Origin of the sequence: Enterobacter sp. 2VL (assembly GCF_005503595.1) — a bacterium.
Lineage (GTDB): Bacteria > Pseudomonadota > Gammaproteobacteria > Enterobacterales > Enterobacteriaceae > Enterobacter > Enterobacter cancerogenus.
The window spans coordinates 857,986-915,656 of the sequence record NZ_SCNE01000001.1 but is presented as its reverse complement, the minus strand read 5'-3'; the positions used below and the strand labels follow the sequence as shown (position 1 = coordinate 915,656).

Sequence of the window (57,671 nt, the reverse complement as noted above, 5' to 3'; positions counted from 1 at the left end):
TGCAGATCGTTCGCGGCCTGGCCTACATTATCTCTGACGGTAAAGCCGTCGGGATTGAAGACGAGCGTTTCTTCACCCTGGGCTATGCCAACTGGCTGGGCCTGCCTGCGCCCATCTGGCTGACCGTTGCCTGCCTGATCCTGTTTGGTTTCCTGCTGAACCGCACCACCTTTGGCCGCAATACCCTGGCGATTGGCGGTAACGAAGAGGCGGCGCGTCTGGCGGGTGTACCTGTGGTGCGCACCAAAATCATCATCTTTGTGCTCTCGGGGCTGGTCTCGGCGGCGGCGGGGATTATTCTGGCCTCGCGTATGACCAGCGGCCAGCCAATGACCTCCATCGGTTATGAGCTGATTGTCATCTCAGCCTGCGTGTTGGGCGGGGTTTCGCTGAAAGGAGGCATCGGAAAAATCTCATATGTGGTGGCGGGGATATTGATTTTGGGGACGGTGGAGAACGCCATGAACCTGTTGAATATTTCACCGTTCTCGCAGTATGTGGTGCGTGGCCTGATCCTGCTGGCAGCCGTGATATTCGACCGTTACAAGCAAAAAGCGAAGCGCACGGTCTGAGTTTTTTCCTGGCGTAAACCTGTTCAACTAATAACCATAGTTGACCCTCCTGCCGCCCCGCCAGTTTTGCTGGCGGGGCGGTTGCTAAATGGCGAGCGACGTCACACTGTCTATACTTACATGGCTATGAAAGGGGGAAAGGCGTTTGCCCCTCGTCAACTGTAAGGAGGAAAAGGGTGGCTGACTTGTTAACTGCACCGCCTGTACTACCTGGTAACTATGCCTGGTTTTTTGATCTCGACGGGACGCTCGCCGGGATCCAGCCGCATCCTGACGATGTTGTGATACCGGATACGGTGTTAGAGGATTTGCATCAGCTCTCGCAGATGAACGCTGGAGCACTGGCATTGATTTCAGGGCGCTCTATGGCTGAGCTGGATATGCTCGCCGGGCCTTACCACTTTCCGCTGGCTGGAGTACACGGAGCGGAGCGCCGCGACATCCATGATCAATTGCATATTGTCTCGCTTCCAGAGGCGTTGATTAACACGCTGCATGCGGAGCTTATCGCGTCGCTGGCACAGCTTCCGGGCACCGAACTGGAAGCTAAAGGCATGGCCTTTGCGCTGCACTATCGCCAGGCACCTCACCATGAAGCGGCGATATTTTCCATTGCCCGTAGCCTGGCTGATGCACACCCTCAGCTTGCGCTCCAGCCGGGTAAATGCGTGGTAGAAATCAAACCTGAAGGAATAAATAAAGGTGCCGCCATTGCTGCATTTATGGCTGAGCCACCGTTTAAAGGCAGGACGCCGGTATTTTTTGGGGATGACCTGACCGATGAGGCCGGGTTCAGTGTGGTAAACCAGGCCGGAGGGATATCTGTCAAAGTCGGCCCTGGAGAAACAAGTGCCAAATGGCGGCTGGAAAGTGTCGCCAGCGTCTGGCAGTGGATATCTGACGTCGCTAACCAGCAACAACAACAAATAGCGCAAAACAACGGGAGAAATCATTATGGGTCGCTTAGTCGTCGTCTCTAATCGCATCGCACCGCCGGATGATAAAAAAGCCAGCGCAGGTGGCCTGGCGGTAGGGGTGTTAGGTGCCCTGAAAGCCGCCGGTGGCCTCTGGTTCGGCTGGAGTGGGGATATCAGTAATGAAGAGAAACCGCTGAAGAAAGTCACGCGCGGCAACATCACATGGGCCTCGTTTGCCCTGAACGAAAAAGACTATGACGAGTACTACTCGGAGTTTTCCAACGCCGTGCTGTGGCCCGCTTTTCACTATCGTCTGGACCTCGTGAAATTTCAGCGCGAGGGCTTTGAAGGCTACATGCGGGTGAATGCCCTGCTGGCGGATAAACTGCTGCCTTTAATCGAGGAAGACGATATTTTATGGATCCACGATTATCATCTTCTGCCCTTTGCCAGAGAGCTGCGTAAACGGGGCGTCAATAACCGGATTGGCTTCTTCCTGCATATCCCTTTCCCGACGCCGGAAATCTTTACCGCGCTGCCTCAGCACGACGAGATCCTCGAGGCCCTGGCGGATTACGATCTGCTCGGCTTCCAGACTGAAAACGACAGGCTGGCCTTCCTTGACAGTATCTCGGGTAAAACGCGTCTGGTAACGCACGAGGGCAAATCCCACACCGCGTGGGGCAAAGCTTTCCACACTGAGGTTTATCCTATCGGGATTGAGCCTGACGAGATTGCCGAACAGGCGTCAGGGCCGCTGCCGCCCAAACTGGCGCAGCTGAAGAACGAACTCAAGCATGTGAAAAACATCTTTTCGGTAGAGCGCCTGGATTACTCCAAAGGGCTGCCGGAGCGTTTCCTGGCCTACGAAACCTTGCTGGAAAAATTCCCGCACCACCACGGTAAAATCCGCTATACGCAGATTGCGCCAACCTCGCGCGGCGAAGTGCAGGCCTATCAGGATATTCGTCACCAGTTAGAAACCGAAGCTGGACGGATCAACGGCCGCTACGGGCAACTGGGCTGGACGCCGCTGTTCTATCTCAATCAGCACTTCGATCGTAAGATCCTGATGAAGGTCTTCCGCTATGCGGATGTCGGCCTGGTTACGCCGCTGCGTGACGGGATGAATCTGGTGGCGAAAGAGTATGTCGCAGCACAAGATCCTGCCGACCCTGGCGTGCTGGTGCTGTCGCAATTTGCCGGTGCGGCCAATGAGCTCACCTCTGCGCTTATCGTCAACCCTTATGACCGGGATGACGTCGCCAATGCGCTGGATCGCGCCCTGACGATGCCGCTGACGGAACGTATTTCACGCCACGCTGAGATGATGGAAACCATTCGCAGGAATGATATCAATCACTGGCAGGCGCGGTTCATTGAGGATTTACGCGCCATTACCCCGCAGGACAGCGAGGGACATCTGCAAAAAAAGATCGCGACCTTCCCTAAACTGGCGTGATTATTCTCGGGGGCATTAACTGCCCCCGAGAGGCACCAGCAAAACATCTACCAGACTTGCGCCAACAATTGATTTCGCCGAGCAGGCTGCCCGGGAAAAAAAACTCTGGTTATGATTCCCGCAAATTACTAAATCAATATTTTGATGACGACACATGCTCAGTATGTGTTCGTTTAATTCGCCTGTGGCAATGACGGTTTCCTGAACCGGATAATTCGCTTTCTCCACCAGTTCCCGCAGAAAGGCTTTTGTTTCCTCCTGCAGCACGTCGCGAATATCTTCGAGCATTGGGGCGGCCATCTGATTATACATTTCCGGCTCGGCGGCAAGGGTGATCAGGCTGATGCGGGCGTTGTTAGGCCGGGCGATAGAGACCGCACGGGCAACAAGCTGGTGGCTTTCCGGGGAAACAGCAACGGAAACAAGAAGATGGGAGTAACTCATCACACACTCCTTTGGCGTCTGAGAAACGGTATACGTTCAGCATTACCGCGAAACTCCCGAGTCTGCAAGAGGGGACCATGTCATTAGTGTGACGCTTATCATAATTATTCATTAATTATTCTTATAAGAAGAATAACTGAAAAGTATGTCTAAATGAAAAAAATTAACAACTTAATACAAATCACAAAATTAAATGCTTGTGCGGCTGAATCATTCTGAAGCGTTATTAACGCATGGGTGATAATTGCCTGATGATATTACCTGTAGAGCGTAGATGTGTAAGTTACTGATTAACAGTAATAAACAATAACACATGTGAGGGGGTAGACGTTTTTAACATTAATGCAACCTTAAGAGCACTAAAAAGCCCTTCCACATACCCATTTGTTCACACTTCTGCATGAGTATTCGATCATAAAGAATATAAAACAGTGTGATTTGCTCAATTATTAACCAACTTACAAGTCTCGCTGATGGGTTTATGGAGTATATTCACTCAATTTATGTGACGCAGATCACATTTTTTTTAAAATTCGGGGGAGGCTGGATTGTATGTGGCAAAACTGACGAGTAGAGTTTGCGTCGAATTAGGAAAAATCTTAGTTATTTGTAAGAAATGATAAAAGGCGTAAGCGATACGTAAAAACGTGTCGGGGTCACTGCGCGTTTTACTGCATAAGCATACAAATCTTAATTCAACTATGCATTTGGCCTTTTCTTTTATACCGGGTGATTTCCCGGCGACATCACGGGGTGCGGTCTGTCCGCATAAAAATAATAGTTGGTTATTCGGGATGGGAAAAATGCATACATCCGAGTTGCTAAAACATATCTATGACATCAACTTGTCGTATTTATTGCTTGCACAGCGTTTGATTAGTCAGGACAAAGCATCCGCAATGTTTCGTCTGGGTATTAACGAAGAGATGGCCACCATGTTGGGCGGATTAACGCTCCCGCAAATGGTAAAACTGGCAGAGACCAATCAGCTTGTTTGCCAGTTCCGCTTTGACAGTCCGCAGACCATTACGCGTCTGACCCAGGATTCCCGCGTTGACGATCTCCAGCAGATCCACACCGGTATTCTTCTTTCCACCCGCTTGCTCACCGAAATCAGCCAGCCTGATGACGCTGCCCGTAAGAAAAGGGCATAAAAAATGAGCGAGAAAAGCATTGTTCAGGAAGCCCGTGACATACAGCTGGCAATGGAACTCATTACGCTGGGTGCGCGTTTACAAATGCTGGAAAGCGAAACGCAGCTGAGCCGTGGCCGTCTTATTAAACTGTATAAAGAGTTACGTGGTAGCCCACCGCCGAAAGGCATGCTGCCGTTTTCGACCGACTGGTTTATGACCTGGGAGCAGAACATTCATGCGTCTATGTTCTGCAACGCATGGCAGTATCTTCTGAAGACGGGGCTGTGCACCGGCGTCGACGCCGTGATCAAAGCCTATAAGCTTTACCTTGAGCAATGCCCACAGCAGGAAGAAGGTCCTCTGCTGGCGCTAACCCGCGCATGGACGCTGGTGCGTTTTGTTGAAAGCGGAATGCTGCAACTGTCGCGCTGCAATTGCTGCGACGGCAATTTTATCACCCATGCACATCAGCCCGTAGGCAGCTTTGCCTGCAGTTTATGTCAGCCGCCTTCCAGGGCAGTAAAAAGACGTAAACTTTCCCGGGATGCTGCCGATATTATTCCACAACTGCTGGATGAACAGATCGAACACGCTGTTTAACCCGACCTTGTGGGCAAGATTCCAGCAGCGGTAAGTCATTACCGCTGCTTTTTTTTACCCGCATTTTGGGCACACTGTCGAAATGAACGTCCTGCCATAGTCACTAGCGGAAGGATGATGTCGTGCTTATCTTATTAGGTTACCTGGTAGTTCTCGGTACAGTTTTCGGCGGTTACATGATGACCGGCGGGCACCTTGGAGCACTCTATCAACCGGCTGAACTTATTATCATCGGCGGCGCAGGGGTAGGGGCTTTTATCGTTGGCAACAACGGTAAATCGATCAAGGGGACGCTGAAAGCTATTCCACTGCTGTTCCGTCGCTCGAAATACACCAAAAGCATGTACATGGATCTGCTGGCACTGCTCTATCGCCTGATGGCGAAGTCGCGTCAGCAGGGGATGTTCTCGCTGGAGCGTGATATCGAAAACCCGAAAGAGAGCGAAATCTTCGCCAGCTACCCGCGCATTCTGGCCGATGCCATGATGCTGGATTTCATCGTCGATTACCTGCGCCTGATCATCAGCGGCAACATGAACACCTTCGAAATCGAAGCGCTGATGGACGAAGAGATCGAGACTCACGAAAGTGAATCCGAAGTGCCGGCGAACAGCCTGGCGCTGGTGGGTGACTCGCTGCCTGCATTCGGTATCGTCGCGGCGGTAATGGGCGTGGTTCACGCGCTGGCCTCGGCGGATCGCCCGGCGGCGGAGCTGGGGGCGCTGATTGCCCACGCTATGGTGGGCACTTTCCTCGGTATTTTACTGGCGTACGGTTTTATCTCCCCGCTGGCCAGCGTGCTGCGCCAGAAAAGCGCCGAAACCACCAAAATGATGCAGTGCGTGAAGATAACCTTGCTCTCCAACCTCAACGGTTACGCGCCGCCTATCGCCGTGGAATTCGGGCGTAAAACCCTGTACTCCAGCGAGCGTCCGTCGTTCATCGAGCTGGAAGAACATGTGCGCGCGGTGAAAAATCCAAACCAACAGACGACCACTGAGGACGCATGAAAAACCAGTCCCATCCGATCGTCATCGTAAAAAAGCGCAAGCATAAGGGGCACGGGCACGGCTCGCACGGCTCCTGGAAAATTGCTTACGCCGATTTTATGACCGCCATGATGGCCTTTTTTCTGGTGATGTGGCTGATCTCCATCTCCAGCCCGAAAGAGCTGATTCAGATTGCGGAATATTTCAGAACACCGCTGGCGACGGCAGTGACCGGTGGGCAGCGTATTTCTAACAGTGACAGCCCCATTCCGGGCGGCGGCGATGATTACACCCAGCAAAAGGGTGAGGTGAAAAAAGAGCCGAACATCGACGAGCTGAAAAAACGGATGGAGCAGGCGCGCCTGAAAAAAGTGCGCGGGGATCTGGATCAGCTGATTGAGGCCGATCCGAAGCTGCGCGCGTTACGTCCGCACCTGAAGATTGACCTGGTGCAGGAAGGGCTGCGCATTCAGATCATCGACAGCCAGAACCGCCCGATGTTTAAAACCGGCAGCGCGGAAGTGGAACCCTATATGCGCGATATTCTGCGGGCGATTGCGCCGGTGCTGAACGGCATCCCGAACCGGGTCAGCCTCTCCGGGCATACGGATGATTTCCCCTATGCCAGTGGCGAAAAAGGGTACAGCAACTGGGAGCTTTCTGCCGATCGTGCCAACGCCTCGCGTCGCGAGCTGGTGGCGGGTGGGCTTGATGATGGCAAGGTCCTGCGCGTGGTCGGCATGGCAGCAACCATGCGCCTCACCGACCGCGGGCCGGATGACGCCATCAACCGTCGTATCAGTCTTTTAGTGCTGAACCAGCAGGCGGAGCAGGCCATCCTGCATGAAAACGCCGAAAGTCAGAATGAGTCACTGGACGATTTAAAACAGCCTGGGGCCGTCCCTTCGGCTGCCGTTCCAACATCGCCACCAGCCAATCCGAGGTGATAGCGTGAGCATGGATATTAGCGATTTTTACCAGACATTCTTTGATGAAGCCGACGAGTTGTTGGCTGATATGGAGCAACACCTGCTGGATCTGGTGCCTGAAGCACCGGATTCAGAGCAGCTGAATGCCATCTTCCGGGCAGCGCACTCCATTAAAGGCGGCGCCGGAACCTTTGGTTTTACCATCCTGCAGGAAACGACCCATTTAATGGAAAACCTGCTCGATGAAGCACGACGCGGTGAGATGCAGCTCAATACCGATATTATCAACCTGTTTTTGGAAACCAAAGATATTATGCAGGAACAGCTCGACGCCTATAAAAGTTCGACAGAGCCTGATGCAGCAAGCTTTGAATACATCTGCAATGCGCTGCGCCAGCTTGCGCTGGAAGCAAAAGGCGAGGCCGCCGCGCCTGCCGTCCCTGCTGCGAAACTGAGCGTTGTCGATGCGGTTTCGCCAGCCGATGCCACGCCTGCCGCCGGGCAGCCCGCAAAACTGCGCGTGGTTCTCTCTCGTCTGAAAGAGAATGAAGTCAATCTGCTGGAAGAGGAGCTGGGTAACCTGGCGACCTTAAGCAATGTGGTGAAAGGCAAAGACAGCCTGGCGGCGACGCTGGACGACGGGATCGGCCAGGACGACATCGTGGCGGTCCTGTGCTTTGTTATCGAAGCCGACCAGATTGCCTTTGAAACCGAAACGCCCGTTGCTGACGCCCCGGTGCCAGTGGAAGAGGATGTTGCTGAGGTCGCTGCGCCTGCAGTAGTGCCTGCAGTAGTGCCTGCAGCGCCTGCGCTGAAAGCCGTGCCGAAAGAGCCGGCTGCGCCTGGCCGCGGTGAAAAGCCCGCGGCGCGCTCCAGCGAATCCACCAGCATCCGCGTGGCCGTTGAGAAGGTCGACCAGCTGATTAACCTGGTGGGCGAACTGGTAATCACTCAGTCCATGCTGGCCCAGCGCTCTAACGAGCTGGACCCGGTCACCCACGGCGATCTCATCACCAGCATGGGCCAGTTACAACGTAACGCTCGCGATCTGCAGGAATCGGTGATGTCCATTCGTATGATGCCGATGGAGTATGTCTTCAGCCGCTTCCCGCGCCTGGTGCGCGATCTGGCCGGTAAGCTCAACAAGCAGATTGAGCTGACGCTGATGGGCAGCTCAACCGAACTGGATAAGAGCCTGATCGAACGCATTATCGATCCGCTGACGCACCTGGTGCGTAACAGCCTTGACCACGGTATTGAACTGCCGGAAAACCGCATCGCAGCGGGGAAATCCCCGGTGGGCAACCTGATCCTTTCTGCGGAACACCAGGGCGGTAACATCTGCATCGAAGTGACCGACGACGGTGCCGGTCTGAACCGTGAGCGCATCCTGGCGAAGGCGGTATCGCAGGGCATGGCGGTGAACGAAAACATGACCGATGAAGAGGTTGGCATGCTGATCTTCGCGCCGGGCTTTTCTACCGCCGAGCAGGTGACGGATGTCTCCGGGCGTGGCGTGGGCATGGACGTGGTGAAACGTAACATCCAGGAGATGGGCGGCCACGTCGAGATCAAGTCTAAGCAGGGGGCTGGCACCACCATCCGCATCCTGCTGCCGCTGACGCTGGCGATCCTCGACGGCATGTCCGTTAAGGTGGCCGACGAGGTCTTTATCCTGCCGCTGAACGCGGTGATGGAATCGCTGCAGCCGCGCGAAGAAGATCTGCATCCGCTGGCGGGCGGCGAGCGCGTGCTCGAAGTGCGCGGGGAGTACCTGCCGCTGGTCGAGCTGTGGAAAGTATTTGAAGTGGACGGTGCAAAAACCGAGGCCACGCAGGGTATCGTGGTGATTTTGCAAAGCGCCGGTCGCCGCTATGCGCTGCTGGTCGATCAGCTGATTGGTCAGCACCAGGTGGTGGTGAAGAACCTCGAAAGCAACTATCGCAAAGTGCCAGGCATTTCTGCTGCCACCATTCTCGGGGATGGCAGCGTGGCGCTGATCGTCGATGTGTCGGCGCTTCAGGGATTAAATCGTGAACAACGTGTGGCGTACACAGCCGCCTGATTAAGTAGAAGGTAAAAACATGACCGGTATGAGTAATGTAACGAAACTGGCGGGCGAGCCATCAGGACAGGAATTCCTGGTTTTCACGTTAGGTGATGAAGAGTACGGTATCGACATCCTTAAGGTGCAGGAGATCCGCGGTTACGATCAGGTTACGCGCATTGCCAACACGCCTGCTTTTATCAAGGGCGTGACTAACCTGCGCGGCGTCATCGTGCCTATCGTTGACCTGCGCGTGAAGTTCAGCCAGGGCGACGTGGAATACAACGATAACACCGTGGTGATTGTGCTGAACCTCGGCCAGCGCGTGGTGGGGATTGTGGTTGATGGCGTGTCCGATGTTCTGTCACTCACCGCCGATCAAATCCGTCCGGCACCGGAGTTTGCGGTCACGCTGTCCACCGAATACCTGACGGGGCTGGGCGCGCTCGGCGAACGTATGCTGATTCTGGTGAACATTGAGAAGCTGCTGAACAGCGATGAGATGGCGCTGCTGGATATCGCGGCGAGCCACGTGGCCTAAAACGATACCGGGTGGCGCTCACGCTTACCCGGCACATGTTCGAGCCATTTGTAGGCCGGGTAAGGCAAAGCCGCCACCCGGCTTTTTTACACTCTTACGCTTCCTGCTCCACCAGCTCAGCTTCCGCTTCCCGCGCACCTTCGTTTTGCGACAGCATCGCCGTGGCAATCCCGTTCCCCAGCACGTTAATGGCTGAACGCCCCATATCGAGGAAGTGATCGATACCCATCAGCAGCAGAATACCGGCAACCGGAATATTGAAGCTGGGGATCGTTGCGGCCAGCACCACCAGCGATGAACGCGGTACGCCCGCGATCCCTTTCGAGGCCAGCATCAGGGTCAGCATCAGCACCGTCACTTCCGTAAAGCTCAGGTGAATATTGTAAGCCTGGGCGATAAACATTGAGGCAAATGAGCAGTACACCATCGATCCCACCAGGTTAAAGGAGTAACCGATCGGCAGGACGAACGAGGCGATATTACGCGAGCAGCCAAAACGTTCCAGCTGTTCCAGCGTTTTAGGGTATGCCGCTTCAGAACTGCTGGTGGTAAACGCCACCAGCACCGGATCTTTCAGCATGCTGACCAGGCGGAATATCTCTTTTTTCAGCACCATATAGCCCACCGCCAGCAGCACCAGGCAGGTGAGGAGGATAGCCACATAGTAGCCGCCGATGAACGAGGCATAGTTCAGCAGGATCCCAAGCCCCTGGGTGGCAATCACCGAAGAGATGGCCGCAAAAATAGCCAGCGGGGCGACGTACATGACGTAGCCGGTGACCTTCAGCATGATATGGGAGACCACATCGAGCGCGGCAACCAGCGGAGCGTTGAATTTTTGCCCCAGCGACGCGCCACCAATGCCGAAGAACAGGGAGAACACGACAATTTGCAGGATCTCGTTATCCGCCATCGCCCCGGCGATGCTGGTCGGGATGGTGTGGGAGAGAAACGCTTTCAGCGTCATGCCGCCCACCGCCAGACCGGTATCCACTGCTTCTGTCGGAATGGTGAGATTCAGGCCGCTGCCGGGACGTTCCAGGGTGACGATAAATAACCCCACCAGAATAGACAGCACGGAGGAGCTGATAAACCAGACCATCGCTTTACCGCCGACGCGCCCGATGGTTGAGGTTTCGCCGAGCTTCATAATCCCGACCGTTAAGGTGCTGAACACCAGCGGCGCAATCACCATTTTAATCAGCCGCAGGAAAATATCGGTCAGCAGCGTAATGTTCTCCGACCAGGCTTTCACCGCCTCCGCTGGCGCATATTCATGAATAACCGCCCCTGAAAGAATACCCGCCAGCATGAATATCACGATGAAGAGCGTGAGTTTGTTTGCACTTGCCACGAAAAGACCCTCTGTGTGCTTAAGGTTTCACCGGCGCTTATGCATATAAATTTTTTATTTAAGCGCAGGAAAAGATTCGGCACATAAATTGGATTAAAGCGGAGGGAGTTACAACTCCTTTTTAATTTTTATTAAATTAGTTGTGAAACGCCTGACGATATATTGTGATGTACATCACACTATAGGCGATATATCCTCGGGAAATGACTATAAAAACTCTGCATGAAGAATGTAATCGTTTGTATTTAAATGAAATAGTCTGTCAATACGGCAAAGGTATGGGGGTAAATGGCAAAAGTGGTTGAAGCGAACGCCATAAACTAAATTCTCCATAACCCCCTCGGTGGAATGTTAAGCGGGGCTAACATATTGAGTGCATTAAATAAAATGCGGAAAGCGAATGGCGACATCTTCTGGAGGGTGGTAAATGAAAAGAACACGCCTTTTAATCTGTGCAGGTACGCTGCTGTCAATTATCCCGGCCCATCAGGCGCTGGCGGTCACCAGTAACGGCACTATCGGCGCGACGCTGACTCTCACGAATGGCTGCCTGATTAACGGCTCGCCAACGCAAAACGGCATTAACTTCGGGACCCTGGATTTTGGGACCCATCCCGCAACGTTTTCCACGCTCACCACGCAGCTGACCGGTGCCAGCGGGGGAAACACCTTTACCATTCAGTGTACGACCGCCAGCTATACGGTGGCGATTACCGGTAATACCAACTCCACCGCGCCCGGCACCGTTGTGGGGACGCCAGGCACGCCTGCGCGCTACCTGATCAACTCCGCGAATGCGGCACAGGGCGTGGCCTACAGCCTCTACAGCGACAGCGGGTTCAACAACGCTATTGCCAACAACGCGGCGTTGCCCGTCGCCTCAACGGCAAACGGGATCGACAGCTATACCCTGTACGGGCGGATCACCGGCGGGGGCAACAGCGTGACCGTCGTGCCGGGCACCTATACCGACACCATTAACGTTAGCGTGACTTACTAGTCCAACGCAGCCATGAGGGCATCCTTGCTGTGTCTGCGCCCGCGCGCAGAGGGGATCGTGCAGCCGTTTTTTGCGCTCCTGGTGGGTGTGCTGGCGGTGCCTTCTGCCGGGGCAGTCACGTCACAATCGTTCAGGGTGAGCGCGACGATTGTGCCGGGCTGCTCGGTGACTACCGGCACGGGCGGGGTGTTAGGCCGGCTCGATTTCGGCACACACACCGGCGTCGAGCGTGCGCCGGTGAACACCAGCTTCGTCCCCAACGGCGCGTTGTCTATTGCCTGCACGCCGGGAGTGGCGCTGAGCATGAGCATCAATGGCGGGCAAAACTACGCTTCGGTGCGACGGATGACGCGCAGCGGCGGGGCCGATGTGGTGGCCTACCGCCTCTACAGCAGCAGCTCTCTGGCTGCGAACAGTGAAATAGGGGTCAACCAGGCGATTCCGGTGACCTATACCAACAGCAATAACATTGCGCTGCCGCTTTTTGGCGTGGCGCTTCTGACCGGGTTTAGCCCGGCAGGTACGTATTCAGATCAACTCACCGTGACCTTGTCATGGTGAAAAGGGAGAACGTTCGATGAAGCCATTTTTCAGGCAACTTTGCCTGGTGAGTATGTTTGGGATGTCGGCCGTTGCGACGGGGCAGGCTCACGCCGCAGCGACGATTCTGTTATGGCCCATCGACCCCTGGCTTCCCGCCGACGCCAACGCAACGGAACTGTGGATCCAGAATCAGGGTAACAGCGCCACGACAATGCAGGTGCGCATTGTGCGCTGGAAGCAGGAGGGCGGATACGAACGCTATACCGCCCAGCAGGAGGTGGTCGCCAGCCCGCCGATTGTCACCATTGGCAAGGGCAGTAAGCAGCTTATCCGCCTGATTAAACAGGGCACTATCCCGTTGGGCGTCGAGCAAGCCTACCGGATCATCGTGGACGAAATCCCCCAGTCTGGCGCCAAAGCCGAACCGACCATCGGGCTAAAACTGCAGATGCGCTATTCCATTCCGCTGTTCGTGTACGGGCAGGGGATCCCGACCATCAAAGAGGGGGCTCACCATGCGCTGGTGGATACCCGAAACCTGAGCTGGCGCATCAGGCAGGACGGGGGCCAGCCCGAGCTTGAGGTCCGTAATCGGGGGGATGTACACGTCAGGCTAAGCCAGGTCGCACTGGAGCAGGGCGGCCAGAAACGCACGGTTGCGGACGGGCTGCTGGGCTATGTCCTGCCGAACAGCACGCGTAGCTGGCCGATCCCGGCGGGAATACGCCAGCCGAACCAGATGAGTGCGCAAATTAATGCCAGGGATACGCAATGGCAGTCGACGCCCGTCAACTGAAACCGACGATGATGATCCTGCTTTGCGTCAGTACCAGCGTCTGGGCCGAACCCGGCGATGACAGTTTACCGCCTCCTCCTGAAGCACAGGCGATAAACAGCGAGGCGGTATTTCAGCTCTCTCTCGTGTTGAACCACTACGACACGGGACTGGTGGTGCCCGTCACGCAGCGGGAAGGGGCGTTTTATATTTCCAGCGCCGATTTGCTGCGCGCCGGTCTTCCGCCGGAGCATGTCCCCACGGGTGAAGTGAATCTTTCCACGCTCTCGCAGGTGCGGGTGGAGTACGACAGCGCCGCACAGCGTCTTTTATTGTCGGTACCCCGCGACTGGGTTGCGGCGCGCGTGACCTCGTTTGGCGGAGGTAACGCCCAGAGCAAGCCCCACTATGGCCGCGGGGCGCTGCTGAACTACGACTTTTACACCAACCACACGGGCAACATCGGCGGACAGGCCTCGATATGGCACGAATTTCGTTACTTCGATGAGAACGGCTCGTTCTCTTCTACGGGCTATGCCCGGGAAGATTTCAGCGGCAATAACGGACAGCAGGAGGGGTACGTCCGCTACGACACCACGCTGCTCGTCACCAATGAAGATGAAGCCACCACCTGGAGCGTAGGGGATGTGATCAGCGATGCCCTGAGCTGGAGCACTAGCGTGCGCATGGGCGGCATTAGCTATGGTCGGGATTTCTCACTGCGCCCGGATCTGGTGACCTGGCCGCTGCCGGCGTTCTCGGGGGAAGCGGCGGTGCCCACCTCCGTCGATCTGTTTATCAACGGCTATCGCTCCGGCTCCACGCAGCTGCAGCCGGGGCCGTTTACCCTGACCAATCTGCCTTATATCAACGGCGCGGGCGACGCGGTGCTGATCACCACCGATGCGCTGGGCCGCCAGGTGAGCACCACGCTGCCGTTTTACGTCACCAGCGATTTACTCAAACAGGGGCTGAGCGACGGCGCGGTCACGCTGGGTAGCCTGCGACGCAACTACGGGATCAAGAATTTTGACTATGGCCCGGCTGCGGGAAGCGGCTCATATCGCTATGGTCTGACGGACTGGTTAACCCTGGAAGGCCATGGCGAAGCGGCAGAAGATTTGGCCCTCACCGGCGCGGGAACCGTGCTTAAGCTGGGGCGTTTTGGCGTGGTGAACTCGTCGTATACCCGCAGCCGAATGCGTGGGGACAGCGGCGGGCAAGTTGGCTGGGGGTATCAGTACAGTACCAGCGCATTCAGCGTGGCGACCCAGCACTCCCGGCGTGACCAGAAATTTGGCAACCTGGCGCTGTATGACCAGCCCACCGTCTACGATACAAATGACAAACCCATCGCCAGCTTCAGCCGCAATACCGATCAGTATTCTTTGACCTTCAACATGGGACAATACGGCAATATCGGCGCCGCATGGATAGGCGTTGAGAGCTTCGACAATCAAAAAACCGAACTGCTGAACCTCTCCTGGAGCCGCAACCTGTGGGGCGCCAGCAGTATCTATCTGGCCGCCAGCCGCGACCAGCAGCAGGGAGACTGGACCTTTGCGCTGTCGTTGCAGGTGCCGCTGGGCGAGCGGGACAGCGCCGCCGTCACCTTCGAGAAAACGCCCGATTCGGGCAGCACGCAGCGCATCAACTATAACCATTCCATGCCGTCCGACGGTGGATTTGGCTGGAACATGGCGTTGGCCAACCAGTCGCAGTCCAGAAGCTATCAGCAGGCGACGCTGGGCTGGCGCAACAATAACATCGAGCTGCAGGGCGGCGGTTACGGTGAGAAGGATATGATGACCTGGTGGGGCGAGGCGATGGGCTCGCTGGTGCTGATGGACGGCGAACTGTTTGCGGCCAATAAAATCAACGATGCGTTCGTGGTGATCAGTACCGATGGTCATCCGGACGTGCCGGTAAACTATGAAAACCAGCCGGTGGGCAAAACCAACAACAACGGTTATCTGCTGGTGAGCGGCGTGTCGGCCTACTATCCGGCCAGCTACAGCATCGATACCCTGAACCTTCCGGCCGATACCCGGCTGAAAGAAACCGAGCGTCGCATCGCTATCCGCCGCCACAGCGGCTATCTGGTGGACTTCCCGATGGAGCAGGAGCGGGTGGCGAGCGTCATTCTGCACGATGCGCGGGGCCAGGCGATCCCGGTGGGAAGCCAGGTGAGACGCGCGTCGCGCAGTAGCGCCGTGGTGGGGTACGACGGCATTGCCTGGCTTGAGAACCTCAGCGATGTGAACGCGCTCGACGTAGCCCTGCCTGACGGAAAACAGTGCACCGCCACGTTGACCGTCGGCGCGAACCCGCAACACAAGCTGCAAACCTACGGCCCGCTGGTCTGCCGGGAGGCACCGTGATGCGCCTGCTGCTGGGGCTCCTGCTGCTGTTTTCCGGCGGCAGCTGGGCCGCCTGTACCGTCAGCACGGTCAATGCCTCCTTTGGCAGCGTCACCTCGTTTGCCCTTAGCGGGACGGGGGAAGTGCAAACTACCGGTACGCTGGTGGTCGCCTGCGATGCGGTGCTTAATTTGCTGACTAACGATTCAGTGACGCTGAACTACACCACCGCCTCGGTCTCCGGCAGCAGTCGGGCTACCATGAAGCGCACCGACAACGCCACCATCACCGATGTGATCCCCACGCGCCTGTGTGGCCTGTCCGGCTGCGCAACCAGCAGTGAAGTGCAGATCGGCAAAGCCTACACCTGGAGCGGCAACTCGCTGCTCAGCCTGTTGGGGGCGAAGCAGTACAATATTCCGCTCTATTTCCGCACGGTGCCCGGGCAAAACGTTTCGGCAGGGCCGTATCAGGTTCTGCTTACCTTCAGCATCAACTACAACGTCTGCTCGGTTGGCGCTGTTGGACTCTGCCTGACGCCGCAAACCGGTACGGCGACGACCAGTATTTTGCTCAACATGAACGTCACCAATGATTGCAGCACGATGTCCACGCCGGACGTCAGTTTCAACAGCGCGCCGCTGGTGCAAAATTTCCCGACTGTCTCGCAGGCCATCGCGGTCACCTGCACCAAAGGCAGCACGTACACCATCGGTATTAACAATGGTGCAAACGCCCTGAACAACGTGCGCAGGATGGTCAGCGGCAGCAACTATATGAGTTATGACATCTACAAAGAGGCCACCACCAATCGCTGGGGCGGCAGCGGAACCGAGCGCTGGGCCAGCGCGGCTTCCTCGCAGGTCAGCTCCGATGGGCTTCTGCGTACCTATAACTACACTGCAAAAGTGCTCACCAACCAGGCAACACCCCCTGCCGGAACCTACAGCGACACCCTGATCGTTGACGTCGCCTTCTGAGTCCCGCTTTTCCCTTTCGCAAATGTAAAGTTCCTGCGCCCTGTGCCGATAACACCGTTAATAAATCTAAGAGAAGGTGTTGTATGTTGAACCGTATCCGCGTTGTCACACTGCTGATGATGGTGCTGGTCATTTTCGCACTTCTTCAGCTCGTTTCTGGTGGGCTATTTTTTTCGTCGTTAAAACAGAATCAGGCGAGTTTTGCCGCCTCGAATGACCTGCGCATGCAGCAAAGTGAGCTCACCTCGACCTGGGATTTGATGCTGCAAACGCGCATCAACCTGAGCCGCTCGTCTGCACGTATGATGATGGACCCCGCCAACCAGCAGAGCAGCGCGAAAACGGATCTGCTGAAAAACGCGCGTACCACCCTTGCCGACGCCGCGAAACACTACGAAGCCTTTAAACAGATTGCGCCGCAGCCTGCGATGGAGCAGGTGAGCCAGAATATTGATGAAAAATACGCGGCCTACTTTGCCGGGCTAACCGAACTGGTGCAGTTCCTGGAGAACGGCAACATGGACGCCTATTTTGCGCAGCCTACCCAGGGTATGCAAAACGCCCTTGGTGCGGCGCTCGGCGAGTATGCCAAAGCCAGCAGCGAGCTGTATCACACGGCGTTTACCGAAAGTCAGAACGACTACCGCTTTGCCAAAGCGCAGATGGCGGTGCTGGCTCTGGCGCTGGCGATCGTGCTGGTGGCGGTGTGGTACGGCATCCGACACATCCTGCTTAACCCGCTGAGCCGCGTGATTAGCCATATTCGCGACATCGCCGGCGGCGACCTGACCAAAACGCTGACCGTTTCCGGGCGCAATGAGATCGGCGAGCTGGCCAGCAGCGTCGACCATATGCAGCGCTCGTTAATCGATACCGTCGCCAACGTGCGCGAAGGTTCCGAGGCGATTTACACCGGTACCAGCGAAATCGCGACGGGCAACAATGACCTCTCTTCCCGCACCGAACAGCAGGCGTCCGCCCTCGAGGAGACGGCGGCCAGCATGGAACAACTCACCGCCACCGTGAAGCAGAATGCGGATAACGCCCGTCAGGCCTCTAAGCTTGCCGAAAGCGCCTCCGAAACGGCGCAGCGCGGCGGACGCGTGGTGGATGGCGTCGTGAAAACGATGCACGACATCGCCGACAGCTCGAAGAAAATCGCCGATATCACCAGCGTTATCGACGGCATCGCCTTCCAGACCAACATCCTGGCGCTTAACGCGGCGGTAGAAGCGGCGCGTGCGGGCGAGCAGGGCCGCGGTTTTGCGGTGGTGGCAGGCGAAGTGCGCAACCTGGCGAGCCGCAGCGCCAACGCCGCGAAAGAGATCAAAGCGTTAATTGAAGATTCAGTCTCCCGCGTGGATACCGGCTCGGTGCTGGTGGAAAGCGCGGGTGAGACCATGAATGACATCGTGAATGCCGTCACCCGCGTGACGGACATCATGGGTGAAATCGCCTCTGCATCGGATGAGCAGAGTCGGGGTATTGACCAGGTCGCCCTGGCGGTATCGGAAATGGATCGTGTGACACAGCAAAACGCCGCGCTGGTGCAGGAGTCCGCCGCGGCGGCCGCTGCGCTGGAGGACCAGGCGAGCCGTCTCAAGATGGCCGTCTCGGTGTTTCGTCTTACTTCCAAAACACAACACCCGGCCAGCTCGCGTGCATTGCTCAGCGAGTCAGCCCCTGTGACGGTGGCGTCTCGCCCTCGCGCAGCGGTAGCCGGACAAGATGAAAACTGGGAAACATTTTGACTGACAATTGAACCGCGGCTGCTGGCCGCTTGATGGGAGCGTGGATGTTAAATCGTATTCGTATCTCGACCACTCTGTTTTTGATTCTGATCCTGAGTGGTGTTTTGCAGGTTGGCAGTAACGGGTTGTCTTTTTGGGCGTTTCGCGATGGTTATCAGAATTTGCAGGAAGTCGAGACGAGTAATCAGCAGCGCTCCGCACTGGCACAAACGCGTGCCGTGCTTTTGCAGGCAAGTACGGCGCTGAACAAGGCGGGAACCTTAACGGCGCTGAGCTATCCGCCGGATGATATCAAAGCGCTGATGGTGACGGCGCGCGACAGCCTTAAACAGGCCAACGCGCAGTTTAGCGCCTTCACCTCGCAGGAGACGGTCAGTGAGAAAGGCAAGGCGCTGAAGGCCGCGATGCAGAAGAACTTCACCGCGTGGCATACGGATCTGGAGCACCAGGCGACCTGGCTTGAGAACAACCAGCTTTCTGACTTCCTGACCGCGCCGGTGCAGGCGTCGCAGGCGGCGTTTGACGGCAGTTTTAACGCCTGGCAGCAGGACATTAACCAGTTTGTTGAACGTGCCGGAACCGATAGCCGTAAAAGCTACCACATGTCGGGGGCCATTTTTGCCGCGGTGGTGATCCTGGCGGCACTCCTTACCGGTGGCGCGCTGCTCTGGTCGCGCCGGATGATTGTGCAACCGCTGGCGATCATCAGCAGCCACTTTGACAGCATTGCGAAGGGCAACCTGGCGCGCCCGGTGGCGGTGTACGGGAAGAACGAGATTTCAGCGATTTTTGCCAGCCTCAAGGCCATGCAAGGGGCGCTGCGGGAAACGGTAAGCGAGGTGCGGCAGGGCAGTTACGCCATGCACACCGGGATCTCAGAGATAGCGGCGGGCAACAACGATCTCTCTTCCCGTACCGAGCAGCAGGCGGCCTCGCTGGCGCAGACGGCGGCCAGCATGGAGCAACTGACCGCGACGGTAAGCCAGAACGCCGACAACGCGCGTCAGGCGTCGGATCTGTCAAAACAGGCGGCAACCACGGCGAAGAAAGGGGGCGATCAGGCATCTCACGTTGCCAGCACCATGCAGGAGATTGCCGCCAGCTCACAAAAGATTGGCGACATTATCAGCGTTATCGATGGCATCGCCTTCCAGACCAATATCCTGGCGCTCAACGCCGCCGTAGAGGCTGCGCGGGCAGGCGAGCAGGGGCGTGGGTTTGCCGTGGTCGCCGGCGAAGTACGCAACCTGGCGAGCCGCAGTGCGAACGCGGCGAAAGAGATCAAGGGGCTGATTGAAGAGTCGGTCTCACGCGTTCAGCAAGGCTCCGCGCTGGTGGATACGGCGGCGCAGACCATGAACGAGATCGTCACCTCCGTCACCCGGGTGAACGACATCATGGGCGAAATTGCCTCCGCGTCCGATGAACAACGTCGTGGCATCGAGCAGGTTGCCCAGGCGGTGAGTCAGATGGATCAGGTGACGCAGCAGAACGCCTCGCTGGTAGAAGAAGCGGCCGCCGCCACCGATCAGCTGGCCAGTCAGGCAGATCATCTGACCGGGCTGGTGGCGGTATTTACGGTTAAAGAGCACGTTGAAACAGAAGCAGAAACAGATGTCGGACGGTCGCAGGCCGTACCGGTTGTATCCTGAAAGTAATATAGAAGGCGCTATGACATCACCCATGCCCTCAGGGCAAACGTCATTATTGCAGCAGATGACACAGCGCCTCGCGCTGTCCGACGCGCATTTTCGTCGGATATGTCAGTTGATCTACCAGCGTGCGGGAATTGTGCTTGCGGATCATAAGCGAGACATGGTTTACAACCGACTGGTGCGGCGCTTGCGCACGCTCGGGCTGGATGATTTTGGTCGCTATCTGAGCATGCTCGAAGCGAACCAGAACAGCGCTGAATGGCAGGCCTTTATTAACTCATTAACCACCAACCTGACCGCGTTTTTCCGCGAAGCGCATCACTTCCCGGTGCTGGCGGAGCACGCGCGCCGTCGTACCGGGGAGTACCGCGTCTGGAGTGCGGCGGCGTCTACCGGCGAGGAGCCGTATTCGCTGGCGATCACCCTGGCCGATACGCTCGGCATGGCGCCGGGGCGCTGGAAAGTGTACGCCAGCGACATCGACACCGAGGTGCTGGAAAAAGCGCGCAACGGCGTCTATCGCCAGGACGAACTGAAAACCCTGTCACCGCAGCAGTTACAGCGCTATTTCATGCGCGGTACCGGCCCGCACGAAGGGCTGGTGCGCGTTCGTCAGGAGCTGGCGAACTGCGTTGAGTTTGCGCCGGTCAACCTGCTGGACAAGCAGTACAACGTGCCGGGGCCGTTTGACGCCATCTTTTGCCGTAACGTGATGATTTATTTTGATAAAACGACGCAACAGGAGATTCTGCGTCGCTTTGTTCCGTTGCTCAAGCCTGACGGTTTACTGTTTGCCGGGCACTCGGAAAACTTTAGCAACCTCGCGCGCGAGTTTAGCCTCCGTGGGCAGACGGTTTATGCGCTGAGTAAGGAAAAAGCATGAGTAAAATCAGGGTATTGTCCGTTGATGATTCGGCGCTGATGCGTCAGATCATGACGGAAATCATCAATAGCCACAGCGATATGGAAATGGTGGCGACAGCGCCCGATCCGCTGGTCGCGCGGGATTTAATCAAAAAATATAACCCCGACGTGCTGACGCTGGATGTCGAAATGCCGCGCATGGACGGCATCGATTTTCTGGAAAAACTGATGCGCCTGCGCCCGATGCCGGTGGTGATGGTCTCGTCCCTGACGGGAAAAGGCTCAGAGATCACCCTGCGTGCGCTGGAGCTGGGAGCGGTGGACTTTGTCACCAAGCCGCAGCTGGGCATCCGCGAAGGGATGCTGGCGTACAGCGAGCTGATTGCGGAAAAAATTCGCACCGCGTCGCGCGCGAAGCTGGCCGCCCATAAACCGATGGCGGCCCCGGTGACCCTGAAAGCAGGCCCGCTACTCAGCTCGGAAAAACTGCTGGTGATTGGCGCGTCAACCGGGGGAACAGAGGCAATTCGCCATGTACTCCAGCCATTGCCGCTCTCAAGCCCGGGTATTCTGATTACCCAGCACATGCCGCCAGGCTTTACCCGCTCGTTCGCAGAACGCCTGAACAAGCTGTGTCAAATCAGCGTAAAAGAGGCGGAAGATGGCGAGCGCGTGCTGCCGGGCCATGCGTACATTGCCCCGGGGGATAAGCATATGGAGCTGGCGCGCAGTGGCGCAAACTATCAAATCAAAATTCATGACGGGCCGCCGGTTAACCGGCACCGTCCGTCGGTGGATGTGCTGTTTCATTCGGTGGCGAAACATGCGGGGCGCAACGCCGTTGGGGTGATCCTGACGGGGATGGGCAACGACGGTGCCGCCGGAATGCTTGCGATGCACCAGGCGGGTGCCTGGACCATCGCGCAGAATGAAGCAAGTTGTGTGGTGTTCGGCATGCCGCGCGAGGCCATCAATATGGGTGGCGTGAGCGAAGTGGTCGATCTTAGCCAGGTAAGCCAGCAGATGCTGGCGAAAATCAGTGCCGGACAGGCAATACGTATTTAATGAGGAGTGTAGTTTTATGGCGGACAAAGAGCTCAGATTTTTGGTTGTGGATGACTTTTCCACCATGCGTCGCATCGTGCGCAACCTGCTGAAAGAGCTGGGCTTCAACAACGTTGAAGAAGCAGAAGACGGCGTGGATGCGCTGAACAAGCTGCAGGCAGGCGGATTTGGTTTTGTTATCTCCGACTGGAACATGCCTAACATGGATGGTCTGGAACTGCTGAAAACGATCCGCGCGGACGCCGCTATGGCCTCTCTGCCCGTATTGATGGTGACCGCAGAAGCCAAGAAAGAGAACATCATTGCTGCGGCACAGGCGGGCGCAAGCGGCTATGTGGTGAAACCGTTCACCGCTGCAACCCTGGAAGAGAAGCTCGGCAAGATCTTCGAGAAACTCGGCATGTGAGGTGATGGTTATGATGCAACCTGCTATGAAACCCGTTGAAGAACATTCGCCCAGCGACATCATTGCCCGCATTGGCAGCCTGACGCGCATGCTGCGCGACAGCCTGCGTGAACTGGGGCTGGATCAGGCCATTGCCGAAGCGGCGGAAGCGATTCCGGACGCGCGCGATCGTCTGGACTATGTGGTGCAGATGACTGCTCAGGCGGCAGAACGTGCGCTGAACAGCGTCGAAGCGTCACAGCCGCATCAGGATGCGATGGAGAAGGGCGCGAAAGCGCTGACCAAACGCTGGGACGAATGGTTCGAGAACCCTATCGAACTGGCGGATGCCCGCGAACTGGTGACCGATACCCGCCAGTATCTGGGGGATGTGCCGGGCCACACCAGCTTCACCAACGCCCAGCTTCTGGACATCATGATGGCGCAGGATTTCCAGGACCTTACCGGTCAGGTGATCAAACGCATGATGGATGTGATTCAGGAGATTGAGCGTCAGCTGCTGATGGTGCTGCTGGAGAACATGCCAGAACCGGCCGCGCGTCCAAAGCGCGACAATGAAAGCCTGCTTAACGGCCCACAGCTCGACGCATCTAAAGCGGGCGTGGTGGCAAGTCAGGATCAGGTCGACGACCTGCTGGACAGCCTCGGCTTCTGACGGCCTTTCGTCTCAGGTTGTGCGAGCAGCCTGAGACGATTCCTGCCCGGAATCATCGAAAAGAGCCCGAATAAACGGGCTTTTCCCGCCATTGGATTCTTTCTGCGCTGGCATGATACCCGTGACTTAATGGGCTGCGAGCAGGCACTGTGGCAGAAGATAACGACGACAAAACGGAAGCCCCCACACCCCACCGACTTGAAAAAGCGCGTGAGGAAGGGCAGGTCCCCCGATCCCGAGAGCTGACATCCCTGCTGATACTGGTGGTGGGCGTGTGCATTATCTGGTGGGGAGGGGAGTCGTTCGCCCGCAGGCTGGCGGGGATGCTCTCTGCCGGGTTACGTTTTGACCACAGCATGGTTAACGATCCCAACCTGATCCTGAGCCAAATTATTCTGCTGGTGAAAAATGCCATGATTGCGCTGCTTCCGCTGATTTCCGGAGTTGTGCTGGTGGCGCTGGTCTCGCCGGTGATGCTTGGCGGGCTGGTCTTTAGCGGCAAATCGCTGCAACCCAAATTTTCCAAGCTCAACCCGCTGCCGGGGATCGCCAAAATGTTTTCTGCCCAGACGGGCGCGGAGCTGGTAAAGGCGATCCTGAAATCGGCCCTGATGGGCAGCACCGCCGGGTTTTTCCTTTGGCACCACTGGCCTGAAATGATGCGCCTTATCAGTGAATCCCCCTTCAACGCCATGAACAATGCGATGAACCTGGTGGGATTGTGCGCCCTGCTGGTGGTGCTCAGCATCATTCCGATGGTGGGGTTTGACGTCATCTTCCAGATGTACAGCCACTTCAAAAAACTGCGCATGTCGCGCCAGGATATCCGCGACGAATACAAACAGATGGAAGGCGATCCGCACGTTAAGGGGCGTATCCGTCAGATGCAGCGCGCGGCTGCCCGTCGCCGCATGATGGAAGATGTCCCGAAAGCCGATGTCATTGTGACCAACCCGACCCACTACTCGGTGGCGCTGCGCTACGACGAAAATAAAATGAGCGCGCCGAAGGTGGTGGCAAAAGGGGCGGGCCTGATTGCGCTGCGTATACGTGAAATCGGCACGGAAAACCGTGTTCCCATTCTTGAAGCGCCTCCGCTGGCGCGTGCGTTGTACCGTCATGCGGAGATTGGACAACAGATCCCCGGCCAACTCTACGCCGCTGTCGCGGAAGTGCTGGCCTGGGTATGGCAGCTGAAGCGCTGGCGTTTAGCCGGTGGTCAGCGGCCTGTGAAACCTGAGAACCTACCGGTGCCTGAAGCGCTGGATTTTTTGAACGAGAAGGACACTGATGGCTAATCTGGTGGCAATGTTGCGCCTGCCCGGCAACCTGAAATCGACCCAATGGCAGATCCTTGCCGGACCGATTCTGATCCTGCTAATTCTGTCGATGATGGTGCTGCCGCTGCCGGCATTTATCCTCGATCTGCTGTTCACATTCAACATTGCGTTGTCCATCATGGTGCTGCTGGTGGCGATGTTCACCCAGCGCACCCTGGAGTTCGCGGCGTTCCCGACCATTCTGCTGTTTACCACGCTGCTGCGCCTGGCGCTGAACGTGGCATCCACCCGTATTATTCTGATGGAAGGGCATACCGGCGCGGCGGCGGCGGGTAAGGTCGTTGAGGCGTTCGGCCACTTCCTCGTGGGCGGCAATTTCGCCATCGGTATCGTGGTGTTCGTCATTCTGGTGATCATCAACTTTATGGTCATCACCAAAGGTGCCGGGCGTATCGCAGAAGTGGGCGCGCGTTTCGTCCTGGACGGGATGCCGGGCAAACAGATGGCGATCGACGCCGACCTGAACGCCGGACTGATCGCCGAAGATGAGGCCAAAAAGCGCCGCTCGGAGGTGACGCAGGAGGCGGACTTCTACGGCTCGATGGACGGTGCGAGTAAGTTCGTGCGCGGAGATGCCATCGCCGGCATCCTGATCATGGTGATTAACGTCGTGGGCGGCCTGCTGGTGGGCGTTTTGCAGCACGGCATGGACATGGGCCACGCGGCAGAAAGCTACACGCTGCTGACCATCGGTGACGGCCTGGTCGCGCAGATCCCGGCGCTGGTGATCTCAACGGCAGCGGGCGTTATCGTCACTCGCGTCAGCACCGATCAGGACGTGGGCGAGCAGATGGTGGGGCAGTTGTTCAGCAACCCGCGCGTAATGCTGCTGGCTGCTGCGGTACTGGGCCTCCTGGGCCTGGTGCCGGGAATGCCGAACCTGGTGTTCCTGCTGTTTACCGCCGCGCTGCTGGGCCTGGCCTGGTGGATGCGCGGGCGTGAAATGACGCCTGCCGCCGAACCTGCGCCGGTCAAAATGCCGGAAAACACGCAGGCGGTGGAGGCGACCTGGAACGACGTGCAGCTGGAAGATTCGCTGGGCATGGAGGTGGGTTATCGCCTGATCCCGATGGTCGATTTCCAGCAGGACGGCGAGCTGCTGGGCCGCATTCGCAGTATTCGTAAGAAATTCGCTCAGGACATGGGCTTCCTGCCGCCGGTTGTTCATATTCGTGACAACATGGATCTTCCGCCTGCGCGCTATCGCATCCTGATGAAAGGGGTGGAGATTGGCAGCGGGGATGCCTACCCTGGCCGCTGGCTGGCGATCAACCCCGGCACGGCGGCGGGCACGCTGCCCGGAGAGCAGACTATCGACCCGGCCTTCGGGCTGGCGGCAATCTGGATCGAGAGCGCGCTGAAAGAGCAGGCGCAGATCCAGGGCTACACGGTGGTGGAAGCCAGTACCGTGGTGGCGACCCATCTTAACCATCTTATCGGCCAGTTCTCCGCCGAACTGTTTGGCCGTCAGGAGGCGCAGCAGCTGCTGGATCGCGTTACCCAGGAGATGCCGAAGCTGACCGAAGACCTGGTGCCTGGCGTGCTGACGCTGACAACCCTGCACAAGGTGCTGCAAAACCTGCTCGACGAAAAGGTGCCGATCCGCGACATGCGTACCATTCTGGAAACCCTGGCCGAGCATGCGCCGCTTCAGAGCGACCCGCACGAGCTGACGGCAGTGGTGCGTGTGGCGCTGGGCCGCGCGATTACCCAGCAGTGGTTCCCGGGTACCGGTGAAGTGCAGGTTATCGGCCTCGATACGCCGCTCGAACGTCTGCTCTTACAGGCTCTGCAGGGCGGTGGCGGGCTGGAGCCGGGTCTCGCCGACCGTCTGCTGGCCCAGACGCAGGAGGCGCTGGCGCGCCAGGAGATGCTGGGTGCGCCGCCGGTTCTGCTGGTTAACCACGCGCTGCGTCCGCTGCTGTCTCGCTTCCTGCGTCGTAGCCTGAATCAGCTGGTCGTGCTGTCAAACCTTGAGCTGTCGGACAATCGCCATATTCGCATGACGGCGACCATAGGAGGGAACTGATGGGTAAGTGGCTATGGATCATGCTTTTCCCGCTGGTGGCGCAGGCCGCTGGCGAAGGGTCGTGGCAGGCCAGCAGCGTTGGCGTGACGCTGAACCATCGCGGGGAGGCGATGTCCTCACGTCCGCTGGCACCCCCTGAACCGGCCTCCGGCCTGATGACCCTGGTGGTGTGGGATTACACGCTGATCGGCCCAACGCCTGCCGGGCTGCGGGTGCGTCTGTGCTCCCAGACGCGCTGTACCGAAATCGACGGTGAAAATGGCACGACCCAGGCGTTCAACGGCGTACCGGCGGTGGAACCATTACGCTTTATCTGGGAAGTGCCGGGCGGTGGGCGTTTAATCCCGGCGCTGAAAGTTCAGCGTACGTCCGTCATCGTTAATTACCGCTAACTGCCTGTCTTTTAGCCAGCCATGGCGCGATTCTGATGGCTGGCTCGCAAAAATGACCTCGCCTTTTGATGCAATAGAAACGCTGTTTTATAAATCAGTGACACGCGTGACGACACTCTTTGCATTTTTGCCATTCACGACGAAGCGATGGCAGAAACAGAAAGGTTTCAACAGGTCGATACTTTTACTGTAGCCGTGTAAAAACTCCCGGACGAGGTTTGCTTACAGGGAGTCTCCTAAAACTGATTAGGGCTGACGGCAATGAAAACACGTAAAATCGGACTCGCAAATTATCTTGCTTATGGGTCAGGTGATTTCCTCGGGGCAGGGACGACTGCGCTGACGGCTGCCTGGCTTTTATATTTTTATACGACCTTCTGCGGACTTTCCCCTATCGAGGCGACCTTTATCTTTGCTGCGGCAAGGGTGCTGGACGCCGTTGTCAGCCCGCTGATGGGCTTTATGACCGATAACTTTGGCACCACCTGGCTTGGCAAACGCTTTGGCCGCCGTAAGTTCTTTATCCTGCTGGGTATTCCGTGCGTGTTCAGCTACTCCCTGATGTGGATCGGGGATATGAGCTTCTGGTACTACCTACTGACCTACCTGGTGTTTGATATTGTCTACACCATGATTCTGGTGCCGTACGAAACGCTGGTGCCGGAAATGACCGATGACTTCAAACAGAAAACCAAGTTCTCCGGCGCGCGTATCTCTATGGCGCAGATGTCCGCCATTCTGGCCTCCTTCCTGCCGGGTATTCTGCTGACCCACTTCGGTAAAGACAACGCCGTCTCCTTCTTCTATGCAAGCCTGGTCTTCTCCGTGCTGTGCGCGCTAATGCTGATTTTCGTCTGGTTCTTCACCTGGGAGCGCCCGCGTGAGGAGTGGTCAGAAGCGGCACTGCGCGCCGAAGAAGAGAAGAAAAAGCTGACGCTCGGGCAGAGCCTCAACCGCCTTTTCGTCGAGTTAAGTTCGACCCTGCGCATCAAAATTTTCCGCCAGCATCTGGGGATGTATCTGGGCGGCTACATCGCGCAGGACGTGTTCAACGCCGTCTTCACCTATTACGTGGTGTTCGTGCTGATGCAGGAGGCGTCAATGGCCTCTAACCTGCTGGGCACCATGGCGATTTTCCAGTTTATCGCCGTGATAGCGATGATCCCGCTGTGCATCCGTTTTGGTCCTGCGCCGTCTTACCGGATGGTGGTGGTGCTCTTTGGGCTGGCCTCGCTCTCCTACGCGATGCTCTATTACGCCGGGCTGAGCGATATCTACTCGCTGCTGTTGCTGGTTTCAGCCGTGGCCGGTCTGGGGCGCGGGGGCATCAACTACGTTCCGTGGAACACTTACACCTACATTGCTGACGTGGATGAAGTGATCACCGGCCAGCGCCGTGAAGGGATTTTTGCCGGCATCATGACCCTGACCCGTAAAGCCTCCCAGGCCGGTGCGGTGATGCTGGTGGGTATCGTGATGCAGATGTCCGGCTTTGTGAGCGGGCAGAAGGTGCAGCCTGCCGAAGTGAGCCACACCATTCTGATGATCCTGAGCGTGGGAACCATTCTGGTGCTGTTCTGCGGCTTCCTGGTTTCCCTGCGCTTCAGACTTAATTTGCAGACGCACAGCACGCTGCGCGAAGAGACCGCCAAAATGCTCGAGACGGGGCGCGCCATGCCGGAGACGGCCACGCCGCAGGCCCGCGCAACCGTCGAGATGCTGGCCGGTATGCCGTACGAATCGCTGTGGGGCAATAACAACATCGGTTATCTGAATCGCAATAAGCCGGCGGCCCCTTCGCTGAAGGATCGCGCGGTACTGAATTCGACATACAACAGAGGTTAAGATGATGAAAGTTTGGCCTGTCAAACATAGCCCATTACTGTGTCAGCCTGCGCGTTTTATCGCGCGGGATGAACTGAAATCGTTGATTCACAAGGTGACCCATAACCTGGTGAACATCCACGACAAAACCGGCGAGTTTCTGCTGCGGCTGGACGACGGGCGCGTGATCGATACCAAAGGCTGGGCAGGCTGGGAGTGGACGCACGGCGTGGGGCTGTACGGAATCTGGCAGTACTACTGCCAGACCGGCGATGAGACGATGCGCGACATTATTGACGGCTGGTTTGACGCGCGTTTTGCCGAAGGCGCGACCACCAAAAACGTCAATACCATGTCGCCGTTCCTGACCCTGGCCTACCGCTATGAAGAGACGCGCAATCCGGCCTGGCTGCCGTGGCTGGAGAGCTGGGCGGAGTGGGCGATGAATGAGATGCCACGTACCGAGCATGGCGGTATGCAGCACATCACGCTGGCGGAAGAGAACCACCAGCAGATGTGGGACGACACGCTGATGATGACGGTGCTGCCGCTGGCGAAAATCGGCAAGCTGCTCAACAAACCGGAGTACGTGGAAGAGGCGGTGTATCAGTTCCTGCTACACGTCCAGAACCTGATGGACAGGGAAACCGGCCTGTGGTTCCACGGCTGGAACTTCGACGGCAACCACAACTTTGCCCATGCCCGCTGGGCGCGCGGCAACAGCTGGCTGACTATCGTCATCCCGGACTTCCTTGAGCTGGTCGATCTGCCTGAAAACAACGCTGTGCGTCGGTATCTGGTGCAAGTGCTGAATGCACAAATTGCGGCGCTGGCGAAATGTCAGGACGACAGCGGGCTGTGGCATACGCTGCTCGACGATCCGGACTCGTATCTGGAGGCGTCGGCCACGGCAGGGTTTGCCTACGGGATCCTCAAAGCGGTGCGTAAGCGCTATGTCGGCGCGGAGTATGCGGAGGTCGCCGATAAAGCGATTCGCGGTATCGTGAACAATATCTCGCCGGAAGGGGAGCTGTTGCAGACGTCGTTCGGGACGGGGATGGGCAGCGATCTTGAGTTCTACCGGCAGATCCCGCTGACCTCGATGCCGTACGGGCAGGCGATGGCGATTTTGTGTTTAACGGAGTATTTGCGCAAATATTTCTGACACCTGCTTAATAATTTCATTACTGTAAAGCCCCTCTTTAAAGGGGCTTTTTTTATGATAACGCCGGGTAAATATAATACGCCATCAATATGATGCTCTGCTCATATTTATGACGTGAATAATAGTCTTAAAATAAATTTGGGCTATTATTAAAGTGTGATTCGCTTCACGAAATATATTCAGTAGTTATCCTATTTTTTAATTGCATTAAGATTCTTCCAATACACATTTAAGGAGTGATGCAATGGAAAATACAATGGGCAGCATTGTTGTTAACCCTTCTGTAAATATGTATGCCGATAAAATGTCGGATGAACAACTTCAAATGTTCGAAACGGTTTTCAAGGATATCGATGGCGCAGGCTATACCCCGCTACTGTTTGTCGGTAGCCAGCTCGTGGCTGGCCAGCTGCATACCTTTATTGCGCTTCGCCGTTTCATGAATGCAAAGGGGCAGGAAATATCACTGGCTAAGGTAATTATTTTTCAAAGTCTGAACAATGAGTTGGCTATTCATTCTATCTCAGAATTCTAATCATTTTATTTACGGATAATTTTTTAAACTTAAAAGGAAATTATTATGTGGAAATCAGCGAAAAAAGATGAGTTTATTCCGTTGGACGCGCCGGTAGCCGGTTATGAAATAGGGGTCCCAGGTATTAAAGGACCTTCACCGTTGTTTATTATTCGCGCAAAACTGAATAATGGTATTCATCCAGGGAAATGGGTGTTCGGCAATACGGCGTGGATCCCGTGGGGAGGAAGCGAGCATCTGTGTAATGAATTTGAAATTTACGTGGGCGCGTTAAAATGGGTAGACGTTAAGGGTAAACATTTCCCACCAAATATGGTTGAGGCGGGGCATGAAGCCAATGGTGCGAAGCTCTATGTTGCACGTGCAAAATTCGATAATGGCCTCTTTGTAGGTAAAGCAGGAAGCCACCTCAGCAGAGGATGCTGCATCGGCTATAACGGCAAGGAGTATGAATTAGATACCTTCCAGGTGCTCGTTCACGACTAAGCGCAATCATTCATAAAAAACCCGGCGACCGCCGGGTTTTTTTTTACATCCGTTCTACGGTTTCGATACCCAGGGTATCCAGACCCAGCTTCAGGGTCTTCGCCGTTAGCTGCGCCAGCTTCAGGCGGCTATTGCGTACCGAGTCGCTCTCTGCCGACAGGATAGGGCAGTGCTCGTAGAAGCCAGAGAACAGGCCGGCGAGATCGTACAGATAGGAACACATCACGTGCGGGGTGCCGTCACGCGCGACAACCGCCAGCGTCTCTTCGAACTGCAGCAGACGCGCGGCCAGCTGCGCTTCACGATCTTCCGTGATGGTGACCGTGGCGTTAGCCAGCGCGCTTTCGTCGATATTGGCTTTGCGGAACACCGAGAGCACGCGGGTGTAAGCGTACTGCATGTACGGTGCCGTGTTACCTTCAAACGCCAGCATGTTATCCCAGTCGAAGATGTAGTCGGTGGTGCGGTTCTTGGAGAGATCCGCGTATTTCACCGCACCAATACCGACGGCGTTCGCCAGTTTTTCCAGCTCATCGGCAGGCATGTCCGGGTTCTTCTCGGCCACCAGACGGCGGGCGCGTTCCAGCGCTTCGTCCAGCAGGTCAGAAAGTTTAACCGTGCCACCGGCGCGGGTTTTGAACGGTTTGCCGTCTTTGCCCAGCATCATGCCGAACATGTGGTGTTCCAGCGGAACGGAATCAGGCACGTAGCCCGCTTTACGCACGATAGTCCACGCCTGCATCAGGTGCTGGTGCTGACGGGAATCGATGTAGTACAGCACGCGGTCGGCGTGCAGGGTTTCGTAGCGGTATTTTGCGCAGGCGATATCGGTAGTGGTGTAGAGGTAGCCGCCATCCTTTTTCTGGATGATCACGCCCATCGGTTCGCCTTCCTTGTTTTTGTACTCATCAAGGAACACCACCGTTGCGCCTTCACTCTCTACCGCCAGGTTTTTGGCTTTCAGATCCGCCACAATACCCGGCAGCATTGGGTTGTACAGGCTTTCACCCATCACGTCGTCACGGGTCAGCGTGACGTTCAGGCGGTTGTAGGTGAGCTGGTTCTGGGACATGGTGATATCCACCAGCTTGCGCCACATCTCGAGGAAGTATTGATCGCCGCCCTGTAGTTTTACTACGTAGCTGCGCGCGCGCTCGGCGAAGGCTTCGTCTTCATCGTAGTGTTTTTTGGCTTCACGGTAGAACCCTTCCAGGTCTGCCAGCGCCATTTCACCCGCGTTTTCCTGCTGCTGTTTTTCCAGGTAAGCAATCAGCATGCCGAACTGTGTACCCCAGTCGCCCACGTGGTTCGCACGGATCACCTTGTGGCCGAGGAACTCGTTGGTGCGCACGGCGGCATCACCGATGATGGTGGAGCGCAGGTGGCCCACGTGCATCTCTTTCGCCACGTTCGGGGCGGAGTAGTCGATCACGATGGTCTGCGGCTCTGGCTGGGAAACACCCAGACGGTCAGATTTCAGCGCCGCGTCAACGTGGCTTGCCAGGAACGCAGGTTCCAGGAAGATGTTGATAAAGCCGGGGCCGGCAATTTCGGTTTTGCTGGCAATGCCGGTGAGATCCAGATGCGTCAGTACCTGCTCAGCGAGCTGTCGCGGTGGCATGCCCAGTTTTTTAGCCACTGCCATCACGCCGTTAGCCTGATAGTCGCCAAACTGTACTTTTGCTGACTGACGAACCTGCGGTTCGCAATCCGCAGGCGCACCTGCGGCAATCAGTGCCTGACTGACTTTTTCTGAGAGAAGAGCCTGAATATTCACCTGGATACCTTACGTTTTTGCTGCGGGTTAACATCCACCCACACCAGTTAAAGAATTTAGGGCGCGAGTATACTGCAAATGCCCGCGTGCGTCAGCCCTGCGGGGGCTGAAGATTGCTCAGAATCCAGGCTAAGAAGGTGTGCATAATCATGCAGTAATAAAAACCCCGAATCTGCGGTTGGTTGACGGCGGGCAACAGAGTAAATTAGCGGCTTTGCGACCCGAAAAGAGACTGACGTATGGCGAACTGGCACTCCATTGACGAACTGCATGATATTTCCGCAGATTTACCGCGCTTCACCCAGGCGTTCACAGAACTTGCCACCCGCCTCGGTCTGGATATTGCACCGCTTGAGGCCGATCACATCTCTTTACGCTGCCATCAAAACGCGACGGCCGAGCGCTGGCGTCGTGGATTTGAACAGTGCGGCGAGTTGCTTTCTGAAAACATCATTAACGGGCGGCCAATTTGTCTGTTCAAACTGCATGAACCGGTCTGTGTGGCGCACTGGCGCTTCACGGTGGTGGAACTGCCCTGGCCGGGTGAAAAACGCTATCCGCACGAAGGCTGGGAGCATATCGAAATTGTTCTGCCGGGCGAGCCTGACGGCCTGAATGCCCGTGCGCTGGCGCTGTTATCTGACGAAGGCTTAAGCAAGCCGGGGGTCTTTGTCAAAACGAGTTCCCCGAAAGGCGAACGCGAGCGTTTGCCTAACCCGACGCTGGCGGTCACCGACGGACAGGTGACGGTGAAATTTCATCCGTGGACGATAGAGCAGATTGTCGCCAGCGAAGCATCAGAGTTGTGACGCCAGGCGAAGACCCCTTGCGGTGAGCGTGTCACGATAGCGTGTTGAATCAATTTTAGGGAGGAAAAGATGGCGCTGCTGGAGATTTGTTGTTACAGCGTGGAGTGTGCCGTTACGGCGCAAATTCGCGGGGCCGATCGCATTGAACTCTGTGCGGCACCGAAAGAGGGCGGGCTGACGCCGTCGTACGGCGTGCTGAAATCTGCCCGCCGGGACGTCACGATCCCGGTACACCCGATCGTCCGCCCGCGCGGCGGTGATTTTTGTTACACAGCGGGTGAATTCAGTGCCATGCTTGATGATATCGCCCTCGTGCGCGACCTGGGCTTCCCTGGGCTGGTGACCGGCCTGCTTGATGAAGACGGCAATGTCGATCTTCCCCGCATGCGCCAGGTAATAGCGGCCGCAAAGGGGATGGCCGTCACCTTTCATCGCGCGTTTGATATGTGTAAAGCACCTCTTCAAGCCTTTGATACGCTGGCGGAACTTGGCGTGGCCCGCGTCCTGACGTCCGGCCAGCAAGCATCAGCTGAAAAAGGACTGCAATTAATTACGGAACTAAAAGCACATTCCGGTGTTCCAATCATTATGGCGGGCGCAGGAGTACGCGCCAGCAATCTGGAACTGTTTTTAAACGCAGGGGTAGAAGAGCTTCACAGCTCAGCGGGGAAATGGATACCGTCACCCATGCGTTATCGCAATACAGGGTTGTCTATGTCGACGGATGCTGAAGCGGATGAGTACTCGCGCTACGGTGTAGATGGAGAGTCGGTTGCGGTAATGAAATCGCTGATTGAACGTCATCACGTGTAGCAACGTACCGATTTTTACCGCGCATCATGTCGCCCAATATGATGCTTGCTTGTACCAGGCCCCTGCAATTTCAACAGGGGCCTTTTTTTATCCCCCTCACCCTAACCCTCTCCCCAAAGAGGAGAGGGGACTGTACGGTGCGGTCTTTTCTCCCTCGCCCCTTTAGGGAGAGGGCCGGGGTGAGGGGGCAAAATCTACGGCTTTGTCGCTATCAACACCGCGCGCATCGGTGCCGGATAGCCTTCGACGGTCTTGCTGTGGTCGTCCAGGTCGAGGAACTGCTCCAGCGATTCGGTGATCATCCAGTCGGTGCGGCGCTGCTCTTCGATGGAGGTCACGCAGACATCCGCAATACGCACATCCACAAACCCGCACTTCTCGAGCCAGTTTTTCAGCGCCAGCGCGGACGGAATAAAGTAGACGTTTCGCATCTGCGCATAACGATCGCCCGGGACCAGCACGGTGTGCTCGTCGCCTTCCACCACCAGCGTTTCCAGCACCAGTTCGCCGCCGCTGACCAGCTGATCCTTCAGCTGCCACAGGTGCTCCAGCGGGGAGCGACGGTGATACAGCACGCCCATGGAGAACACCGTGTCGAACGCTTTCAGGGCAGGGAGTTGCTCAATGCCCAGCGGCAGCAGGTGGGCGCGCTGGTCGTTGCCCAGCAGTTTACGCACCGCTTCGAACTGGCACAGGAACAGCTGCATCGGGTCGATACCCACCGCCAGGTGCGCGCCTGCGCCAATCATGCGCCACATGTGGTAGCCGCTGCCACAGCCGACGTCCAGGATCGTGCGCCCGGTGAGGTCCGACAGGTGGGGCAGAACGCGATCCCATTTCCAGTCAGAACGCCATTCGGTATTGATGTTCACGCCATACAGCGAGAACGGCCCTTTGCGCCACGGCATCAGGTTACGCATCAGCGTTTCAATACGGTTTCGTTGCCCCTCGGACAGCGGTGCGTCGCTTTCCGCGGTGACGCTGTGCAGCAGGTCCAGACGGTGCGGGGTCAGCTCCGGCAGAAACTCCACCGCATTAGACCACTGCTTCAGCAGGCCGTGCTGCTGGTCCCGCTGCCAGGTAGCGATCTGCGCAGGCAGGGTTTCCAGCCAGTGGGAGAGATGATTTTTCGCAATCAGCTGATAGAAATTGCCGAACTCGATCATGCGACATCCTCAGCTTTCAGGGCGACCAGCGAGCCAAAGTTAAAGCACTGGAACCACAGTTCGCTGTGCTCAAACCCTGACTGACGCAGTCGGGCTTTGTGTGTTTCAACGGAATCCGTGAGCATGACGTTTTCGAGCATGCTGCGCTTCTGGCTGATCTCCAGCTCGCTGTAGCCGTTCGCACGTTTGAAATCGTGGTGCATATTGAACAGCAGCTCGCCTACGTCCTTGTCTTCAAAGCTAAACTTCTCAGAGAGCACCAGCGCGCCGCCCGGATTCAGACCCTGATAAATTTTATCCAGCAACAGCTGGCGGTCTTCAGGCACCAGGAACTGCAGGGTAAAATTCAGTACCACCATCGACGCATTCGAGATGTCGATATCGCGAATATCGCCTTCCACAACCTCTACCGGCGTCGGGGCTTTATAGGCGTCGATGTGTCGGCGGCAGCGTTCCACCATGGCAGGCGAGTTGTCGACGGCAATGATTTTGCAGCCGTCATGGCGAACGTTACGACGTACCGACAGCGTTGCCGCGCCGAGCGAACAGCCCAGGTCATAGACCTGCGTGCCGGGTTGAACGAAGCGTTCAGCCAGCATGCCGATCATCGAGATGATATTGGAATATCCGGGAACAGAGCGCTGGATCATATCCGGGAAGACTTCGGCTACCCGTTCATCAAAGGTCCAGTCGCCCAGGCTGGCGATAGGCGCGGAAAAAAGCGTGTCGCGATCTGACATAACGTAAAAATCCGGGAAAAATAAAGGGGCGTATTGTGCGCTAACGCAAGGAGAAAACCAACTCCCACGGCATATACCAAAGGTTAGCCAGCACCATCAGCAAAAGCGACGCCCATGTCGCGCTCATGCCGGAACGACGCCAGCGGAACAGGCGCTGGTGGAAGCCGTAGTAGTGCATCAACCGGCCCGCAATCAGCAGTAAACCACAGACGTGAACCATCCAGGTCTCCGCACCGTTCATCTCCATAAACAGCAGCATAATTAATGCCACGGGGATGTACTCGACCGCATTGCCATGAATGCGGATGGCACTTTGCAGTTCAGAGAACCCACCGTCACCGTAGGAGACGCGGTATTGCATCCTCAGGCGCACAACATCAAATGAAAACTTAATCAGCAGTAATGCACCTAACACCGCATACAGCGCGCTGACCATACTAACTCCCTGTTTTTGGCAGATGGTACGTCTCTATGATAGGGGGTGATTTCAGAAAAGAGAAGATTGTTGTGGAATGGCGGGGGCGCTGCCGACAGACGGAACCGCAGCCTGCAAGGCCTGCCAGAGAGCATCGACCAGTTCAGGGGCCTGGGCGATATCGGGGGTGTGTAAAAACAGATACGGCGTGGTGGTTTGCTCCCATTTCGGCAACGTTTGCAGCCAGACGCTAAACAATTCACGATTTTGCTGCATGTTATCGCTGCCGATAAACCGGACCATCGGGTTAGCGGCGGTCAGCACCGCATGCACCGGGACTTTGGGCTTTTTACGCTGGGCGTCAATAATGGCTTCACTGTGGGGGATCGCGCTGTGTACCGGTCTGGAATCGAGAATGACGCGGTTAATGCCCCGCTCGTGCAGCCCGCGGTTCAGCGCTTTCTCAGCCTCGCCTTTGGCAAAGAACTCGGGATGCCTGACCTCTACACCGTAGGTGAATTCCCGGGGCAGGGCATCAAGAAACTGCCACAGCGCAGGCAGATCGCGCGGGCCAAAGACGGCGGGAAGCTGGAGCCAGTACTGCCCGATGCGGTTAGCCAGCGGCGACATCCGGGTGAAAAACTCTTCGGTTAAATCACCGCAGTTGCGCAGGGCGGCGGTGTGCGAGATGGTTGCCGGGAATTTAAAGCAGAAGCGAAACGCGTCGGTGGTCTGCTCGCGCCAGCGCGCGACAATCTCGGCGCGAGGCAGGGCATAAAGCGTGGTATTTCCCTCCACGCAGTTGAAGTGTCGGGCATACTCTTCAAGGCTGGTGATGCCAAGGCGCACCCACTTCGGGTGCGACCACTGAGGCAGGCCCACGTACATCATAGGGCGTTAACAATCTCGTCCGTGCTGCGCACGCGGCCAATGCGCGGGAAGATGTGGGTCATGCTGCCCTGATGCTGATCGGAAGAGGCTGCGCTACAGGCATCCTCAGCGATGACCAGGTTAAAACCCAGCTCCCAGGCGTTGCGCGCGGTGGATTCCACGCCGATATTGGTGGAGATCCCGCACAGGATGATAGTGTCGATCCCGCGGCGGCGCAGCTGCAGCTCAAGATCGGTACCGTAGAACGCGCCCCACTGGCGTTTGGTCACTTCAAGGTCGCTGTCGCGTTTACCGAGAGACTCTGGATAGGTCCACCAGTTTTCCGGCAGCGCGTGCGCCGGGGCCTGCGCGTCGACAGGCTGCTTCAGCGCTTCGGCGAAGTCGGCTGACCAGCCTACGCGCACCATGACCACGGGCGCACCGCTGGCGCGGCATTTTTCCGCCAGGCGAGCGGCACGGCTCACCACCTCGTCAGCAGTATGCGGACCACCGGCAAAAGGGAGGATCCCTTCCTGCAAATCAATGACGACAAGTGCAGTTTTGGTGGCATCAAGTGTGAACATAGTAACTCCAGTTAAATGAATCGCTTTGGTTACACCTTACGACGTTATTCCCTGTTATCGGGCGGATAATTTTGTTAATTTTTGTGAGAATGCGCAATTAGAGCGCAGCAAACCACCGTCAGACCGTGCTTCGCTCTTATCGTCGGGCGGAATTTCCAGTATAATAGCCGCCTTTTTTCATCCAGTTGTGACATACAGAAAGCTGCGACATAGTAGCCTGTACATCAGGCAACATTTAGCCTGCGGCTAATTAAGGGATATCTCATGCGTACAGAATATTGCGGGCAGCTGCGTCAGTCCCACGTCGGGCAGCAGGTTACCCTGTGTGGTTGGGTCAATCGCCGTCGCGATCTCGGTAGCCTTATCTTTATCGATATGCGCGACCGCGAAGGTATTGTTCAGGTGTTCTTCGATCCCGATCGCGCAGAGGCGTTGAAGCTGGCGTCTGAGCTGCGTAATGAGTTCTGCATCCAGGTGACCGGCACCGTGCGTGCGCGTGACGAGAAAAACGTCAATGCAGAGATGGCGACGGGCGCAGTTGAAGTGCTGGCCTCCGATCTGGTCATCATCAACCGTGCCGAAGCGCTGCCGCTGGACTCCAACCACGTCAACACCGAAGAAGCACGCCTGAAATACCGCTACCTGGATCTGCGTCGCCCGGAAATGGCTCAGCGCCTGAAGACCCGTGCGAAAATCACCAGCCTGGTGCGCCGCTTTATGGATGACCACGGTTTCCTGGATATCGAAACCCCGATGCTGACCAAAGCCACGCCGGAAGGCGCGCGCGATTACCTGGTCCCGTCCCGCGTTCATAAAGGCAAGTTCTACGCGCTGCCGCAGTCTCCTCAGCTGTTCAAACAGCTGCTGATGATGTCCGGCTTCGATCGCTACTATCAGATTGTAAAATGCTTCCGCGACGAAGACCTGCGTGCTGACCGTCAGCCAGAATTTACCCAGATCGATGTGGAAACCTCCTTCATGACCGCCGAGCAGGTGCGTGAAGTGATGGAAGCGCTGGTGCGCGGCCTGTGGAACGACGTCAAAGGCGTTGAGCTGGGCGACTTCCCCATCATGACCTTCGCCGAAGCCGAGCGTCGCTACGGCTCCGACAAACCAGACCTGCGTAACCCGATGGAGCTGGTGGACGTGGCGGACCTGGTGAAATCCGTTGAGTTCGCGGTCTTCGCTGGCCCGGCTAACGATGCCAAAGGCCGTGTGGCTGCCCTGCGCGTACCGGGCGGTGCCAGCTTAAGCCGTAAGCAGATTGACGACTACGGCAATTTCATCAAAATCTACGGCGCGAAAGGCCTGGCCTATATTAAAGTGACCGAACGCGCGAAAGGCCTGGAAGGTATCACCAGCCCGGTGGCGAAGTTCCTGAACGCGGACATTGTAGAAGCGATCCTTGAGCGCACCAGCGCGCAGGACGGCGATATGATCTTCTTCGGCGCAGACAACAAAAAAGTCGTTGCGGATGCGATGGGCGCGCTGCGTCTGAAGCTCGGCAAAGACCTGAGCCTGACCGACGAAACCAAATGGGCACCGCTGTGGGTTATCGACTTCCCGATGTTTGAAGACGACGGCGAAGGCGGCCTGACCGCAATGCACCACCCGTTCACCTCGCCAAAAGACATGACGGCGGCAGAGCTGAAAGCGGCCCCGGAAGAGGCGGTAGCGAACGCCTATGACATGGTCATCAACGGCTACGAAGTGGGCGGTGGTTCCGTGCGTATTCACAGCGGCGAGATGCAGCAGACCGTGTTCGGTATTCTGGGCATTAACGAGCAGGAGCAGCGCGAGAAGTTCGGCTTCCTGCTGGACGCCCTGAAATACGGTACGCCGCCGCACGCGGGTCTTGCATTCGGTCTTGACCGTCTGACCATGCTGCTGACCGGCACCGACAACATTCGCGATGTTATCGCCTTCCCGAAAACCACGGCTGCTGCGTGTCTGATGACCGAAGCACCAAGCTTTGCTAACCCGGCTTCACTGGCTGAGTTAGGCATTGAAGTGGTGAAGAAGGACGAGAAAAACTGATATGGCATATAAGCGTCCCGTTTCTGTTCTGGTGGTCATTTATGCAGAAGATACGAAGCGGGTGCTGATGTTGCAGCGGCGTGATGACCCTGATTTCTGGCAGTCGGTTACCGGCAGCCTGGAAGAGGGGGAGACCGCGTCGCAGGCCGCCGCGCGTGAAGTAAAGGAAGAGGTCACTATTGACGTTGCCAGTGAGCAACTGACCCTGAAGGACTGTCAGCGCACGGTGGAGTTTGAAATTTTTAGCCATTTACGTCATCGCTATGCGCCGGGGATTGAGCGCAATACGGAATCGTGGTTCTGTCTCGCGCTCCCCCACGAACGGGAGATCGTGTTCACGGAACACCTGACCTACCGCTGGGTGAACGCGACGGATGCCGCCGCGCTGACCAAGTCGTGGAGCAACCGGCAGGCGATTGAAGAATTTGTAATTAACGCTGCCTGAGAAGGCGCGATTTTTGGAGAACTTTTTATGGCAGGTCATAGTAAGTGGGCCAACACCAAACACCGTAAAGCGGCACAGGATGCCAAGCGCGGTAAAATCTTTACCAAAATCATTCGTGAGCTGGTAACGGCAGCACGTCTGGGCGGCGGCGATGCGGGTTCCAACCCACGTCTGCGCGCGGCCATCGATAAAGCATTGTCGAACAACATGACGCGTGACACCCTGAACCGTGCTATCGCACGCGGCGTGGGCGGTGATGAAGACGCGAACATGGAAACCATCATTTATGAAGGTTACGGCCCTGGCGGTACTGCGGTCATGGTGGAATGCCTGTCCGACAACCGTAATCGTACCGTTGCTGAAGTGCGCCATGCCTTCACCAAAACCGGTGGCAACCTGGGTACCGACGGCTCTGTGGCTTACCTGTTCAGCAAAAAAGGCGTGATCTCGTTTGAGAAAGGCGATGAAGATGTGATCATGGAAGCTGCGCTGGAAGCGGGTGCGGAAGACGTGGTGACCTACGACGACGGCGCTATCGACGTGTATACCGCGTGGGAAGAGATGGGTGCCGTGCGTGACGCGCTGGAAGCGGCGGGCCTGAAAGCGGACAACGCTGAAGTCTCTATGATCCCGTCTACCAAAGCAGACATGGATGCTGAAACGGCACCAAAACTGCTGCGTCTGATCGACATGCTTGAAGATTGCGACGACGTGCAGGAAGTGTACCACAACGGTGAAATCTCTGATGAGGTGGCGGCAACGCTATAATGGCGTGGCTTAACCTTGTCGTAAGTGGAGACGCGCGATGTCGATAATCCTTGGGATTGACCCCGGCTCGCGCATCACCGGTTATGGTGTCATCCGTCAGGTTGGACGGCAGTTAACCTACCTGGGCAGCGGCTGTATTCGCACAAAGGTCGACGATCTGCCATCACGCCTGAAGCTGATTTATGCAGGCGTGTCGGAGATTATCACCCAGTTTCAGCCGGACTATTTCGCCATCGAGCAGGTCTTTATGGCGAAAAACGCCGATTCAGCACTCAAGCTGGGCCAGGCGCGCGGTGTGGCAATTGTTGCCGCCGTGAACCAGGATTTGCCCGTGTTCGAGTATGCGGCAAGACAGGTCAAGCAGACGGTGGTCGGCATAGGTAGCGCGGAAAAAAGCCAGGTGCAGCACATGGTGCGTACCTTGCTGAAGCTTCCCGCCAACCCGCAGGCCGATGCCGCCGATGCGCTGGCGATTGCAATAACCCATTGCCACGTCAGCCAGAACGCGATGCAGATGAGCGAGTCGCGGCTTAATCTGGCGAGAGGCAGGTTACGATAATAGTAAATCAGGCTGGATGTTTATCCAGCCTTTTTTTATTATGTCGCCAGATAAACATTTTCCAGAACGCAGGAGCGTCATGTGATAGGCAGACTCAGAGGCATCATCCTTGAAAAACAACCCCCGTTAGTGCTGCTGGAAGTGGGTGGCGTGGGCTATGAAGTCCATATGCCGATGACCTGCTTCTATGAGCTGCCTGACGCAGGTAAAGAGGCGATAGTTTTTACGCAGTTCGTGGTGCGTGAAGATGCTCAGCTGCTCTATGGCTTCAACAACAAACAAGAGCGGATGCTGTTCCGTGAGTTAATTAAAACCAACGGCGTGGGCCCAAAACTGGCGCTGGCGATCCTGTCCGGGATGTCTGCGCCGCAGTTTGTGAATGCCGTTGAGCGTGAAGATCCCGCCGCGCTGATTAAGCTGCCGGGCATCGGTAAAAAAACCGCAGAACGCCTGATTGTCGAAATGAAAGACCGCTTCAAAGGCCTGCATGGCGATCTGTTTACCCCTGCCGCTGACCTGGTACTCACCTCGCCGGGCGCGCCGTCATCGGATGATGCGGAACAGGAAGCAGTTGCCGCGCTGGTGGCGCTGGGCTATAAACCTCAGGAAGCCAGCCGTATGGTAAGTAAAGTGGCCAAACCGGATGCCGGCAGTGAAACTCTGATACGTGAAGCGCTGCGCGCTGCATTGTGAGGTAAAGGATGATTGAAGCAGACCGTCTGGTATCGGCCGTCAGCAGTGTGCCAGAAGATGTGGTGGACCGCGCGATCCGCCCCAAATTGCTGGATGAATATATCGGCCAGCCGCAGGTTCGCTCTCAGATGGAAATCTTCATCCAGGCGGCCAAACTGCGCGGCGACGCGCTCGATCACCTGTTGATTTTTGGCCCGCCGGGGTTAGGGAAAACCACGCTGGCGAACATTGTCGCCAACGAAATGGGCGTCAACCTGCGCACCACTTCCGGCCCGGTGCTGGAGAAAGCGGGCGATCTCGCGGCGATGCTCACCAACCTCGAACCGCACGATGTCCTGTTTATCGATGAGATCCACCGTCTGTCACCGGTGGTGGAAGAGGTGCTCTATCCGGCGATGGAAGATTATCAGCTGGATATCATGATCGGCGAAGGCCCGGCGGCGCGCTCAATCAAGATTGACCTGCCGCCGTTCACCCTGATTGGCGCAACCACCCGCGCAGGCTCCCTGACGTCGCCCCTGCGTGACCGCTTCGGCATTGTTCAGCGTCTGGAGTTTTACCAGGTGCCGGATCTCCAGCACATCGTGGGGCGCAGCGCGCGCTTTATGGGGCTGGAGATGAGCGAAGAAGGGGCTTACGAGGTGGCGAAACGCTCCCGTGGCACGCCGCGAATCGCTAACCGTCTGCTGCGTCGCGTGCGTGATTTCGCCGAAGTGAAGCACGATGGTTCGATCTCAGCCGATATTGCAGCCCAGGCGCTGGATATGCTGAATGTCGATGCGGAAGGCTTTGACTACATGGACCGTAAGCTGCTGCTGGCGATCCTGGATAAATTCTTTGGTGGGCCGGTGGGGCTGGATAACCTTGCCGCGGCAATCGGGGAAGAGCGTGAAACGATTGAGGACGTGCTTGAGCCGTATCTGATCCAGCAGGGGTTCTTACAGCGCACCCCGCGCGGGCGAATGGCGACGGTGCGGGCATGGGATCATTTCGGGATTACCCCGCCAGCAATGCCGTAAATCATGCCGGATGGCGGCTTCGCCTAATCCGGCTTACGGATATTCTGTTGATTTTGTCGCCCCGGTAAGCGAAGCGTCACCGGGGACATACTGACTACTGCGCGGTCTTTTTCATCATACTGAAGATAAATAACACTGCCGCACTCAATACCACAGAAGGGCCTGCTGGCGTGTCGTAGAACGCGGAGAAGGTTAACCCGCCCGTTACCGCAATCATCCCGATAATCACCGCAATGCCTGCCATCTGCTCCGGCGTACGGGCAAAACGACGCGCGGTGGCGGCGGGGATAATCAGCAGGGACGTAATGATCAACGCACCAACAAACTTCATGGCTACGCCAATGGTTAACGCTGTGACCAGCATCAGCAGCAGCTTCACGCGCTGAAGCTTCACCCCATCAACGAAGGCCAGATCCGGGCTGATGGTCATCGCCAGAAGATTGCGCCACTGCCAGAAGAGGATCCCCAGCACAACCACCACGCCAATGGCGATCGAGATCAGGTCTTCCGGCGTCACCGCGAGGAGATCGCCGAACAGGTAGGCCATTAAATCCACGCGGATGTTTGACATCAGGCTCACGACCACCAGACCCAGCGACAGGGCGCTGTGCGCCATGATGCCGAGCAGCGTATCAATAGCGAGGTGAGGGCGTTTTTCCAGCCAGACCAGCCCGGCGGCCAGCAGCAGCGTGACCACTATCACGGCGTAAAACGGATTGATATTCAGCAGCAAGCCAAAGGCCACGCCCAGCAACGAGGCGTGTGCCAGGGTATCGCCGAAGTAAGACATTCTGCGCCAGACAACGAATGAGCCTAAAGGCCCGGCGGCGCAGGCAAGCATAACCCCGGCCAGCCAGCCGGGCAGTAACAGTTCAATCATGAGTGTCCATTTCCCCGACGCAGGACAATTCGTCCCTGTAAATCATGGCGGTGGTTGTGATTATGGCGATAAATGCCCAACTGCTCGGCACCCCGGTGTCCAAACATTGAGATAAACTCCGGGTGCATTGAAACGACCTCTGGCGTGCCGGAGCAGCAGATGTGATGGTTCAGACACAGCACTTCGTCGGTCTTCGCCATGACCAGATGCAGATCGTGCGATACCATGAGTACCGCACAGTTTAGCTCGCGGCGCAGCTGGTCGATCAGATCGTAGAGGGCAACCTGGCCATTGACGTCAACGCCCTGCGTCGGTTCATCAAGCACCAGCAGCTGCGGGCTGCTTAACAATGCCCGCGCCAGCAAGACACGCTGGGTTTCGCCGCCCGAGAGTTTTTGCAGGGGGGCGTCAATCAGATGACCGGCCTGGACACGTTTGAGCGCCGGCAGAATATCGTCTTTACGCGTACCGGGACGAAGGCGCAAAAAGCGGCTGACCGTCAGCGGCAGGGTCGCGTCCAGGTGTAATTTCTGCGGCACATAGCCAATACGCAGCTGTCCGTCGCGCTTGATAACCCCTTCATCAGGTGCTATCAGGCCGAGCACCACGCGCACAAGCGTCGATTTACCCGCACCGTTGGGGCCGAGCAGCGTTAAAATTTTACCGGGCTTCAGGTCAAGCGACACGTCAGAGAGGACGCGGCGCTGACCAAAGGAGACCGAAATTTTTTCGAGAGAAACCAAAGTCGTCATGTCAATTTACGCTTGCAGAAGTCGTGAAATGTTATAATATCACATTCCCCACATTCATTACGATGATTAGTCGCATTATGTTACAGAAAAATACGCTTCTTTTCGCAGCATTATCCGCTGCCCTTTGGGGTACAACAGCACAAGATGTTAACGCCGCTGTTGTCGCTTCGCTTAAACCGCTTGGATTTATCGCGTCTGCCATTGCTGATGGCGTCACGGAGACGCAGGTGTTACTGCCTGACGGTGCTTCTGAGCATGACTATTCTTTGCGTCCTTCTGATGTAAAACGCTTACAAAACGCGGACTTAGTTGTGTGGATTGGTCCCGAGATGGAAGCCTTCATGCAGAAGACGGCTAAACAGGTGCCTGCGCAGAAACAGGTCACCATTGCTGAACTTGCTGGCGTGAAACCGTTGCTCATGAAAGGGTCTGACGACGATGGCGACGAACACGGTCACGATCATGCTCACGGCGAAAAAGGTGACGGCGATCACCATCATGGTGAATACAACATGCACCTGTGGCTTTCCCCTGAGATAGCGCGCCTGTCCGCGGTTGCAATCCACGACAAATTAGTGGAACTTATGCCGCAAAGTCGAGCCAAACTTGACGCCAACCTGAAGGATTTTGAGGCACAATTAGCCGCAACCGATAAACAGGTGGGTAACGAGCTCGCGCCGCTGAAAGGAAAAGGGTATTTCGTTTTTCATGACGCCTACGGCTATTACGAAAAACACTACGGTCTGACCCCGCTGGGGCATTTCACCGTCAACCCGGAAATTCAGCCTGGTGCGCAGCGTTTACATGAAATCAGAACACAGTTGGTTGAGCAAAAAGCGACATGCGTTTTTGCTGAGCCACAGTTCAGGCCAGCGGTCGTAGAAGCCGTGGCCAGGGGAACATCCGTGCGCATGGGTACCCTTGACCCGCTAGGAACGAACATCCAGTTGAGCAAAGCGAGCTATTCGCAGTTCCTCAGCCAACTGGCGAACCAGTATGCGAGCTGCCTGAAAGGAGATTAACGAGGAAGTGAATACGTGCAACAGATAGCCCGCTCTGTCGCCCTGGCATTTAACAATTTGCCTCGACCCCATCGCGTTATGCTGGGGTCGCTTACGGTTCTCACCTTAGCGGTCGCCGTCTGGCGGCCCTATGTTTACCACCCGAGTTCTGCCCCTATCATCAAAACCATCGAGCTTGAAAAGAGTGAAATTCGTTCTCTTCTGCCTGAAGCCAGCGAGCCTATCGATCAGGCTGCGCAGGAAGATGAAGCGATCCCTCAGGATGAGTTGGATGATAAAATCGCCAATGAAGCAGGCATTCACGAATATGTCGTGTCGACGGGCGATACGCTAAGCAGTGTGCTCAACCAGTACGGCATCGAGATGGGTGATATCAGCCAGCTCGCGGCCTCGGATAAAGAGTTACGCAACCTCAAGATTGGTCAACAACTCTCCTGGACGCTAACCACAGACGGTGATTTACAGCGCCTGACGTGGGAAATGTCGCGTCGTGAAACCCGCACCTACGATCGCACGGCAAACGGTTTTAAGATGACCAGCGAAATGCAGCAGGGCGACTGGGTCAACAGCGTGATGAAAGGCACCGTTGGGGGGAGCTTCGTCTCTGCGGCACGGGATGCCGGCCTGACCAGCGCTGAAATCAGCTCGGTTATCAAAGCCATGCAGTGGCAGATGGACTTCCGCAAATTGAAAAAAGGCGATGAGTTCTCTGTGCTGATGTCTCGCGAGATGCTTGACGGCAAACGCGAACAGAGCCAGCTGCTTGGCGTGCGTCTGCGTTCTGCGGGCAAAGATTATTATGCTATTCGCGCCGAAAACGGTAAGTTCTACGACCGTAACGGGACAGGCCTTGCGAAAGGTTTCCTGCGTTTCCCGACCGCAAAACAGTTCCGCGTCTCCTCCAACTTTAACCCGCGTCGTCTGAACCCGGTCACGGGCCGCATTGCGCCGCACCGTGGCGTGGACTTCGCGATGCCGCAGGGCACGCCAGTACTGGCGGTGGGTGACGGTGAAGTCGTTATGGCCAAACGCAGCGGCGCGGCCGGCTATTACGTGGCGGTTCGTCATGGCCGTACCTACACCACACGCTATATGCACCTGCGTAAGTTGCTGGTCAAACCGGGTCAGAAAGTGAAGCGCGGAGACCGCATTGCGCTTTCGGGCAATACCGGGCGTTCAACCGGGCCGCACCTGCACTATGAAGTGTGGATCAACCAGCAGGCGGTGAATCCGCTGACGGCGAAACTGCCGCGCACGGAAGGCCTGACGGGTAAAGATCGTACCGACTACCTGGCGCAGGTCAAAGAGGTGATGCCACAGCTGCGCTTCGACTAAGCCCTCTGTTTTACTGCAAAGCCGGCTCCCTGTGCGCCGGCTTTTTCTTTTGTGCGCGGGCCGCAGCCTCGCTACACTATCTGAATAATTTTTTGCGTCACCCGACCCTGGAATCAGCATGGAAACTAAAAAAAACAATATTGAATACATTCCTGAGTATGAAAAATCTTTCCGCCATCCGCGAAACTGGGGAGCCTGGCTTGGCGTTTATGCGTTTGCGGGGATAGCTTTGCTCCCGGCATCCGTGCGGGACCCGTTCCTGGGTACGGTTGGTCGCCTGGCTGGTCGCATGGGCAAAAGCGCGCGTCGCCGTGCGCAGATTAATCTTCTGTACTGTTTCCCGGAAAAGAGCGAGGCCGAGCGCGAGGCAATTATTGATGCCATGTATACCACCGCCCCCCAGGCGATGGCGATGATGGCCGAGCTGGCGCTGAAAGGGCCGGAGAAGGTCCTGCCGCGCGTCGACTGGAAAGGGATGGACATCATTGAGGAAATGCGTCGCAACGACGAGAAGGTGATTTTCCTGGTGCCTCACGGCTGGGGAGTGGACATTCCCGCGATGCTGATGGCTTCTCAGGGGCAGAAGATGGCGGCCATGTTCCACAACCAGGGCAATAAGATTTTTGATTTTGTCTGGAACACCGTGCGTCGCCGCTTTGGGGGTCGCCTGCATGCGCGCAACGACGGTATCAAGCCGTTTATCCAGTCCGTGCGTCAGGGCTACTGGGGTTACTATCTGCCGGACCAGGATCATGGACCCGAGCATAGCGAGTTCGTGGATTTCTTCGCCACCTATAAAGCGACACTACCGGCGATTGGTCGCCTGATGAAAGTGTGTCGCGCGCGCGTGATCCCGCTGTTCCCCGTTTATGACGGCAAAACGCATCGTCTGAGCATTGAAGTGCGTCCGCCGATGGATGACTTACTGACCGCCGACGACACGACCATTGCGCGCCGCATGAACGAAGAGGTGGAGCTGCTGGTGGGGCCGCATAAAGAACAGTACACGTGGATACTCAAGCTGCTCAAAACGCGTAAGCCTGGGGAAATCGAGCCGTATAAACGCAAAGAGCTTTTCCCTAAGAAGTAAATTACCCTTCGCATTGACCCTCTCCCCGCAGGGAGAGGGTTTCGTCCTTACCGTCGCGATTACTCGACCGTCATAACGCGGGTGGTGTTGGTAGAGCCGATGGTGCTCATGACATCACCCTGGGTCACGATCACGATATCGCCGGACACCAGATAGCCTTTATCGCGCAGCAGGTTCACCGCATCGTTAGCCGCCGCAACGCCGTCGTTGGCGCTGTCGAAGTGTACCGGCGTAACGCCGCGATAGAGCGCCGTGAGGTTCAGCGTGCGCTCGTGGCGAGACATCGCAAAGATAGGCAAGCCGGAGCTGATACGGGAGGTCATCAGTGCGGTACGGCCAGACTCCGTCATGGTGATGATCGCGGTCACCCCTTTCAGGTGGTTGGCGGCATACATCGCGGACATCGCAATCGCTTCTTCCACGTTGTCGAACTGAATATCCAGACGGTGTTTGGAGACGTTGATGCTTGGGATTTTTTCAGCACCCAGGCAGACGCGCGCCATAGCGGCCACGGTTTCAGCAGGATACTGACCTGCAGCGGTTTCCGCTGACAGCATAACCGCATCGGTACCGTCGAGCACGGCGTTCGCCACGTCCATCACTTCCGCACGGGTCGGCATTGGGTTAGTGATCATCGACTCCATCATCTGGGTCGCGGTGATCACCGCACGGTTCAGCTGGCGCGCACGGCGGATCAGCGCTTTCTGGATACCGACGAGTTCAGGGTCGCCAATTTCCACGCCCAGGTCGCCACGGGCAACCATCACCACGTCAGAGGCCAGAATGACATCGTCCATCGCATCCTGGTCGCACACCGCTTCAGCGCGTTCGACTTTAGCCACGATCTTAGCGTCGCAGCCCGCATCGCGTGCCAGACGACGCGCGTAGTTCAGATCTTCGCCGCAGCGCGGGAAGGAGACGGCCAGATAGTCAACGCCAATCTGCGCGGCTGTCACGATATCGGCTTTGTCTTTTTCGGTCAGCGCTTCCGCTGAAAGGCCGCCGCCGAGCTTGTTGATGCCTTTGTTGTTGGAGAGTGGGCCGCCAACGGTGACTTCGGTAAACACCTTCATGCCCTGAACTTCCAGCACTTTGAGCTGCACGCGACCGTCGTCGAGCAGCAGGATGTCGCCAGGCACCACGTCTGCAGGCAGGCCTTTGTAATCGATACCGACTTTCTCTTTGTCGCCTTCGCCTTTGCTCAGGTTGGCATCAAGCAGGAACTTATCGCCAATATTGAGGAAGACTTTCCCTTCTTTGAAGGTGGATACGCGAATTTTTGGACCCTGCAGGTCACCGAGGATGGCAACGTGACGGCCCAGTTTAGCCGCGATTTCGCGGACTTTGTCAGCACGTAGTTTATGGTCTTCTGGTGTACCGTGAGAGAAGTTCATACGCACCACGTTGGCGCCTGCGGCAATAATTTTTTCGAGGTTATTGTCGCGATCGGTGGCCGGGCCTAAGGTGGTTACGATCTTGGTTCTGCGAAGCCTTCTGGACATGTAATACTCCGTTGACTGAAACAACTTTGGTGTTGCGTGAACAATAAATCGGCCTTCATTCTGCTGCAAAGCATCAGAGAACTGACCGGTTGCCGTGAATCGTACAACGTCATTTTTGACTTTTAAGGGGTGTTACTCTTTATAAGCAATTCTTTATCAAAACGCGATTCCTTCAGCGCTTCCTTGACCCGCTTCAAGTTATCCCGGAATTTTGCCCCCCGGCGGAGGGTAAAACCGGTCGCCAGCACGTCAATTACCGTCAGTTGAGCCAGGCGAGAGACCATCGGCATGTACATGTCGGTGTCTTCTGGTACATCAAGGGTAATGGCAAGCGTGGCCTCACGCGCCAGCGGCGTGCCCGCCGTCGTCAGCGCAATCACCATGGCATCGTTTTCACGTGCCAGCTGCGCCAGCTCGACCTGGCTTTTTGTGCGTCCGGTGTGTGAGATGAGAACCACGACATCATCTTCGCTACAATTCATACAGCTCATGCGTTGCAGCACAATGTCATCGGAATAGATAACCGGCACGTTGAAGCGGAAAAACTTGTTCATCGCGTCGTGCGCCACGGCGGCGGAAGAGCCCAGCCCGAAAAAGGCGATGCGCTTGGCCTGCGTCAGTAAATCCACCGCGCGATTCACCGAAGCCATCTCTAACGACTGACGGACGTGGTCCAGCGTGGCCATTGCCGACTCGAAAATTTTTGCTGTATACGCATCAACGCTGTCGTCTTCATCCACATTGCGATTAACATACGGGGTGCCGTTTGCCAGACTTTGGGCGAGATGCAGTTTAAAATCAGGGAAGCCGCGCGTTTCCAGGCTACGGCAGAATCGGTTAACCGTCGGTTCGCTGACGCCCGATTCCTGTGCCAGAGCGGCGATGCTTGAATGAATCGCCTGAGCGGGCGAAGCGAGAATGACTTCAGCCACTTTTCGCTCGGATTTGCTAAGGTGTTCCAGTTGGAACTGGATTTTTTCCAGCATGTTCATTATTAACAAGACGCTCGTGAGGGCAGAAACGATTTCATTAATCGATGAAATCACGAATCGATTTCGTCGATATTACCCCTGTGACTTCCCTAAAGGGTAACAGTCGATAAGAAATGATGTTGTTTTTTTTCATTACTTGATCGCTGTCGGGTTTTACAGCGGTCAATGAGTACAAAGAATCAACGGTTTTCGCACCATTACTGCGTCACCTGCCGCAGACTGGCGAAAAATCGCGGTATCGCACGCGACGTTAAGCGCTAATGGTTTCGGGAATGACGTAAAAGCAGTACAGTGCATTGTAATAAAATTACAACGATACCTGGCAGAAGCACCGGGTATTCCAACTGAGGAGAATGACATGGCGGTAACGCAAACAGCCCAGGCATGTGACCTGGTCATTTTCGGCGCGAAAGGCGATCTTGCACGCCGTAAATTGCTGCCTTCCCTGTATCAACTGGAGAAAGCGGGCCAACTTCACCCAGATACCCGTATCCTGGGCGTGGGGCGCGCCGACTGGGACAAGGACGCTTATACCAAAGTCGTGCGTGAAGCGCTCGAAACGTTCATGAAAGAGAAAGTCGACGAACGTTTGTGGGATACGCTGAGCGGACGCCTTGATTTCTGCAACCTGGACGTGAATGACGTGAGCGCGTTTACCCGTTTAGGTGAGATGCTGGACCAGGAAAACCGCGTCACCATCAACTATTTCGCGATGCCGCCAAGCACCTTCGGCGCTATCTGCCGCGGTCTGGGCGAGGCAAACCTCAATGCCAAGCCTGCGCGCGTGGTAATGGAAAAACCGCTGGGCACGTCACTGGCTACCTCTCGTGAGATCAACGATCAGGTGGGAGAGTATTTCGAAGAGTGCCAGGTTTACCGTATCGACCACTATCTGGGTAAAGAGACCGTTCTGAACCTGCTGGCGCTGCGTTTCGCCAACTCACTGTTTGTGAACAACTGGGATAACCGCACCATCGACCACGTGGAGATCACCGTGGCTGAGGAGGTGGGTATCGAAGGGCGCTGGGGTTACTTTGACCAGGCCGGCCAGATGCGCGACATGATCCAGAACCACCTGCTGCAGATCCTCTGCATGATCGCCATGTCGCCGCCGTCTGACCTGACGGCTGACAGCATCCGCGATGCCAAAGTAAAAGTGCTCAAATCACTGCGTCGCATTGACCGCTCCAACGTGCGTGAGAAAACCGTTCGCGGTCAGTACACCGCAGGCTTTGCGCAGGGCAAAAAAGTGCCTGGCTACCTGGAAGAAGAGGGTGCGAACAAAGCCAGTAACACCGAAACCTTTGTGGCGATCCGCGTTGATATTGATGACTGGCGCTGGGCTGGGGTGCCGTTCTACCTGCGTACCGGTAAACGTCTGCCGACGAAATGCTCTGAAGTGGTGGTGTATTTCAAGAACCCTGAACTGAACCTGTTCAAAGAGTCCTGGCAGGAGCTGCCGCAGAACAAGCTGACCATTCGTCTGCAGCCAGACGAGGGCGTGGATATCCAGATCCTCAATAAAGTCCCGGGGCTGGATCACAAGCATAACCTGCAGACCACCAAGCTGGACCTGAGCTACTCCGAAACCTTCAACGAAACGCACCTCGCGGATGCTTACGAGCGCCTGCTGCTGGAAACCATGCGTGGTATCCAGGCGCTGTTCGTGCGTCGTGATGAGGTTGAAGAGGCGTGGAAATGGGTCGACTCCATCACCGAAGCCTGGGCTGCCGATCAGGATGCGCCAAAACCGTATCAGGCGGGCACCTGGGGCCCGGTTGCCTCCGTTGCGATGATCACCCGCGATGGTCGTTCCTGGAACGAGTTTGAGTAAGATTTCCTCTAACCCTGAGGTGTTATTTTACCGGTAACATGATCTAACACAGTTAGTGGCACAATTTTTAATCTTTTAAGCTCCGCGTGGATTCACCCGCGGAGCTTTTTTTATTACACTGCCGGAAGTGATTTTGCCCCTGAGCTCCGGACACCAAGCGTTTCAGCGCTGTTAACAGCCGCAAGAGATAGTGCAAACTCCCGAGCCCGGCCAGATAAATTAGAGGAGCTTTTATGAATCCGACATTGTTACGCGTAACACATCGCATTACCGAGCGCTCGAAAGAGACCCGTTCGGCCTACCTCGCCCGCATTCAACAGGCCAAAAGTAACACCGTACATCGCTCTCAGCTCGCCTGCGGCAATCTGGCCCACGGTTTTGCGGCGTGTCAGCCTGACGATAAAGACTCGCTGAAAAGCATGCTGCGTAACAATATCGCCATCATTACCTCCTATAACGACATGCTGTCTGCGCACCAGCCGTATGAGGTCTACCCAAATATCATTCGTAAAGCGCTGCACAGCGTCAACGCGGTGGGGCAGGTGGCTGGTGGCGTACCGGCAATGTGCGATGGCGTCACGCAGGGCCAGGATGGGATGGAGCTGTCCCTGTTGAGCCGCGAAGTGATCGCCATGTCGGCGGCCGTCGGCTTATCCCATAACATGTTTGATGGCGCCCTCTACCTCGGCGTGTGTGACAAAATCGTCCCGGGCCTGGCGATGGCGGCGCTGTCCTTCGGTCATCTGCCTGCGATCTTCGTGCCGTCAGGCCCAATGGCGAGCGGCCTGCCGAACAAAGAAAAAGTGCGTATTCGCCAGCTCTATGCCGAGGGCAAAGCCGATCGTCAGGCGCTGCTCGAAGCCGAGGCCGCCTCCTATCACGCCCCTGGAACCTGCACCTTCTACGGAACGGCCAACACCAACCAGATGGTGGTGGAATTTATGGGTATGCAGCTTCCGGGGTCGTCCTTCATTCAGCCGGATGCACCGCTGCGTCAGGCGCTGACCGAAGCCGCGGCGCGTCAGGTAACGCGCCTGACCGGAAACGGCAACGAATGGATGCCGCTGGGCAAAATGGTTGACGAGAAGGTTATCGTTAACGGCATCGTTGCGCTGCTGGCAACCGGCGGCTCGACCAACCACACCATGCACCTGGTGGCGATGGCGCGCGCGGCGGGCATTCTGATTAACTGGGATGATTTCTCTGACATCTCCTCCGTCGTGCCGCTGATGGCGCGCCTCTACCCGAATGGCCCGGCTGATATCAACCACTTCCAGGCTGCCGGTGGTGTACCTGTGCTGATGCGCGAGTTGCTGAAGGGCGGGCTGCTGCATGAAGACGTGAACACGGTAGCAGGCTTCGGTTTGCAGCGTTACACCCTGGAGCCATGGCTGAACAACGGCGAGCTGGACTGGCGCGAAGGGGCGGCGGCTTCTCTCGACGCGAACGTCATCGCGACGTTTGAACAGCCATTCTCGCCACACGGTGGCACCAAAGTGCTGAGCGGCAACCTGGGCCGCGCGGTGATGAAGACCTCCGCCGTACCGGAAGAGAACCAGATTATCGAAGCGCCAGCCGTGGTGTTTGAAAGCCAGCATGACGTATTGCCTGCTTTCGATGCCGGTCTTCTGGATAAGGATTGCGTCGTGGTGGTCCGTCATCAGGGGCCAAAAGCGAACGGCATGCCAGAATTGCATAAACTTATGCCGCCGCTTGGTGTATTATTGGACCGCCGTTTCAAAATTGCGTTAGTGACCGATGGACGCCTCTCCGGGGCATCAGGTAAAGTACCTTCAGCGATCCACGTGACCCCGGAAGCCTACGACGGCGGCTTGCTGGCGAAGGTCCGTGATGGCGACATCATTCGCGTTAACGGCCAGACGGGTGAGTTAACCCTGCTGGTGGATGAGGCCGAGCTGGCGGCACGTAAGCCGCATATTCCTGACCTGAGCGCGTCGCGCGTGGGCACCGGGCGTGAAATGTTTGGCGCGCTGCGTGAGAAACTTTCCGGCGCGGAGCAGGGCGCAACCTGTATTACGTTTTAAGACGACTTGATTTTAACGATCTGGCGAGAGAAGACTCTGATGAAAAACTGGAAAACAAGTGCAGAAGCAATCCTGACAACAGGCCCGGTAGTGCCGGTTATCGTGGTGAACAAACTGGAGCACGCCGTTCCGATGGCGAAAGCGCTGGTTGCAGGCGGTGTTCGTGTTCTTGAAGTGACGCTGCGTACCGCATGTGCGATGGACGCGATCCGCGCTATCGCCAAAGAAGTACCGGATGCCATTATTGGCGCGGGTACCGTGCTGAACGCGCAGCAGCTGGCGGACGTTACCGAAGCGGGGGCACAGTTTGCCATTAGCCCGGGCCTGACTGAGCCACTGCTGAAAGCGGCAACCGAAGGCACCATTCCACTGATCCCGGGCATCAGCACCGTTTCTGAACTGATGCTGGGCATGGACTACGGTCTGAAAGAGTTTAAATTCTTCCCGGCGGAAGCCAACGGCGGCACCAAAGCGCTGCAGGCAATTGCAGGCCCGTTCTCACAGGTTCGCTTCTGCCCGACCGGCGGTATCTCACCGGCGAACTACCGTGACTACCTGGCGCTGAAAAGCGTGCTGTGCATCGGCGGTTCCTGGCTGGTTCCGGCGGATGCGCTGGAAGCAGGAGACTGGGATCGCATCACGAAGCTTGCTCGCGAAGCGGTTGAAGGCGCGAAGCAGTAAGCTATCTGCCGTAAGAAAAACGGGCCAGATGGCCTGATGCTGGTCACTTAATGTGGCCAGCAGTCTTCATGCATTTTCTCACTCCTCAGGTCACATTGTTCCTGCAATAGTGGCAATATTACCTGTGCGCCTGTCCGTGAAATATATTCCTTTTTTCGAAATCTCCGTATCACGTCACGGAAATGCAAATAAACCAACAATCAGCGATGAATGATAATTGTGTAAAGCTGTCATCATTTCTCGTAAATAAGGTATGTTTAACTGCTAATGGTATGATTTTTTATATACTGATTTAATTTGTTGTGTGATTGTTTTTTGTCTTTTCTATATGCTTAATGAATATTTTGGCAATTAAGAACCCATTTTAATTTGAAGGTGGATGTTTTAATGTTCGCTGAGTGGGTGTAATGTTTTAGATAAACACGCCGTTTGTTAAAAGGACATTTAACTATGACAGGGCTATCTGAGACGGTTCAATTGCATGATACGTTAAATCGCTATTTATTGTATTTTCCTCGTAGCAAAAATGTTATTTGCGATGTTCATTCTTTTACAGGAAAAGAAGCATTAAGCAAGCCATATCATTATACCATTCGCTTTACCAGTCCCGATCAAAACATTTCTATCGATGCCGTTCTTAACCAGATTGCCGAATTTATTTTGCGCGCACCGAATCCGAAGGCTGCCTGGCAAGGGGAAACGCCCTGGCTGCCGGTTCGCCAAATTAATGGCACGATCACTCAATTCTCCCGCCTTACATCTTCAGGAGATGAAGCACTGTATGAATGCGTACTGGAGCATGAGCTGGCGTTGATGGATAAAAGTTACCGTTCTGCCGTGTATATAAACATGACCGTACCGGAACTGGTGGCGAGCCTGATGAAAGACAGCGGACACTTTGACGGCTACAACATTGATTTTGACCATCTGCATCACAGTTACCCCCGAAGAGAAATGCTTATTCAGTGGAAAGAAACCGATCTGCAATTTATCCGTCGGTTACTGGCAGAGGTTGGGATCTGGTTCCGTTTTGAAAATCACGACAACGTGAAGACGGAAACGGTCGTTATTTTTGGGGATTCTGACTATCGCTACCGCTTCCATGATAAACCGCTGCCTTATGTCAGAAATTCAGGCATGACCAGTTACGACGAATACATTACCGATCTTGAAGAACATCACGACCTGGTCCCAAAAAATGTGTTGGTTCGCACTTACAACTACCGTGAACCGCGATCGCCGCAGTCAGATAAGACCATCAAATTGAATGATATACCTGACGGTATAACCTCAGGACAACATTATCACTACGCCGATCACTATTTTGCTGACGGCGATTTTTACGGCGAAGAGGCAGAAACCGCAACCTTTTACGCCCGGTTGCGTTATGAACGCCTGCTGAACAGGCAGACTACTCTGGGGGCAACAACCAGCGATCCTGAACTCCAGCCAGGCATTATGTTTTATCCCACAGGACCTGTTCCTGAGGGGTTTAAAACCGGGTTTGTCATTACCGAAATGACCATTCGCAGCAGTCGTGCAGAGCATTATCGCGCCGTTTTGTCAGGAGTCCCCCATATCCACGGTTATTGCTATCGTCCTGAATCGTTATCCCGACCGGTAATAGCCGGAACGGTGCCTGCCAGAGTGATGGCTATTGGCAGTGATAAAACCTATGCCGGCCTTGATGCCACAGGGCGCTACCGGGTGAAGTTTGATTTTGACCTGGATGAAAAACGTGAGGGATTTGAAAGCGCTCTGGTACGCCTCGGCAGATCGTATGCAGGCGACACCTTTGGTTTCCATTTTCCATTGCTTGAGGGAACTGAAGTTGCTGTGGGTTTTGAAGGTGGCGATCCGGACAGGCCCTTTATCGCTCATGCCATGCACGACGGCAGCCACCCGGATTTGGTTACAAACCGCAACGATACGCGAAATGTGATCCGCACGGCGGCGTCGAACAAAATCCGTCTTGAGGATCGTCGCGGACAGGAACATATCAAGATCGCTACAGAGTATGGCAAAGG

General features: G+C 56.2%; 54 protein-coding genes (2 of these 54 only partly in view). 42 read left to right on the top strand and 12 right to left on the bottom strand.

Going from position 1 to position 57,671, the window contains the following annotated elements:
* The 3 genes from araH to otsA all read left to right on the top strand — a co-directional run.
* Positions 1–572, top strand: partial view of an arabinose ABC transporter permease AraH gene (gene araH / locus FFS28_RS04270; RefSeq protein WP_042320084.1) — the 3' portion only. 409 nt of this gene lie to the left of the window's left edge; only the last 572 of its 981 coding nucleotides appear in the window; its start codon lies beyond the left edge, outside the window; the stop codon is at positions 570–572.
* A gap of 176 nt (positions 573–748) precedes the next feature.
* A complete protein-coding gene (gene otsB / locus FFS28_RS04265; protein WP_137848866.1) occupies positions 749–1,552 on the top strand; it encodes a trehalose-phosphatase in 804 nt (267 codons plus the stop codon).
* A complete protein-coding gene (gene otsA / locus FFS28_RS04260; protein ID WP_137848865.1) occupies positions 1,527–2,951 on the top strand; it encodes an alpha,alpha-trehalose-phosphate synthase in 1,425 nt (474 codons plus the stop codon). The genes otsB and otsA overlap by 26 nt, the downstream gene beginning before the upstream one ends.
* A gap of 15 nt (positions 2,952–2,966) precedes the next feature.
* Here the strand turns inward: otsA and uspC are convergent, their stop codons facing one another.
* Entirely contained in the window at positions 2,967–3,395 is a 429-nt protein-coding gene (gene uspC, locus FFS28_RS04255; protein WP_137848864.1) for a universal stress protein UspC, read from the bottom strand.
* Positions 3,396–4,198: 803 nt separating this feature from the next.
* Here uspC and flhD point away from each other — a divergent pair.
* The 6 genes from flhD to cheW all read left to right on the top strand — a co-directional run bounded on the left by flhD (position 4,199) and on the right by cheW (position 9,637).
* Complete coding sequence (gene flhD, locus FFS28_RS04250; RefSeq protein ID WP_042320082.1) at positions 4,199–4,549, top strand: flagellar transcriptional regulator FlhD; 351 nt, start codon at positions 4,199–4,201, stop codon at positions 4,547–4,549.
* Between the two features lie 3 nt (positions 4,550–4,552).
* Positions 4,553–5,131, top strand: coding sequence for a flagellar transcriptional regulator FlhC (gene flhC, locus FFS28_RS04245; RefSeq protein ID WP_137848863.1), 579 nt, complete (start codon positions 4,553–4,555; stop codon positions 5,129–5,131).
* Between the two features lie 122 nt (positions 5,132–5,253).
* Positions 5,254–6,141 (top strand): flagellar motor stator protein MotA, encoded by an 888-nt coding sequence (gene motA, locus FFS28_RS04240; protein ID WP_008500417.1) that lies wholly within the window; start codon positions 5,254–5,256, stop codon positions 6,139–6,141.
* Positions 6,138–7,067 (top strand): flagellar motor protein MotB, encoded by a 930-nt coding sequence (motB, locus tag FFS28_RS04235; protein WP_137848862.1) that lies wholly within the window; start codon positions 6,138–6,140, stop codon positions 7,065–7,067. The genes motA and motB overlap by 4 nt, the downstream gene beginning before the upstream one ends.
* 4 nt (positions 7,068–7,071) lie before the next feature.
* Positions 7,072–9,114: a chemotaxis protein CheA gene (gene cheA / locus FFS28_RS04230; protein WP_137848861.1), complete on the top strand. Its 2,043-nt coding sequence runs from the start codon at positions 7,072–7,074 to the stop codon at positions 9,112–9,114.
* A gap of 19 nt (positions 9,115–9,133) precedes the next feature.
* The gene (cheW, locus tag FFS28_RS04225; RefSeq protein ID WP_006176083.1) at positions 9,134–9,637 is read left to right on the top strand and encodes a chemotaxis protein CheW; all 504 of its coding nucleotides are present in this window, start codon (positions 9,134–9,136) and stop codon (positions 9,635–9,637) included.
* Positions 9,638–9,731: 94 nt separating this feature from the next.
* Here the strand turns inward: cheW and FFS28_RS04220 are convergent, their stop codons facing one another.
* Positions 9,732–10,991, bottom strand: coding sequence for a dicarboxylate/amino acid:cation symporter (locus FFS28_RS04220; protein WP_006176082.1), 1,260 nt, complete (start codon positions 10,989–10,991; stop codon positions 9,732–9,734).
* A 427-nt stretch (positions 10,992–11,418) separates the two neighbouring features.
* Here FFS28_RS04220 and FFS28_RS04215 point away from each other — a divergent pair, with 427 nt between their 5' ends.
* From FFS28_RS04215 to FFS28_RS04130, 18 genes are all read left to right on the top strand, one after another.
* Positions 11,419–11,991 carry a spore coat protein U domain-containing protein gene (locus FFS28_RS04215; protein WP_137848860.1) on the top strand — a complete coding sequence of 191 codons (573 nt, stop codon included), beginning with the start codon at positions 11,419–11,421 and terminating at the stop codon, positions 11,989–11,991.
* Between the two features lie 12 nt (positions 11,992–12,003).
* Positions 12,004–12,552: a Csu type fimbrial protein gene (locus FFS28_RS04210; protein WP_137848859.1), complete on the top strand. Its 549-nt coding sequence runs from the start codon at positions 12,004–12,006 to the stop codon at positions 12,550–12,552.
* A 16-nt stretch (positions 12,553–12,568) separates the two neighbouring features.
* Positions 12,569–13,330, top strand: coding sequence for a fimbrial biogenesis chaperone (locus tag FFS28_RS04205; RefSeq protein WP_102890620.1), 762 nt, complete (start codon positions 12,569–12,571; stop codon positions 13,328–13,330).
* A complete protein-coding gene (locus FFS28_RS04200; RefSeq protein ID WP_137848858.1) occupies positions 13,306–15,690 on the top strand; it encodes a fimbria/pilus outer membrane usher protein in 2,385 nt (794 codons plus the stop codon). Before FFS28_RS04205 ends, FFS28_RS04200 begins: the two co-directional genes overlap by 25 nt.
* The gene (locus FFS28_RS04195; protein WP_042320074.1) at positions 15,687–16,649 is read left to right on the top strand and encodes a Csu type fimbrial protein; all 963 of its coding nucleotides are present in this window, start codon (positions 15,687–15,689) and stop codon (positions 16,647–16,649) included. Before FFS28_RS04200 ends, FFS28_RS04195 begins: the two co-directional genes overlap by 4 nt.
* 83 nt (positions 16,650–16,732) lie before the next feature.
* On the top strand, positions 16,733–18,400 hold the full coding sequence (gene tar, locus FFS28_RS04190; RefSeq protein ID WP_137848857.1) for a methyl-accepting chemotaxis protein II: 1,668 nt from the start codon (positions 16,733–16,735) through the stop codon (positions 18,398–18,400).
* Between the two features lie 44 nt (positions 18,401–18,444).
* Positions 18,445–20,052, top strand: a complete 1,608-nt coding sequence (gene tap / locus FFS28_RS04185) for a methyl-accepting chemotaxis protein IV (protein WP_137848856.1) — start codon at positions 18,445–18,447, stop codon at positions 20,050–20,052.
* Positions 20,053–20,071: 19 nt separating this feature from the next.
* Entirely contained in the window at positions 20,072–20,938 is an 867-nt protein-coding gene (gene cheR / locus FFS28_RS04180; protein WP_058610181.1) for a protein-glutamate O-methyltransferase CheR, read from the top strand.
* Positions 20,935–21,984 (top strand): protein-glutamate methylesterase/protein-glutamine glutaminase, encoded by a 1,050-nt coding sequence (locus tag FFS28_RS04175; protein ID WP_006176073.1) that lies wholly within the window; start codon positions 20,935–20,937, stop codon positions 21,982–21,984. The genes cheR and FFS28_RS04175 overlap by 4 nt, the downstream gene beginning before the upstream one ends.
* Positions 21,985–22,000: 16 nt before the next feature.
* Positions 22,001–22,390 (top strand): chemotaxis response regulator CheY, encoded by a 390-nt coding sequence (gene cheY, locus FFS28_RS04170; protein WP_006176072.1) that lies wholly within the window; start codon positions 22,001–22,003, stop codon positions 22,388–22,390.
* 10 nt (positions 22,391–22,400) lie between these two features.
* Entirely contained in the window at positions 22,401–23,045 is a 645-nt protein-coding gene (gene cheZ, locus FFS28_RS04165) for a protein phosphatase CheZ (protein WP_058610183.1), read from the top strand.
* 149 nt (positions 23,046–23,194) lie between these two features.
* Complete coding sequence (gene flhB, locus FFS28_RS04160; RefSeq protein ID WP_006176068.1) at positions 23,195–24,343, top strand: flagellar biosynthesis protein FlhB; 1,149 nt, start codon at positions 23,195–23,197, stop codon at positions 24,341–24,343.
* Positions 24,336–26,414 (top strand): flagellar biosynthesis protein FlhA, encoded by a 2,079-nt coding sequence (flhA, locus tag FFS28_RS04155; protein ID WP_006176067.1) that lies wholly within the window; start codon positions 24,336–24,338, stop codon positions 26,412–26,414. The genes flhB and flhA overlap by 8 nt, the downstream gene beginning before the upstream one ends.
* A complete protein-coding gene (gene flhE, locus FFS28_RS04150; protein ID WP_088208254.1) occupies positions 26,414–26,806 on the top strand; it encodes a flagellar protein FlhE in 393 nt (130 codons plus the stop codon). Before flhA ends, flhE begins: the two co-directional genes overlap by 1 nt.
* A 261-nt stretch (positions 26,807–27,067) precedes the next feature.
* Positions 27,068–28,651, top strand: coding sequence for an MFS transporter (locus tag FFS28_RS04145; RefSeq protein WP_137848855.1), 1,584 nt, complete (start codon positions 27,068–27,070; stop codon positions 28,649–28,651).
* Positions 28,652–28,655: 4 nt separating this feature from the next.
* Complete coding sequence (gene bglB / locus FFS28_RS04140; protein ID WP_137848854.1) at positions 28,656–29,795, top strand: beta-galactosidase BglB; 1,140 nt, start codon at positions 28,656–28,658, stop codon at positions 29,793–29,795.
* Positions 29,796–30,039: 244 nt separating this feature from the next.
* A complete protein-coding gene (locus FFS28_RS04135) occupies positions 30,040–30,330 on the top strand; it encodes a hypothetical protein (protein WP_137848853.1) in 291 nt (96 codons plus the stop codon).
* Between the two features lie 45 nt (positions 30,331–30,375).
* The gene (locus FFS28_RS04130) at positions 30,376–30,816 is read left to right on the top strand and encodes a DUF3421 domain-containing protein (RefSeq protein ID WP_137848852.1); all 441 of its coding nucleotides are present in this window, start codon (positions 30,376–30,378) and stop codon (positions 30,814–30,816) included.
* 43 nt (positions 30,817–30,859) lie between these two features.
* Here FFS28_RS04130 and argS read toward each other — a convergent pair whose 3' ends face one another.
* Entirely contained in the window at positions 30,860–32,593 is a 1,734-nt protein-coding gene (gene argS, locus FFS28_RS04125) for an arginine--tRNA ligase (protein WP_088208255.1), read from the bottom strand.
* A gap of 239 nt (positions 32,594–32,832) precedes the next feature.
* Here argS and FFS28_RS04120 point away from each other — a divergent pair, with 239 nt between their 5' ends.
* On the top strand, positions 32,833–33,402 hold the full coding sequence (locus FFS28_RS04120) for a VOC family protein (protein WP_137272488.1): 570 nt from the start codon (positions 32,833–32,835) through the stop codon (positions 33,400–33,402).
* 69 nt (positions 33,403–33,471) lie between these two features.
* Entirely contained in the window at positions 33,472–34,215 is a 744-nt protein-coding gene (gene cutC, locus FFS28_RS04115) for a copper homeostasis protein CutC (protein WP_137848851.1), read from the top strand.
* Between the two features lie 194 nt (positions 34,216–34,409).
* On the opposite strand, the gene cmoB is transcribed toward cutC, so the two are convergent.
* From cmoB to FFS28_RS04090, 5 genes are read right to left on the bottom strand one after another with little or no spacing between them, the layout of a single operon-like run.
* Complete coding sequence (gene cmoB, locus FFS28_RS04110; protein WP_137848850.1) at positions 34,410–35,381, bottom strand: tRNA 5-methoxyuridine(34)/uridine 5-oxyacetic acid(34) synthase CmoB; 972 nt, start codon at positions 35,379–35,381, stop codon at positions 34,410–34,412.
* On the bottom strand, positions 35,378–36,121 hold the full coding sequence (cmoA, locus tag FFS28_RS04105) for a carboxy-S-adenosyl-L-methionine synthase CmoA (protein ID WP_006176056.1): 744 nt from the start codon (positions 36,119–36,121) through the stop codon (positions 35,378–35,380). Before cmoA ends, cmoB begins: the two co-directional genes overlap by 4 nt.
* A gap of 40 nt (positions 36,122–36,161) precedes the next feature.
* Positions 36,162–36,557: an MAPEG family protein gene (locus FFS28_RS04100; protein WP_006176055.1), complete on the bottom strand. Its 396-nt coding sequence runs from the start codon at positions 36,555–36,557 to the stop codon at positions 36,162–36,164.
* A 51-nt stretch (positions 36,558–36,608) separates the two neighbouring features.
* On the bottom strand, positions 36,609–37,427 hold the full coding sequence (locus FFS28_RS04095) for a DUF72 domain-containing protein (RefSeq protein ID WP_137848849.1): 819 nt from the start codon (positions 37,425–37,427) through the stop codon (positions 36,609–36,611).
* On the bottom strand, positions 37,424–37,990 hold the full coding sequence (locus FFS28_RS04090) for a hydrolase (protein ID WP_137848848.1): 567 nt from the start codon (positions 37,988–37,990) through the stop codon (positions 37,424–37,426). The genes FFS28_RS04095 and FFS28_RS04090 overlap by 4 nt, the downstream gene beginning before the upstream one ends.
* 264 nt (positions 37,991–38,254) lie before the next feature.
* On the opposite strand from FFS28_RS04090, the gene aspS reads away from it, so the two are divergent.
* The 6 genes from aspS (at position 38,255) to ruvB (ending at position 43,511) form a co-directional block, all read left to right on the top strand.
* The gene (gene aspS / locus FFS28_RS04085) at positions 38,255–40,027 is read left to right on the top strand and encodes an aspartate--tRNA ligase (RefSeq protein ID WP_137848847.1); all 1,773 of its coding nucleotides are present in this window, start codon (positions 38,255–38,257) and stop codon (positions 40,025–40,027) included.
* A gap of 1 nt (position 40,028) precedes the next feature.
* Positions 40,029–40,472 (top strand): dihydroneopterin triphosphate diphosphatase, encoded by a 444-nt coding sequence (nudB, locus tag FFS28_RS04080; RefSeq protein WP_006176050.1) that lies wholly within the window; start codon positions 40,029–40,031, stop codon positions 40,470–40,472.
* A 27-nt stretch (positions 40,473–40,499) separates the two neighbouring features.
* Entirely contained in the window at positions 40,500–41,240 is a 741-nt protein-coding gene (locus FFS28_RS04075; protein ID WP_137848846.1) for a YebC/PmpR family DNA-binding transcriptional regulator, read from the top strand.
* A gap of 37 nt (positions 41,241–41,277) precedes the next feature.
* Positions 41,278–41,799: a crossover junction endodeoxyribonuclease RuvC gene (gene ruvC, locus FFS28_RS04070; protein WP_006176048.1), complete on the top strand. Its 522-nt coding sequence runs from the start codon at positions 41,278–41,280 to the stop codon at positions 41,797–41,799.
* An 81-nt stretch (positions 41,800–41,880) separates the two neighbouring features.
* A complete protein-coding gene (gene ruvA, locus FFS28_RS04065; protein WP_006176047.1) occupies positions 41,881–42,492 on the top strand; it encodes a Holliday junction branch migration protein RuvA in 612 nt (203 codons plus the stop codon).
* Between the two features lie 8 nt (positions 42,493–42,500).
* Positions 42,501–43,511 (top strand): Holliday junction branch migration DNA helicase RuvB, encoded by a 1,011-nt coding sequence (gene ruvB / locus FFS28_RS04060; protein WP_137848845.1) that lies wholly within the window; start codon positions 42,501–42,503, stop codon positions 43,509–43,511.
* A 94-nt stretch (positions 43,512–43,605) separates the two neighbouring features.
* On the opposite strand, the gene znuB is transcribed toward ruvB, so the two are convergent.
* Together znuB and znuC are read right to left on the bottom strand one after the other, a co-directional pair.
* Positions 43,606–44,391 (bottom strand): zinc ABC transporter permease subunit ZnuB, encoded by a 786-nt coding sequence (gene znuB / locus FFS28_RS04055; protein WP_137848844.1) that lies wholly within the window; start codon positions 44,389–44,391, stop codon positions 43,606–43,608.
* The gene (znuC, locus tag FFS28_RS04050) at positions 44,388–45,143 is read right to left on the bottom strand and encodes a zinc ABC transporter ATP-binding protein ZnuC (protein WP_006176044.1); all 756 of its coding nucleotides are present in this window, start codon (positions 45,141–45,143) and stop codon (positions 44,388–44,390) included. The genes znuB and znuC overlap by 4 nt, the downstream gene beginning before the upstream one ends.
* 77 nt (positions 45,144–45,220) lie before the next feature.
* On the opposite strand from znuC, the gene znuA reads away from it, so the two are divergent.
* The 3 genes from znuA to lpxM all read left to right on the top strand — a co-directional run bounded on the left by znuA (position 45,221) and on the right by lpxM (position 48,590).
* On the top strand, positions 45,221–46,165 hold the full coding sequence (znuA, locus tag FFS28_RS04045; protein WP_042320059.1) for a zinc ABC transporter substrate-binding protein ZnuA: 945 nt from the start codon (positions 45,221–45,223) through the stop codon (positions 46,163–46,165).
* 15 nt (positions 46,166–46,180) lie between these two features.
* On the top strand, positions 46,181–47,500 hold the full coding sequence (gene mepM / locus FFS28_RS04040) for a murein DD-endopeptidase MepM (RefSeq protein WP_137848843.1): 1,320 nt from the start codon (positions 46,181–46,183) through the stop codon (positions 47,498–47,500).
* 118 nt (positions 47,501–47,618) lie between these two features.
* On the top strand, positions 47,619–48,590 hold the full coding sequence (lpxM, locus tag FFS28_RS04035) for a lauroyl-Kdo(2)-lipid IV(A) myristoyltransferase (protein WP_058610194.1): 972 nt from the start codon (positions 47,619–47,621) through the stop codon (positions 48,588–48,590).
* A 59-nt stretch (positions 48,591–48,649) separates the two neighbouring features.
* Here the strand turns inward: lpxM and pyk are convergent, their stop codons facing one another.
* Both pyk and FFS28_RS04025 read right to left on the bottom strand, forming a co-directional pair.
* A complete protein-coding gene (pyk, locus tag FFS28_RS04030) occupies positions 48,650–50,092 on the bottom strand; it encodes a pyruvate kinase (RefSeq protein ID WP_006176040.1) in 1,443 nt (480 codons plus the stop codon).
* A gap of 122 nt (positions 50,093–50,214) precedes the next feature.
* Positions 50,215–51,084 (bottom strand): MurR/RpiR family transcriptional regulator, encoded by an 870-nt coding sequence (locus FFS28_RS04025; protein WP_006176039.1) that lies wholly within the window; start codon positions 51,082–51,084, stop codon positions 50,215–50,217.
* 358 nt (positions 51,085–51,442) lie between these two features.
* Here FFS28_RS04025 and zwf point away from each other — a divergent pair, with 358 nt between their 5' ends.
* From zwf to FFS28_RS04005, 4 genes are all read left to right on the top strand, one after another.
* On the top strand, positions 51,443–52,918 hold the full coding sequence (gene zwf / locus FFS28_RS04020; RefSeq protein WP_006176038.1) for a glucose-6-phosphate dehydrogenase: 1,476 nt from the start codon (positions 51,443–51,445) through the stop codon (positions 52,916–52,918).
* Between the two features lie 233 nt (positions 52,919–53,151).
* Entirely contained in the window at positions 53,152–54,963 is a 1,812-nt protein-coding gene (edd, locus tag FFS28_RS04015) for a phosphogluconate dehydratase (protein WP_137848842.1), read from the top strand.
* Positions 54,964–55,002: 39 nt separating this feature from the next.
* On the top strand, positions 55,003–55,644 hold the full coding sequence (kdgA, locus tag FFS28_RS04010; protein ID WP_006176036.1) for a bifunctional 4-hydroxy-2-oxoglutarate aldolase/2-dehydro-3-deoxy-phosphogluconate aldolase: 642 nt from the start codon (positions 55,003–55,005) through the stop codon (positions 55,642–55,644).
* A 450-nt stretch (positions 55,645–56,094) separates the two neighbouring features.
* Positions 56,095–57,671, top strand: partial view of a DUF2345 domain-containing protein gene (locus tag FFS28_RS04005; RefSeq protein WP_137848841.1) — the 5' portion only. 937 nt of this gene lie beyond the right edge of the window; 1,577 of the gene's 2,514 nt are visible here — the first part of the coding sequence; the start codon lies at positions 56,095–56,097; its stop codon lies beyond the right edge, outside the window.

Excerpts from the sequence above, each read along its gene's own strand:
- otsA (WP_137848865.1), top strand. The coding sequence starts at position 1,527 with ATGGGTCGCTTAGTCGTCGTCTCTAATCGCATCGCACCGCCGGATGAT.
- uspC (WP_137848864.1), bottom strand. The coding sequence starts at position 3,395 with ATGAGTTACTCCCATCTTCTTGTTTCCGTTGCTGTTTCCCCGGAAAGC.
- flhD (WP_042320082.1), top strand. The coding sequence starts at position 4,199 with ATGCATACATCCGAGTTGCTAAAACATATCTATGACATCAACTTGTCG.
- flhC (WP_137848863.1), top strand. The coding sequence starts at position 4,553 with ATGAGCGAGAAAAGCATTGTTCAGGAAGCCCGTGACATACAGCTGGCA.
- motB (WP_137848862.1), top strand. The coding sequence starts at position 6,138 with ATGAAAAACCAGTCCCATCCGATCGTCATCGTAAAAAAGCGCAAGCAT.
- cheW (WP_006176083.1), top strand. The coding sequence starts at position 9,134 with ATGACCGGTATGAGTAATGTAACGAAACTGGCGGGCGAGCCATCAGGA.
- FFS28_RS04215 (WP_137848860.1), top strand. The coding sequence starts at position 11,419 with ATGAAAAGAACACGCCTTTTAATCTGTGCAGGTACGCTGCTGTCAATT.
- FFS28_RS04210 (WP_137848859.1), top strand. The coding sequence starts at position 12,004 with ATGAGGGCATCCTTGCTGTGTCTGCGCCCGCGCGCAGAGGGGATCGTG.
- FFS28_RS04205 (WP_102890620.1), top strand. The coding sequence starts at position 12,569 with ATGAAGCCATTTTTCAGGCAACTTTGCCTGGTGAGTATGTTTGGGATG.
- FFS28_RS04200 (WP_137848858.1), top strand. The coding sequence starts at position 13,306 with ATGGCAGTCGACGCCCGTCAACTGAAACCGACGATGATGATCCTGCTT.
- tar (WP_137848857.1), top strand. The coding sequence starts at position 16,733 with ATGTTGAACCGTATCCGCGTTGTCACACTGCTGATGATGGTGCTGGTC.
- tap (WP_137848856.1), top strand. The coding sequence starts at position 18,445 with ATGTTAAATCGTATTCGTATCTCGACCACTCTGTTTTTGATTCTGATC.
- cheR (WP_058610181.1), top strand. The coding sequence starts at position 20,072 with ATGACATCACCCATGCCCTCAGGGCAAACGTCATTATTGCAGCAGATG.
- FFS28_RS04175 (WP_006176073.1), top strand. The coding sequence starts at position 20,935 with ATGAGTAAAATCAGGGTATTGTCCGTTGATGATTCGGCGCTGATGCGT.
- cheY (WP_006176072.1), top strand. The coding sequence starts at position 22,001 with ATGGCGGACAAAGAGCTCAGATTTTTGGTTGTGGATGACTTTTCCACC.
- cheZ (WP_058610183.1), top strand. The coding sequence starts at position 22,401 with ATGATGCAACCTGCTATGAAACCCGTTGAAGAACATTCGCCCAGCGAC.
- flhA (WP_006176067.1), top strand. The coding sequence starts at position 24,336 with ATGGCTAATCTGGTGGCAATGTTGCGCCTGCCCGGCAACCTGAAATCG.
- flhE (WP_088208254.1), top strand. The coding sequence starts at position 26,414 with ATGGGTAAGTGGCTATGGATCATGCTTTTCCCGCTGGTGGCGCAGGCC.
- FFS28_RS04145 (WP_137848855.1), top strand. The coding sequence starts at position 27,068 with ATGAAAACACGTAAAATCGGACTCGCAAATTATCTTGCTTATGGGTCA.
- bglB (WP_137848854.1), top strand. The coding sequence starts at position 28,656 with ATGAAAGTTTGGCCTGTCAAACATAGCCCATTACTGTGTCAGCCTGCG.
- FFS28_RS04135 (WP_137848853.1), top strand. The coding sequence starts at position 30,040 with ATGGAAAATACAATGGGCAGCATTGTTGTTAACCCTTCTGTAAATATG.
- FFS28_RS04130 (WP_137848852.1), top strand. The coding sequence starts at position 30,376 with ATGTGGAAATCAGCGAAAAAAGATGAGTTTATTCCGTTGGACGCGCCG.
- FFS28_RS04120 (WP_137272488.1), top strand. The coding sequence starts at position 32,833 with ATGGCGAACTGGCACTCCATTGACGAACTGCATGATATTTCCGCAGAT.
- cutC (WP_137848851.1), top strand. The coding sequence starts at position 33,472 with ATGGCGCTGCTGGAGATTTGTTGTTACAGCGTGGAGTGTGCCGTTACG.
- cmoB (WP_137848850.1), bottom strand. The coding sequence starts at position 35,381 with ATGATCGAGTTCGGCAATTTCTATCAGCTGATTGCGAAAAATCATCTC.
- cmoA (WP_006176056.1), bottom strand. The coding sequence starts at position 36,121 with ATGTCAGATCGCGACACGCTTTTTTCCGCGCCTATCGCCAGCCTGGGC.
- FFS28_RS04100 (WP_006176055.1), bottom strand. The coding sequence starts at position 36,557 with ATGGTCAGCGCGCTGTATGCGGTGTTAGGTGCATTACTGCTGATTAAG.
- FFS28_RS04095 (WP_137848849.1), bottom strand. The coding sequence starts at position 37,427 with ATGATGTACGTGGGCCTGCCTCAGTGGTCGCACCCGAAGTGGGTGCGC.
- FFS28_RS04090 (WP_137848848.1), bottom strand. The coding sequence starts at position 37,990 with ATGTTCACACTTGATGCCACCAAAACTGCACTTGTCGTCATTGATTTG.
- aspS (WP_137848847.1), top strand. The coding sequence starts at position 38,255 with ATGCGTACAGAATATTGCGGGCAGCTGCGTCAGTCCCACGTCGGGCAG.
- nudB (WP_006176050.1), top strand. The coding sequence starts at position 40,029 with ATGGCATATAAGCGTCCCGTTTCTGTTCTGGTGGTCATTTATGCAGAA.
- FFS28_RS04075 (WP_137848846.1), top strand. The coding sequence starts at position 40,500 with ATGGCAGGTCATAGTAAGTGGGCCAACACCAAACACCGTAAAGCGGCA.
- ruvC (WP_006176048.1), top strand. The coding sequence starts at position 41,278 with ATGTCGATAATCCTTGGGATTGACCCCGGCTCGCGCATCACCGGTTAT.
- ruvB (WP_137848845.1), top strand. The coding sequence starts at position 42,501 with ATGATTGAAGCAGACCGTCTGGTATCGGCCGTCAGCAGTGTGCCAGAA.
- znuB (WP_137848844.1), bottom strand. The coding sequence starts at position 44,391 with ATGATTGAACTGTTACTGCCCGGCTGGCTGGCCGGGGTTATGCTTGCC.
- znuC (WP_006176044.1), bottom strand. The coding sequence starts at position 45,143 with ATGACGACTTTGGTTTCTCTCGAAAAAATTTCGGTCTCCTTTGGTCAG.
- znuA (WP_042320059.1), top strand. The coding sequence starts at position 45,221 with ATGTTACAGAAAAATACGCTTCTTTTCGCAGCATTATCCGCTGCCCTT.
- lpxM (WP_058610194.1), top strand. The coding sequence starts at position 47,619 with ATGGAAACTAAAAAAAACAATATTGAATACATTCCTGAGTATGAAAAA.
- pyk (WP_006176040.1), bottom strand. The coding sequence starts at position 50,092 with ATGTCCAGAAGGCTTCGCAGAACCAAGATCGTAACCACCTTAGGCCCG.
- FFS28_RS04025 (WP_006176039.1), bottom strand. The coding sequence starts at position 51,084 with ATGAACATGCTGGAAAAAATCCAGTTCCAACTGGAACACCTTAGCAAA.
- zwf (WP_006176038.1), top strand. The coding sequence starts at position 51,443 with ATGGCGGTAACGCAAACAGCCCAGGCATGTGACCTGGTCATTTTCGGC.
- edd (WP_137848842.1), top strand. The coding sequence starts at position 53,152 with ATGAATCCGACATTGTTACGCGTAACACATCGCATTACCGAGCGCTCG.
- kdgA (WP_006176036.1), top strand. The coding sequence starts at position 55,003 with ATGAAAAACTGGAAAACAAGTGCAGAAGCAATCCTGACAACAGGCCCG.